The sequence below is a fragment of the Oleidesulfovibrio alaskensis DSM 16109 genome, assembly GCF_000482745.1.
GTDB lineage: Bacteria > Desulfobacterota > Desulfovibrionia > Desulfovibrionales > Desulfovibrionaceae > Oleidesulfovibrio > Oleidesulfovibrio alaskensis.
Genome location: NZ_AXWQ01000014.1, coordinates 1 through 57,671, shown reverse-complemented (window position 1 = coordinate 57,671; position 57,671 = coordinate 1). Strand labels below are relative to the sequence as shown.

The following is a 57,671-nucleotide window of genomic DNA, read 5'->3' as shown; positions in this document are numbered from 1 at the left end:
TCCTGAGCAAAACCGCGAAAGGCCTCTAGGTCGGTGAAATGCCCGTCAATGGGGTCGGGGTCTATCTTGAAGTCGCCGGTATGCACCACCCGTCCCGCAGGAGTTTCGACCCCCAGCCCGTATCCTTCGATAATGGAATGACACACGGGAAAGAAATGAAAAACCATGTCGCCGATGGGACACGGCTTTTCCGGTCCCACCGTCACCAGGCGCACCCTGTCCAGCAGGTTGTGCTCGCGCAGTTTGGATTCCACCAGCGCCAGCGTGAAACGCGACCCGTAAATGGGCACCTGAAGGTACGGAAGCAGCCAGGGCAGCGCGCCTATATGATCTTCATGCCCGTGCGTCAGTACAATGCCGAGCATGCGCTCTTTCTGCGCCAGTATGTACTCAAGCCGGGGAATGACCACATCCACGCCCAGATGGTAGTCGTCCGGAAACATCAGCCCGCAGTCCACAAGCACACTGCCCGCGGGGGTTGACCACAGTGTGCAGTTCAGTCCTATTTCACCGCAGCCGCCCAGCGGCGTCAGCGTCAAGAAAGGGTCTTGGTGTTCCGGCATGCACGCATCTCCTGATAGGCGATTTCCATGGAATCGCGCAGCGTATCACTGAAAATATTCTTCTCATCCTTGGAGTAGGATGCAGGGTCGACAGGGGGCAGAGCCCGCAGGTTCACATCGCGCCTGCTGCCCAGCATCAGGCGCCCCGAAGGCAGCAGGTCTGCGGAACCTTCCAGCACCAGCGGCACCACGGGCAGACCGGCACGCTGGGCAATAACCGCACAGCCGGCGCGGAAAGCACCCAGCGTCTGCGGATTTCTGTTGCGGGTTCCTTCCGGAAAAATAATAAGCGACCGGCCAGACGCCGCTGTTTCCACCGCGGCTTTCATGCTGCGCACCGCTTTGCGCGCATCGCCGCGCTGCACACCTATGTGCCCGCCGGCTTTCAGACATGTGCCGAAAAAAGGAATGTCGAGCAGACTCTGCTTGGCCATAAAAGCAGGATACCAGTCCCGCACGGCGCGCATGACAAGCGGTATGTCAAAGTTGCTCTGATGGTTGGCCACAAACAGTACTGGATTTCCCCGCAATGAATCAGGCACAGCGCTCATGTCGGCATGCAGCCGAATTCCCGCCAGCCGCAGCGCCATGTCCATCCACCACAGTGAACAGTTACGCACGCCGTTGCCCCGCGGATTCAGCCTGCCGCGCAGCAGCAGCACGGGAATGGTGGCCACGGTAACCGCTATGTATACACTATAAAACCATATAGTTCTTAACAATGCCATAATCCGGTCAAAAGACACAAAGCAAAAAGAGAAAGCAAAAAGACACAAAACAAAGGCAGATCACGAGTTTTCACAAAACGTGGTCTGCTTTACCGTGGACGTCACCGGAATCTTTCCCGACTCCGGCGCACGGCACAATCAGCCGCGTGAATACGCTATCGTAAATGCCCCCGACAAACAAGCGGCAACGAGCAGACGCCCCCGCTCAGTCCAGCAGCGCCTGCGCACCGCCGTAACAGCCCGGGCGCGCCCCGTCTTCCGCTATCCAGTGCAGCACCAGCCGGTACAAAAGCATCTCGGCCATGTTCATATCCACAAGGCTGACTATCCCCCGCCGGCGCAACGCCTGCACAGCATCCATATCCACGTCATCGGGCAGGCACTCCGCCAGTTCCAGTGCGCGGGACAGATAACGGCTGCGCCGCCACTCGAAACGCAGCCCCACTGCCACCGCAAGACGCCAGGGCAGACGGTCCGCCGCCCAGCAGAGCAGGCGCTGTATGTCCATGCGGCCCATATTGAGCAGCTGGTCGGCACACAGATACGGATGCCTGTCCATTTCCGGAAAATGCCTGCTTATAACGGCGCGGTATAGTGCAAAACCGCCCCGCAGCGATGCAGGCAGACGGAAGACAGCCTCCCAGAACTGCCGCCCGCTGCCCAGTGAAAGAGGAATGTTTCTGCCGCTGCAGCACATGTACGGATTGACCGCGGTCCTGTGCCGCATCCGCTCCAGTGCGTAATAACGCGCCGCGGCGTCGACACCGCTCCCGTGTTCGCGTGCGAAGCGGTCAAAAGCGTCATATACGCCGTCCATCATGGCCTCGAAAAAATCACCGCGGAAAAGAGCGGAACAGGCCAGCCATGCGGGGTTGTCCTGCCCACGGCACCGCCGGTCCTTCAGTTCATCCAGCGTGCAGGTAACAGCCCCGCCGCCGATGAGATTGCCGGCGAAAAGACCGTCCCACACGCCCTGCTGGCCTACGGGCACGGCGCGCAACACCCCGCTGATAAACAGGTTCAGGCTGCGCGTACCCGTGCAGGATGCCAGCATGTAATCCAGATAATCGGACGAGCTGAAAAAATCCGCCCCGACACTCCACTCTTCGCGTTGGAGCCCGAACTGGCGGGCCACCCTGCGGGCAAAACGCCGTTCGGCGCCGGCACTGTGCTCGGGCTGAGAGACAATGACCGCACGGGGTACTGCGCCGTGCCGCACAGCCAGCGCCAGCTGCAGACGTGAATCAATGCCGCCGCTCAGCATCACTGCTGCTTCAGGAAAACGGCGGACAAGGCATTCCGCCTCGGCATGCAGAGCCTGCGCGACGGCCTCGGCACTGCGTTTGACGCCGATGTCGGTATCCACCGCCGGCAGCTGCCAGTAAGGCCCCGTGATCTGCGACCGCCCGCGCCCGTGATCATCCAGACGCAGCAGGGAGGCAGCAGGAAAACGGGTCACGCCGCGCAACAGGGTGGCACCGCCCAGCATATGCCCCACGGCAGCCAGCGCTCCCATTCCCGCAGGGTCAGGACGGCGCGCATCAGGCCGAACAGCGGCCACGGCACGTATTTCCGAAGCGGCACACAGTCCCCGGTCAGCATCGTGCACGTACAGCGGGTACGCCCCGTGCGGATCAGACACCAGCAGCCATACACCGCAGGAGCGGTGATGCCACACAGCGCAGAACACCCCTTCCAGCGAACACAGCCACGTACGGATGCGTTCCTCATCAGCCAGTATATCGTCCCCGGGCCGCTGCAGCGGCGTAAATCCATGCCCCGCGGCCACACCGCACACAATGACGAACGATTCTCCCCCGCTATGACGGAACACGCTCACATCCTGTCCGGCGGCACTGACACCGGCGGCACCGCCGGATCCCGTCTCCAGCACGGACACTCTGGAAGGGCCGTGCCCCTGAGCCTCCAGCATGGCAAGCACCGCCTGCACATCCCCGGCTGCATCACCCGTGGCGCACACCGCTATTTTCATCATATCCTCCGGCACAGATTACGCGAAAACAGACAACAGGCTCCGCCCCATAACAATATAGTGCTGTCCATATCACGAGCGGGCAACATGCGGAACAGAAAAACCACAATGTTTCACGGATAACAGATGATTACTCACATTGAAACGCTCCGGCCGCCCGGCGCCGCTTTTCCGTCGCGGCAAAGCGCCGCATGTTTATGCTTGCAAGAGAATCTGAAACGGCGTATAGGGCACTGTTTTCATAATCAAGCACACTCCGGTATCAGCCCAGGGTGCCCGTTCCCCGTCTGCGGACGGTACGGGTCGAGGGTAACGGCCGGTGTGGAAGAAACAAAACCCCAGGAGAAAGACAATGGCTTACGTAACTATGAAAGGAATGCTGGAAACCGGCGTTCACTTCGGTCACCAGACCCGCCGCTGGAACCCCAAGATGGGTACCTACATCTTCGGCGCCCGTAACGGCATCCACATCATCGACCTGCAGCAGACCGTAAAGCTGTTCCGCACGGCCCATGACAAAGTGGTCGACACCGTTGCACGCGGCGGCAAGGTTATCTTCATCGGCACCAAGCGTCAGGCTCAGGAAGCTGTGCAGACCGAAGCCGGACGCGCCGGTCAGTACTACGTGACCAACCGCTGGATGGGCGGCACCCTGACCAACTTCCAGACAATCCGCAAGAGCATCGACCGCCTGAAAAAGCTCGAAGTCATGTTCGAAGACGGCACCGTGAACCGCTACCAGAAAAAGGAAGTGCTTCGCCTGCGCCGTGAGATGGACAAGCTGAATCTGGTTCTGGGCGGCATCAAAGATATGGAAAACCTGCCGCAGCTGGCTTTCATCATCGACCCCAACCGCGAAGACATCGCCGTTAAGGAATGCCGCCGCCTCGGTATTCCGATCGTGGCCGTTACCGATACCAACTGCGATCCCGACCTGATCGACTACGTCATTCCCGGCAACGACGACGCCATCCGCGCCATCAAGCTGTTTGTCGGCCACATTGCCGATGCCTGTCTTGAAGGCGAGGCCATGCGCAAGGAAACCAAAGCCGAGAACGCTGAAGAAGCCATGAAGCAGGCTGCCGAAGCTGAAGCCGAAGCTGCTGCTCCCGCTGCCGAAGAATCCGCCGAATAACGAAGCCCTCAGGAGTTTTTGATATGGCTGCTATCACTGCCGCAATGGTTAAGGAACTGCGCGAAAAAACCGCCGCAGGTATGATGGACTGCAAGAAAGCCCTGCAGGAATGCGACGGCGACGAAGCAAAGGCCGTTGACTGGCTGCGCCAGAAGGGTCTTTCCAAGGCCGCCAAAAAGGCCGACCGCGCCACCTCCGAAGGGCTGATCGGCTCCTACATCCACTCCAACGGCAAAATCGGCGTCATGGTTGAGCTGAAATGCGAAACCGACTTCGTGGCACGTAACGAACAGTTCATCGAACTGGCCAAAAACCTGGCCATGCAGATCGCCGCCACCAACCCCGTGGCCGTGGACGAAAACGGCGTGGATGCAGAACTCATCGAACGCGAACGTGCAGTCTACCGCGAAAAGGCTCTTGCCGAAGGCAAGCCCGAAAATATCGTGGAAAAGATCGTTGATGGCGCTATCAAGAAGTACTACAAGGAAGTATGCCTTCTTGAACAGCCCTTCATCCGTGATGACAAGAAGGTTATCCGCGATCTGCTGAACGACACCATCGCCACTCTGGGCGAAAACATCACTGTCGGCCGTTTCTGCCGCTTCCAGCTGGGAGCGTAACGGCCGAGTCGGGGTTTTCCCCTGACGGACGACCCGGTTATAAAGGGGGGGCACACAGCCCCCCTTTTTTTGGGCAACGGCCGGTGGCGCCGCATGACTGCACGCGGCCCCGTGGCAACAGGCAAAAAAACATCAACCCCGCGGCAGATTTCGGGCGTTTTCACCCCCAACGTAACGGAGCCCGCTTACAATGCGTGAGTCCTTTCTGGTTTTCGGACAGCCCCTTATCGAACAGGACGAAATAGACGAAGTCGTGGACTCCATGCACAAGGCATGGATCGGCACCGGTCCCAAGGTGCATCAGTTTGAACGCGATTTCGCCGCATACAAGGGCGTGGCGCATGCCGCCGCCGTCAACTCGTGCACGGCAGCCCTGCACCTTGCCTGTCTTACACTCGACCTTGCACCCGGCGACGAGGTGATAACCACCGCCATGACCTTCTGCGCGTCGGTCAATGCCATCATCCATGCCGGCGGTACTCCCGTGCTGGCTGATGCAGACCCCGTCACGCTTAATATTTCGGCCGAAACCATAGCCCCGCACATCGGCCCGCGCACCCGCGCCATCATGGTGGTGCACTACGCAGGACGCTGCTGCGATATGGACCCCATAATGGAGCTGGCCCGCAAACACGGTCTGATTGTCATCGAAGACTGCGCCCACGCCATTGAAAGCGAATACAAAGGGCGCAAAGCCGGCACCATAGGGCACATAGGCTGCTTCAGCTTTTACGCCACCAAAAACATCGTCACCGGCGAAGGCGGCATGATCATTTCTGACGACAAAGCCGCCATAGACCGCTGCAAAATAATGGCACTGCACGGCATGAGCGCCGACGCATGGGCCAGATTCAGCGATGCGGGCTACAAGCACTATCAGGTTGTTGATCACGGCTTTAAGTACAACATGATGGATATTCAGGCGGCCATGGGCATCCATCAGCTGCGGCGCGTGGAAGAATACTGGAAACGCCGCGCCTGCATATGGCAGAAGTACAATGAAGGACTGGCCGGACTTGGCATAGGCCTGCCCGCCGACGCCGAGGAACATACCCGCCATGCGTACCACCTGTACACCATACGGGTGTCGGCCGCGTGCTGCGGCGTGGAACGCGACGCCATGCTTGAAGCGCTGAGGGCGCACAACATAGGCGTGGGCGTACACTATCTGGCAGTTCCCGAACACCCCTACTACCGGCGCCGTTTCGGCTGGGACCCGGCAGACACTCCGGTGGCCACAGCTTACGGGCGCGAGACTGTCAGCCTGCCCCTTTCCCCCAAACTGTCAGACGGTGATGTGGACGATGTCATAGAAGCCATCCGCGCCATCTGCACGGAATCTGCCAGATGAAATCCGGAATAACGGGGCTGGTACTCACATATAACGGCGGGCGTCTGCTGGACAAATGTCTGGCGTCGCTCGCATTTTGCGACCGGGTGCTGGTGGTGGATTCATTTTCTACAGACAGCACGGTGGAGATAGCCCGCAACCGCGGCGCCGATGTGCTGCAAAACCCATGGCACGGCCCTGCGGCACAATTCGAGTTTGCCCTGGCGCAGATTGATACGGAATGGGTCGTAAGCCTTGATCAGGATGAAATATGCACCCCCGCCCTGAGTCAGGCGGTGCAGAAAACCGTACGCACCGCTCCGGCCGGTCTTGCCGGCTGCTATCCGCGCCGCCGCAACTGGTACCACGACCGTTTCATGAAGCACTCCGGCTGGTATCCCGACAGGTTGTTGCGGGTGTTTCGTCCGGCACTCATGCAGGTACATGTAAGCGGTGCCCATTATTCTTTTCACCCGCAGGGCCCCACACAGAACATCGACGCGGATATACTGCATTATCCGTACGAAAGTTTTTTTCAGCATCTGGAAAAAATCAACGCCTATGCCCAGCAGGGAGCCGATGACCTGCGGCGCAAAGGCAAAAAAGGTGGTATAGCAGCGGGTATGGCACATGGCTTTGCCCGTTTTTTCAAGCTGTATGTCATCCAGCGGGGCATGCTGGACGGACGTGCAGGCTTTATAAATGCAACGCACGGCGCGTTTTACGCATACCTGAAGTACGTCCGCGTACAGGAAGGCGACTGGGGAGCGCCGTACGATCATTCATGAACACCGCAGAAAACAGCGGTCCGCCCCGGACCGGCCAAGCATAACACTATTGAGGAAAGACAACGATGAGCGAACTGAAATACAAGCGCGCGCTGATCAAACTGAGCGGCGAGGCTCTTGCCGGCGACAAGAAGTTCGGTATTGACCCTGAAACGGTTTCGAATATATGTCGGGAAATCGCCGAGGTACTGGAAATGGGCCTTCAGGTCTCTCTGGTTATCGGCGGCGGCAACATTTTCCGCGGGCTTTCCTCATCCGCCAAGGGCATGGACAGGTCTTCGGCAGACTACATGGGTATGCTGGCCACCGTGCTGAACGCAGTGGCCGTGCAGGATGCGCTGGAAAAACTGGGACACGCCACCCGGGTGCTTTCGGCCATAACCATGCAGGAAGTCTGCGAGCCCTACATCCGCCGCCGCGCCGAGCGTCATCTGGAAAAAGGCCGCGTGGTCATATGCGCTGCCGGTACCGGCAATCCGTATTTCACCACCGACACAGCCGCTGCGCTGCGCGGTATGGAACTGAAATGCGATGTCATCATAAAAGCGACCAAAGTTGACGGCGTTTACGACAAAGACCCCATGCAGCATGACGATGCAGTCATGTACCGTCAGCTCAGCTACATTGAGGTGCTGCAGAAAAACCTGCGCGTCATGGACTCCACAGCCATCAGTCTGTGCATGGAAAACAACGTGCCCATCATCGTCTGCAACATGTACAAAGGCGGCATAAAACGTGCTGTCATGGGCGAAGACGTGGGAACCATAGTGCAAGGAGGCTAACTCACATGGATACAATTCTGCTCGAAACCGAAGAACGGATGGAAAAGGCAGTCGCCGCTCTCGACCGCGAATTCGGACGCCTGCGCACCGGACGGGCCTCCACATCGCTTGTCGATTCCATCAAGGTGGATTACTACGGCACCCCCACGCCCATCAACCAGCTGGCTTCCGTGGCTGTGCCCGACAGCCGCACCATCACCATTCAGCCGTGGGACCGCGGGGCTTTCGCTCTGGTTGAAAAAGCCATCATGCAGTCCGATCTGGGGCTTACTCCGATCAACGACGGCAAAATCATCCGCATTTCCATGCCGCCCCTTACCGAAGAGCGCCGCAAGGAACTGGTGAAGGTAGCCAAAAAGTACACCGAAGATGCCAAGGTGGCCGTGCGCAATATCCGCCGCGACGCCAATGAGCAGATTAAAAAGATGGAAAAAGACAAAGCCATTACTGAAGACGACATGAAACGCGGTCAGGACGAAGTGCAGAAGCTCACTGATGCGTTTGTTGCCAAGTCTGAAAAAGTGTTGGCCAAAAAAGAAAAAGAAATCATGGAAGTATAGCAGCGCCTGCCGGCACGGCAATGCCGGAAAACATGCGCGACATGCTTTTTGCTTGCGCCGCCGGGCCATGTCCGGCGGCGTTTTTTTACACCCGCGGTTTCTTTTTTCACGCCGCAGCAGGCAGCTGCGGCCTTGACCCCTATCGGCTTAGGGGGTACAAGATACTGTTTTCATTACAACAACATACACATACATTTCAAGGAGTTACCCCTTGACCCAACCGAAGACGCCCCAGGAACGGAGTCTGCCCGCACATATTGCCATCATTATGGACGGCAACGGCAGGTGGGCAACGGCCAGAGGGCTTTCGCGCAGCGAAGGGCACAAAGCCGGAAGCCGCGCTGTCCGCACGGTGGTCACCCGCTGCCGCGAGCTGGGCATCAGCCATCTGACTCTTTACGCGTTTTCGCAGGAAAACTGGGGACGGCCCAAAAAAGAAGTGGGGTTCCTCTTTGATCTGCTGGTCAGCTTTCTGCGTGATGAACTGCCCGCCATGGAGCGCGAGAACATCCGCCTTTCCGTCTTCGGCGATATAAGCGCACTGCCCATGGCCGCCCGCAAGGCGCTGGATCACGCCATGGCCCGCACGGCCCGCAACACGGCTCTGCATCTGAATCTGGCGCTCAACTATTCCGGCAGAGCAGACATTGTGCAGGCCTGCCGCAGACTCATGGCCGCAGGCACCCCGGAGCAGGATGTCACGGAAGAGCTTTTCAGCAGCTTTCTGTGGACAGCCGGCCAGCCGGACCCCGACCTTGTAATCCGCACCAGCGGAGAAATCAGGCTTTCTAACTTTCTGCTGTACCAGAGCGCCTACAGCGAACTTTATTTCACCGACATTGCATGGCCCGACTTCGGCAGCGAACAGCTGGACGAGGCGCTGCACGCCTATGCCATGCGCAGCCGCCGTTTCGGCCGGACCGAGGAGCAGAAACAGTCATGATCAGTTCGCACCGCAAACGCATACTCACCTCGCTCATTCTGCTACCTGTTCTGGCGGGCGCTCTGTTCATGGGCGGCTGGTTTCTTTTTGCACTCATTCTGGCAGCCGCCCTGCTGGGGCTGCGCGAATTCTACGCCATGTTCTGGCAGCGCGGCACCCGCTGCTTTTATAAAATCACCGGATACACCGCCGGTGCCGCCCTGCTGCTGGCCGGAGCCTACAACGCCCACGAATGGATGCTGGGCATCATGCTGATCTCTTTCTGGGCGGCGTCACTCAGCTTTCTCACCCGCTACGGCAGCGGTGACGATTCCGCACGTTTTCAGGATGCACAGGTGCTTACCGCAGGGCTTCTGTATCTGCCTGTCACACTGCACTTTGCACTGGGCATGCTGCCGCTGGAACTGCTGCTGGTACTTGGTGCGGCCTTTGCCTCGGACACGGGCGGATACTATGCCGGAACCTATTGCGGTAAAAAACGCATATGGCCCCGTGTGAGCCCTAAAAAAAGCTGGGAAGGCAGTCTGGGCGGCCTTATATTCTGTACCGGCATCTGTATGCTGGCCGGTGCCACCGTGGGCAATCCGCAGACTTCACTCTGGGCATGGATGCTGCTCGGCATAGTGCTGAACATTGCATCGCAGATGGGTGATTTTTTTGAATCCGCGCTTAAACGCACCATGGGGGTCAAAGATTCCGGCAGCGCTCTGCCGGGTCACGGCGGCCTGCTGGACCGCATAGACAGTCTGCTGCTTGTGCTGCCGGCATACGCGGGTGCAAGCCGCCTTGTGCCTTTTTTCCAGTAAGACAAGGGTATTTTTCAAGGACACACCTTCATGACCCGGAAACAATTCGAGACGCTTGATCTCGATAATCTGGAGCAGAATCTCCAGCAGGCAGCGGAACTGATAGCCGGACGCATCAGGGCCATTGCCTGCGACCCTGTGAAACAGAACATCAGCTTTGAAGAACTGGCAGCCATCATTCCGTGCGACCTGCCGGATGAAGGCCATGGCCCTGAAGCCGTCATAGGTGAAGTGGCGCGGCATATCGAGCCATATTCCACCCGCATCGGCCATCCCCGTTTTCTGGCATGGATAACCACCAGCCCCGGACCGGCAGGAACCATAGGCGACATGCTGTGTACCGGCCTTAATCAGGCTCCGCTGAGCTTCAAGGGCGGACCGGCCGCAACCGTGCTGGAAGAGATTGTTCTAGGCTGGTTTGCCGGCATGTTCGGCATGCCTGAAGGATGGGGCGGCACCATTGTCAGCGGCGGCACCATGGCCAATCTCATGGGGCTTACCGTGGCACGGCGCGTCCACGCTCCGCAGGTGCATGCCCGCGGCATGCAGGGGCTTGAACGGCCGCTGGTGCTGTATGTTTCCGATCAGGGGCACATGTCGGTCACCCGCTCGGCCGTGCTGCTGGGCATCGGCGAAGACAACGTGCGCGCCGTTCCCAGTGACAGTGCCTGCCGCATGATACCGCACGAACTGGAAAAAGCCGTACAGCAGGACCGCAGGGCCGGACGGCTGCCGTTCTGCGTTGTGGCGCAGGCGGGCAGCGTCACCACGGGTGCCGTGGATCCGTTGCCGGACATTGCCGCCATCTGCCGCCGCGAAAACATGTGGATGCACGTGGATGCCGCATACGGCGGTGCCGTGATGCTGGCCGACGAACTGCGCCCGCTGCTGGCCGGCATCGAACTGGCCGATTCTGTCTGCGTTGATCCGCACAAATGGTTTTTTGTACCGCTGGAATGCGGCATAACCCTTTTCCGCAGCAGAGAACAACAGCTGGAAACATTCCGTGCAAAGGCAGCTTATCTGGGGGCTGAAAATCCCCATGACCTTAAAAACACCACGTTTATCCTTTCGCGCGCCAACAGGGCCCTGAAAGTCTGGTTCGCCTTCCGCAGCTACGGCCGTCTGCGCATTGCACGCATCATACGCCGCAATATGGAGCTGGCACGGCAGCTGTACGGGCTGATGTGCGACCATCCGGAGTGGGAACCTCTTGCCCCTGCGCCTCTTTCCATCGTGTGCGGCCGCTATACCCCTTCGGCTGCTGTGCGCGGGTGCTGGACAGAGCAGCAGATTGATGACCTGCAGCTGCAGATGATTGAAGAGCTGGAACGCAGCGGCACAGCGCTGCTCACCCCCGCAGCCGTGAACGGGCGGGCCGGCGTGCGCGTGTGCATAGCAAACCACCGCACCACACCGGAAGACATTACGCTTATTTTCAACACGCTTACTGCCATAGGCACACGGATTGCCCGGCCGGATGAACATGAAACAGCAGGAGAATGACGGCGTGAATGGCTATATATCCCCCCTGCCCGACGCCGCGTGGAACAGCCGTTTTCCGCGTTCACTGGTGCTGCTGGGCAGCACCGGTTCCATAGGCACCAGTGCCCTGCGCGTGGTGGAAAGGCAGCCGGAACTTTTCCGCATCACCGCACTGGCAGGCGCCCGCAATGTGCGTCTGCTGGCACGTCAGGCGGCAGCCTACCGCCCGCCTCATCTGGCAGTCATCAACGGTACCGCTGCCGATGAGCTTGCATCGCTGCTGCCCGCCGGATACAGACCGCGCATACATACAGGACAGGAAGGATACGAATTTCTGGCCGCCCTGCCCGAAGCCGACTGCGTGCTTTCCGCGCAGGTGGGCGCTGCGGGACTGCGCGCCACCGTGGCCGCCGCCCGGGCTGGTAAAACCATCGCGCTGGCCAACAAAGAATCGCTTGTGCTTGCCGGCGGACTCATCCGCAGGCTGTGCCACGAAACAGGTGCCTCCGTTCTGCCTGTGGACTCCGAACACAACGCAATCTTTCAGGCGCTGCAGGGCCACGACGCCGCGCAGATGCGGCGCATCATTCTCACCGCGTCAGGAGGGCCTTTCCGCGGGCGTGACAGAACGTTTCTGCAATCTGTCACCCGTGAACAGGCCCTGAACCATCCCAACTGGAGCATGGGAGCTAAAATATCCATTGACTCGGCAACGCTGATGAACAAAGGGCTGGAGGTCATCGAAGCCTGCCATCTGTACAACGCTCCGCTGGAAAAGGTGGAAGTGGTGGTACATCCCCAGTCCATCATCCACTCGCTGGTGGAATACAACGACGGGTCGCAGATAGCCCACATGGGCACACCCGACATGCGCATAGCCATTGCCTACTGTCTGGGCTGGCCGCGGGTCATGCATACCGGAGTGGAACCGCTCGACCTGCTGTCAGTGGGCTGCTTAACCTTTGAATCTCCGGACATATCTCTGTTTCCATGCCTTGAGCTTGCACGGAAGGCATACGCCGGAGGCAACGGTCTGCCTGTGGTCCTGAACGCCGCCAATGAAGTTGCCGTGGACCTTTTTCTGCAGGGCGCCATCGCCTTTCTGGATATTCCCCGGCTTATCGAAGCGGCCATGCAGGCACACGATGCGGCACCGCACCAAAACATGTATGATGAGGTTGAAAGCATCCTCACACTGGATAAGACGACACGACGCGTCACGGCCGACCTTGCGGGCGCCCGCGGCTAGACGCGTTTTCTCCGCGGCCTGCGCCGCGATACTTCGGAACCCGCCTGGATAACCTATATGGTAAGCACTCTTTCCGTCATTCTTGTCATCGGCGGACTTATTTTCTTTCATGAACTCGGCCACTTTGCAGCAGCACGCAGTCTCGGTATCGGGGTCAAGACCTTTTCACTGGGCTTCGGGCCGCGGCTTTTCGGCTTCCGCCGCGGGCAGACGGATTACCGTCTGGCACTGGTTCCGCTGGGGGGCTATGTGCAGCTGGTGGGCGAACAGGATGAAGCCGACCTGCCCGAAGGATTCAGCAGGCACGAAAGCTTTGCCCTGCGACCGGCATGGCACCGCATGATTGTCATTGCCGCCGGTCCTCTGTTCAACTTTCTGCTGGCCTGGCTTCTGTACTGGGGGCTTTTCTGGGTTCAGGGCCAGATGTTTCTGGTACCCGAAGTGGGCGGCGTGCAGGACGGCAGTCCGGCACAGCACGCAGGCATCCGCAAGGGTGACCGCATTCTCACCATACAGGGCCGCACCATAGAATACTGGAGCGATGTCTCCGAAACCATCAGCGCGGGCAGCGGCGCCCCTGTGGAAATAGTCATCAGCCGTCCTGCCGCCGCCGGGGCGCAAACCCTCACGCTTTCCGTGAAACCGGAAGAGCAGGTGCGTAAAAACCTGTTCGGCGAAGACGAGCACGCCCTGATCATCGGCGTGCATGCATCGGGTGCCACGCTGCACAAGCCACTGGGTCCGGTGGACGCCTTGACCAAAGGCGCAGTGCACACATGGGATATGATCGCCCTCACCGGTCAGGGATTTCTCAAGCTTTTCCAGCGGGTGGTACCGCTGGATACCGTCGGCGGGCCCATAATGATCGCGCAGATGGTTACCGAACAGGCACAGAACGGCCTTTCTCCCCTGCTGGCGCTTACCGCGCTTATCAGTGTGAACCTGGGCCTGCTCAACCTGCTGCCCGTGCCCGTGCTTGACGGCGGTCACCTGCTGTTTCTTTCGCTGGAAACCATTTTCCGGCGGCCCGTACCCCAGCGGATACAGCACCTGACCACACAGGCGGGGCTGGTGTTGCTGCTCATGCTCATGGCGCTTGCCACGTTCAACGACATCGCCCGTTCACTATTCACCCAGTAACGCAATTCCATGAAGACACAACGTAACGAAACTTCCGCGCCGCAGGAAATAACACTGGTACTGAATGCCGCCGAAGGCAGGCTGCAGGTTGCCGCAGGCAATGCCTGCGCCGACGGCACACAGCAGGCCGGACTGTTGTTTTCTTTTGAAATGACCGTACCGCGGCAGGGAACGGAAATCCTTGCTCCGGCCATACAGGACGCCATGAAACGCATGCGGGTGTCCATGCAGCAGATCGGCCGCATTGCCGTTGTAAACGGTCCGGGCGGTTTTACCGGTCTGCGGCTTGCCCTTTCCACGGCGCTGGGCATGGCACGGGCGCTCAATGTACCCTGCGCGGGAGTATCCTACACGGCGGCGCTGGCAGCGGATGCGGCTGCGGTGCTGCACGCCGCGGACTGCGGCTCCCCCCTGCTGTGGGCCGTGCTGCACGCCCGGCGTGATCAGGTGATGGTACAGGGGTTCAGACCCGACAACACCGGCACAGCCGTCCCCCTGCATCCGGTCACCACCTTCGGTGTAGCCGACGCGTGCTCGCATATGGCCGCGGTCACACAATCCTGCGGCTGCAAGGCCTGCCTTTTCGGCAGCGGCGTGCAGCGTAACGCCGAAGCCATATGCCGGCACCTGACCGCGGCGGGTATCAGCCACTCGCTGCTTCCGGCACGGTTCAGCCATGTGCGGCCCGAGGCGCTGCTTGCCGCCACGGCAGACGCGGTATGGAGCCATGAGCCGGTCGAGCCGGAATACGTGAGGGGCTGCGACGCGGAGGAAAACCTGCCGCGCATGGCCGCTGCCCGCGGCATGCAGCCCGAAAAAGCCGTTGAAGCCCTGCACAGGCTCACGACATCCTGATGAACCGGCGTTGAAATACGCAGGCAATACTGAACTTCAGGCCGTCACAGCGTGGCGGCCTTTTCATTGCAGCCGGCAGTCGGCGGCACACGGCAGGTAAAGTTCTGCCGTGTGCCGCCGATAAGTGATACAGGGTGGCACGGACATGCCCCTGCAGCGTCCCTTGCGGAGTTATTTTGGCGCCGGAGGCCGGCTGCATGGCATTTTCCTTGCATTTGACCCTGCGGGCAACCCCGTTCAGGAAAAAAATGCCCGAGGTGTGAAATATGGCTACAGAACTGCTCTCAGGCGGCATCCGGTTTGACGGTATTTCTTCCGGCACCGATTTCAGCTCCATGATCGATCAGCTGAAAAAGGTGGAAAGCATCCAGAAAAACCGCATGGAACTGTGGAAAGGCGACTGGGAAAAGCGCCTCGAAGCGTTTCAGGATATCCGTACAGAAATAGGCAAACTGAAGACCATTGTTGACGGCATGGACACCATCAGCGAGTTCATGACCAAGACAGCGGCCTCTTCTGACGCCAGCATAGCCACAGCCAAAGCCAATACTCAGGCGCTTGAAGGGTCGTACAAGCTGGAGGTCGGCCAGCTGGCAACCAATGCCATTCTGACCTACCAGAACGGATTCAGCGACAAAAAAGCCTCCATCAACACCTCGGGGAGCACGCAGGAATTCGTATATTCTTACAAGGGCAAGCAGCATACCATCTCTGTTGCCAACGGCACCACGCTGGAAGGGCTGGTCAACATGATCAACAAAGACTCCCAGAATCCGGGAGTCAGAGCCTCGCTTATCAAAACGGGCGATCAGTACATGTTCCAGCTCAAAGGGATGGATCTGGGGGCGGGCAACACGCTCAGCATCGATTCTTCCACCTCGCTGACAGCCTTTGACCTTGACCCTGCGTTCTGGCACCAGCAGGCACCGCAAAACGCCCAGTACCGCATCAACAACTGGCCGGGCGGTTCGTGGCTGGAATCATCCAGCAACACACTGACCGAAGCCATAGAAGGGCTGACCATCAACCTGCGTGATACCGGCGTGACACAGGTTTCCGTGGACACCGACATTGATAAGATCATTGAAAACGTCCATGCATTTGTGGACGGCATGAATGCAGTACGCACCAAAATTAAAGACCTGACCAAGGTCAGCGACGCAAAAAAACGGGAAGACGCCACCAAGGCCACCAGCCAGTTTGATGCGGAAAAAGGCTCTGTTCTTACAGGCAACTACGGTGTGCAGCTGGTTTCATCACGCCTGAAGCAGATCACATCGAACCGCTCGCCGGGATTCGATTACCAGTACGAGGAAGACGGTAAGACTAAGGGTGATATTTACAGCTCGCTCGCTCAGATAGGCATACTGACCAACTCGGATGAAAGCTCGGTCAACAACGGCCTGCTGGAAGTGGACGACGTGAAGCTGCGTGAAGCGCTGGAAAAAACACCGGACGAAGTTGCCGCTCTGTTTGCCGCCAGCGGTGAAGGGCTTTCAGACAGTGCCGACTTTTCGTACGAATCGCACGTCAACGGCATCACCAAGCCCGGCAAATATGAAGTTGCATACGAAATCGACGCTTCCGGCAACATTATAAACGCCTCCATAGGTGGCTTTGCCGCCAAGGTGGAACAGGGCAGCCACCAGATAATCGCCATGGAAGGCCCCGCAAAAGGTCTGGCCGTACGCGTGGATAACATGACGCAAGGTTCTTACAGCGACGCTGTGCGCCTGCGTCAGGGCAAAATGGGTGAAATTTCCGATACGCTGAAGGAAATGACCTCGACCGACGGCACGCTGAAAATTCTGGAACGCAACTACAAAGACATCATCTACGAAATTGAAGAAAAAATAGACCGCGAAGAGACGCGCCTGATGAAATGGGAGCAGAACATGCGCCTTAAATTCTCGCGTCTCGAAGCGACGCTGACCACATACGACCAGCAGACTCAGGCTCTCAGTTCGGCCATACAGCAGATGAACAAGAGCTAGACAGACATACAGGAGACGACCATGCAGAAGGCAGCCCATGCCTATTTCCAGACACAGGTGTCCACCACCTCTCAGGGGCAGCTTCTTCTTATGCTGTATGACGGAGCCATCAAGTTCCTCAATCAGGCAAAAGACAAGATTGCCCAGCGGGATTATGCTGCCAAGGGCATACTTATCTCCAAGGCTCTGGACGTCATAAACGAACTGGACGGCAGTCTGAATCCCGAACAGGGCCCCGAGCTGGCTGAAAATCTGCACAAGCTGTACTTTTACTGCTCCACCCGTCTGCTCAATGCCAACCTGAAGATGGACGTGACGCTGATCGACGAAGTCATCCGCATTCTGTCCGGACTGCGCAGTGCCTATGCGCAGATTATGGACACACCCGAGGCCATAGAAGCACAGAAACAGCTGGCCGCAAAACAGCGGGCAGATGCCGCCACCAAACAGCACCGCAACATGATGCCTCAGGCAGCCCCGTCCGGCGGTCCCGCACTTGGCAGCGGCGCTGCGGCCAGACGCTACGGCGCTCAGAACACGCCTGCTTCCGCACCGCAGCCTGCAGCGCAGGAAGCCGCAGCACCGGCTTTTCCCCCGGCAGGACCGGGCAGAATGGCGGGCTTCGGTTCCGCTGCCCGGCAAGGCTATGCCGCTCCTGCGCAGGCTCCCGCTGCAACGCACACCGCGCAGCAGCCCGCAGCTGCCCCCGGGCCGTCCGCACCGCAGCAGCCCGCAGCAGCCACGGAGCAGTCCGCCCCCGCGCCTGAACAGCAAGCCGGACAAGAACAGCAAGCGGCAGCAGAACAGCCGCGTCCCGCAGGGTTCGGATTCAACGCACGCAAATTCGGTGCAAATATGTACCGCAAAACAGCAGGTTCATAACGGCGGAAAAAGCCTGCCGTCTTACCATATCCCCCCCATACCGGAGCGGCTGACGCCTGCCATATTCCCCCCCAAGATGGCTGCGGTCCGGCCGCTCCGGCTTTATACAGCACCGGCGCCGACCTGAAACGGGCAACGGGCACCGCCCCGCGGTCTCTGTGCTCCTCAGGGTTTTTCTTTTCAATACTGCTGCTCTGCGCTAAGTTACCGCCTATGGGTCACTCACGCATTCCGGTTCTTCATGCCGTCAAATCACTGGGGCTGGGCGGCACCGAAAAGGTCATGCAGATTCTGGTGCAGACCCTTGCCTCCGTGCCCCGCACCCCCGATGATGTGCAGTTTGCCCCCGCCGTATGGAGCCCGCGCGACGGAGAACGCGGCGAACAGCTGCGCGAAAGCGGCATTCCCGTTTTCATCGGCGACGATATTGCCGCTGCCGTGCGCAACCACCGGCCGGCCGTTATCCATATGCACAGAGCAGGCTGGCCCGAACCCGAGCTTATGCGCCCCGTGCAGGCTCTGCGCCGCCGCACAGGCAGACGCCCCTGTGCGCTGCTGCCTGTGGTGGTCGAAACAAACGTATTTGGCAGACTGGACGATTCGCCCTCGGGACGCGATGTGGACTCGACCATTTTTGTCTCACATTTCTGCGCGGCGCGTTTCGAACATCTGCACGGCATTCCGGTACAACCGCCCCGGCGTGTGGTGCTTTACAACCCCGTGGATACTGATTTTCTGGCCGCCCGCACGCGTCCGCCGCACCAACGGGACTACAGCAGACCGGTTATCGGCCGCCTTGCCCGTGCCGACAAAGGCAAATGGTCGCAGCTGGCCCTCTCGTTTCTGCCGCATCTCGTGCAGGACTTTCCCGACCTGCAATACCGGATTGTGGGCGCGCTGGACGAAGCTGCGGAATATGTCCGCCGCCACGGGCTGGAAAACAATGTCATGTTCTGCCCGCCCCTGCGGAACGAAAGCAGTCTGGCCGAATTTCTTGACGGACTATCCGTGCTGGCCCACGCCAACGATGCGGGCGAAAGTTTCGGCCTTGCCATTGCAGAGGCCATGGCCTGCGGGCTGCCTGTGGTCACGCACCCGTGCGACGGCTGGCGCGACAACGCGCAGACAGAACTTGTGGAACACAATATCACCGGTCTGGTGGCGCAGACGCCTCAGGAGTATGCTCAGGCGCTGGCCTTTCTGCTGCGCAATCCCGACGAAGCCAGACGCATGGGCACCGCAGCACAGCAGAAGGCGGTACGCTGCTTTGACAGGCTGCACATAACCAGCCGTCTGGCCGCGCTTTATTGTCACCTGCTGGGTCTCAAACGGTCTGAAAACATGCCGGAAGCGCTGCAGCACAACCGGTGCGGAGCACACTGCCGTGACTGATTTTTCCGCCCTGCTGCGACAATACACGCTTGCCGTCCTGCCGTGGCAGCTGGGGCAGATACAGGCAGACACCGCCCGCCCTGCGGCCATGCAAATATCCTGCAGAAACAATGCAGACGGACAAAAAGCGGACGGGCAGCAGGCAGACCCCATGCGCACAACGGAATCCATGCTGCGTGCAGCACAGCGCGTACCGCACCCTCATGTGCTGCTCATGGGACTGGGCGACGGCAGCGCCGCTGCCGCACTGGCCCGGCGCCTGCCCGCCGGACGCACCCTGACCGTAGTGGAAGCCTCTCCGGAAAAGCTCCGTGCCGCTTTTCCCGACAGCACCGGCACACCGACAAACGCCGGTGCCGTATGGTGGATGCAGGGCAGGCACACCGTGCTGTGCGATACTTCCCCCAAAGCCCTGGTGTATCTGCTGCTTGCCACCGGACGCACCGCCGCCCGTTCCACCATGATGCTTAATACAGCACTGCCCCCTGCCGAAAAAACATTTTACAGACAGATTCAGCGCCTGCTGCTTTCTGCCGGTGCCGTCACGGCCCCAGCCTCTCCGCCTTGCCCTCCGGCAGAAGCTGTAAGCTTCTGCGCCATCCTGCATCCGCAGGAACCCCGGCTGGAAGAATTTTTTGCTCAGCTGCCGGACTGGCTGACCGAAGCCGTCATCGTATGGGACGCCGACCGCGTGCCCGCCGGTGTGCCACAGGCAGCCTGTACTGTGCGCCATCTGGCACGACCGCTGGCAAATGATTTTTCCCGCCAGCGCAACGAGGCACTGCGTCATGCTACAGGCTCATGGGTGCTTTTTCTTGACGGTGACGAACGCTTTGACAGCAAACAGTGGCAGGCTTTGCCCGCTGTTGTTCATGCTGCCGCAGAACATGGTGCCGGAGGAGTACTGTTTCCCCGGGTGACCTTCTGGCCGGACAAGGATACCATGCTGGCGGGATTCGGCATGTGGCCCGACATGCAGCTGCGCCTTATGCGCCGCAGCGCAGGGCTGCACTTCCGCGGACGCGTGCATGAGGTGGCGCAGGGAACAGAAGGTAATCTGGCGTTAGCACCTGCCATAACCATCAGACATCTTTCACGACTGCACAAAGACGAAGCGGCCCTTGCCGCCAAACTTGCTGTTTTCGACAATGCCGCAGGGCGCAACACCCACCGTCTCAACAAAACCTACCCCACGCTTCCCGCACAATTTTTTTCTGCCGTGGAAGCCTGTTACAACACTGTCCCGCTTATCCTGCTGGGCCCCGCCGGATAAATCAGAGTGTCTCACTTCTTGATTTGCCGCTCCACTCAACATAAACTTGGCTGATTACTTCCCCGAGGGTTAATTCATGCAGATACGTTGTCCCGAATGCCAGTTCACACGTCATGTCGACGAATCCAAAATTCCCGCTTCAGCGGCTCTTGCCACCTGCCCCAAGTGCAGACACAAATTCCGTTTCCGTGATTTTTCGCAGCAGGATGAATTTGTGCTGGAGCCCGATACCGAGACTGCAGGCCGGCATCAGGACCGACCGCCGCTACAGGATTCAGGGCAGGCCATACCGCGCCCTGTGCACACCGCAGCCCCCGCTGCCAGCGGTGACATATGGGACGATATAGCCTCATTGGGTGATAAAAAACCGCAGAGCGGACACACGGACGGCAACGACGAAGCTGCCGGAGAAATTACCGGCGCGCCAGACGACGATGCAGCATCAGCCGCCGACGGACAGAGCGCCCTGCCCACCGCCACCGGCAGCGCCGCCGCACAGGCGGACAACGCCTTTGCCGCTGTACAGAACACGCCCGATGCATCCGGACACGGCACACAGGGGCATACAACAGAAGCCGATGCCGGCAGCCCTGCCGAAGCCGCTCCGCAGCGTAAACAGTTTGATGATGTTATCGAAAGACATGCAAATGCCAGACGTGACCCGCTGGGTACGGTAAAAGCGGAAGAACACGCAGGGGATGACGATGACACTTCCCGTGCGCAACCCGACGACTTCTGGCAGAACACCCCCGCTGCAGACAACCCGGACCAGACCCGCTACAGTGACGACCCCGTCACCCGTCGGGTGGAGGCGGAAGAAGAGACTTACGCCATTCCCGACGACCTGCACGACAGGCTCAACAGGCCTGAACCGCAAGATATTCCTTGGGAATGGCCGGACAGATTCGGGTTTGTGGGCGCTTTTATGGAAACCGCCAAGCGGGTCATATTTTCACCTGCCCGTTTTTTCGGCACCATGCGTCCCGGTCTGACCATCACAGCGCCCATCACTTTTTATCTGCTGACGGGTATGTTTGAAGAACTGGCAACGCGGGGCTGGGTTCTCGCCACTGCGCGCATGTACCGCGAAGTCATTGCCGCCAGCCCGCTTGCTGATTTTTTCAATCAGATGGTCCAGTCCACAGGCAGCATTTCCATACTTCTGATGTCCGTAGTCTTTCTGGTGCTCAAGCTGATCATGCTGTCCGGTCTGTATCAGGTTTTTCTGCGGCTTGTGGGGGGCGATAAAGGCGGTTTTGTCACCACATTCCGCGTTGTGGCCTATGCCAACGCCGTCGGGCTGCTGGCACTGTTCCCGTTTTTCGGTCAGATTGTGGGGCCGCTGTGGTACTTTGCGCTCACACTTGCAGGCATCAAGCACGGACACAGAATAAGCTGGGGCAAGGCTATTTTCGCGGCACTGCCCGTTTACCTTCTTCTGCTCATTTTCATTGTTATGGTTTTACGCAACATGTTGTCGGCTCTGGTTTAACCGCCATCAGCGGGAGTAAGCATGTTCAGACGCATCAAGCGCTTTTTTTCTGAAATGCAGCAACGGCGGCGATATGCCGACCGTATCGCGCCGAACACCATAGGCAGGCTGGCGGCTGAACTGCGCGGTCTGACCGAACTTGCAGTACGCACCGGCCCGCGCCATGCGGTACCGTACGAACGCATACAGCGCATTCAGGCCGAAATGGACCAGTTGCTCGATCTTGTGGGCAGGCCGGAATTCAACAGGCTTTCGGTCCAAAGACGCCTTGAGCTGCATGACAGTCTGCTGCAGTCCCGTGAACTGCTGATAGAAAGCGTTCAGACCACTCCCGCCCCTACTGACAGACTTCAGTAGCCAGATACCCCCGGACCGAGACTCACCAGAACGTCCGGCAGCGCTGCTGCCGGACGTTTTTCTGCCCGCTGAAAGGTACTGTGCGTTCCGCGGCATACCCCGCGGCGGAGTACCCCGCTCCCCCCACTCCCCCACGGAACCGCCTCTGCACACTGCGCCGGAAAAAACACCGCACACCTGAACGTATCCGGTAAGAACACCATAAGAAAGGCCCGGCTGCATAAGCAGCCGGGCCAACCGTAGGGTGTTACAATCCGGTAAACCGGATTCTATCCTCACATATTAGAAGCCGAAGCCGTCGCCGTCGGAACCGGAAGCACCGAAACCGAAGTCCTCGGGAACATCGGAACCGGCAGGCTCATCAAAGCCTGCGGCGGCTTCTTCTGCCACTTCGGCAGCTGCAACACCGGCAGCCGCACCCACGGGCAGCGCTTTAAGCGCATCTTTCACAGCGCGCGAGACAATGTCCTTAACGCTGGATTCAATCTCATTTTCATTGATGGCCACTTTACCGCTGAATCCGGCAAGTTCCTTCTTGGTCTTGGCGGCATCGGTCTGGGCGGTATCCAGCTTGCCCTTCAGGCTTTCCACTTCTTTGCCCAGCTTTTCGGCTTCGGCCTTAAAGGGGGTCAGTTCGGCAACCTGTGCCTTCAGTGCGGCTATTTCTGCGGCCTGAGCGGCATTGGCGGCAGCATCGGCGGCCATTTTATCAAGCACGGCCGATATGCCGGCCATTTCTGCGGCGGGTATGGCCTCAATGGATACGTTGTCACCCAGACGGGCAGCCTGCTTGGCAGCCCATTCTTCAAAAACATCAGTTTCTGCAAACTCACATTTCATGAAGTCGGGGTGCATGCTGTACAGCCAGCCTCTGGCAATGGGAGCCACAGCGCCTTCTTCCACTTCGGAAAGGTCGCGCTGGGAAAGGAACCCGAGCAGGTCGGAGATGTCGGCACCGCGCTTACCGGCGATAAGGCCGAGGATAGTCTCCATTTTAAATACTCTGCGAGCTTCGTCAGACATTTCTGCCTCCTATTTCAAGGAAAAGTTTTATCGTTCTTTATCGGGGCGCCCAAAGGCACCCCGTTACGTGACTAGCGACGGCCCATCATCCGCACGTAGGTAAGTGCGGCTGTACGGTACACCAGGTGGCCCAGCTTGGACCAGGGCAGGTATGCGAACAGCATCCACACAGACACAAGGTGCAGGTAGTAGACGAAGTAGGCCACGGGAGCGATATCAGCCAGACGGAACAGCTGTGCTCCGATACCGGTCAGCGTGACAAACCAGATCACATTGAGCAGATACCAGTCGTAGTAGTTCGATCTGGTCTTCTCAGGATCCTGCTGACGGCGGCGGTGTGTGAGAATAGCCAGCCCAACAACCAGCATAATGGCGCCGATGTTGGCCAGAATTTTCACAGGGAACAGCAGCGGCATGGGGGTATGCAGCGCAATGGCCGGAATAACCTTTCCGCCCCAGTGTCCTGCGGCCACAATGGCGGTGACGATCATCAGAATGATGAAGCTGTAGAATACAGCCATGTGTCCCACCTTGCGGTCGGAACGGTCGTCACCGCAGTCCTTGAACTTGGAATGGGTCAGAATCTCTTCTCTGAGCACGTCCACCAGATGCAGAATCCAGTGCTTGGTTTTGCCCAACACCAGCGTTTTGCCTTCCGGTTTAAACGAAGCAATCAGATTTCTTGTGCCTTTCCAGAATATGCCCACCATACTGAAGAACGTAACAATAAAGATGGGGTCTATGGTGAAATCGCCGGGGAACAGCTTTCCGAAAACGATGGTGCCTTCGGGAATCACAGTACCGTTCACGCTGGCCATGATCATCCAGACCACTGCCCACAGCACGGCCGGAATGCCGAACAGAATAGGCAGATACTTGGGCGAGCTCATCCATTTACCGACAATGGAAGGCTTTGTAAGGCGCTGATAGGCCATGTTGCGCAAAGCCGCCAGCAGGTCACCGGGCTTTGCACCGCGGGGGCACAGGTCGGAGCAGGTGCCGCAGTTGTGACAAAGCCAGATATCCACATTGTTGAGCAGCTTGTCGCGCATACCCCACGATGCCCACACCATCTCCTTGCGGGGGTAGGGATTGCTGGCGGGGGAGATGGGGCACGCCACACTGCAGGTGGCGCACTGATAGCACTTTTTCAGCGACTCTCCACCGACAGCTTGCAACTCCTTCACAAACTGCAGATCTGGTTCGATACGTACAGGCTGAGCCATCTTCCATCTCCTCCTAGTAACCCTTGAACGGGTTGGGGCCCTTTTCAAGGATCATGTTCATGAACTCGTCGATCATGCCGGGCAGCTTGTCGTATTCGTCGATGGCGACTTCGTACTGCTCCACGCGTTCAGGTTCCACACCAAGACGGTTGAGCGTCTCGGCAATGTTTTCCTTGCGGCGGTTGCAGATTTCAGAGCCTTTGACAAAATGGCACTGGTAATCGTCACCGTACTTGCAGCCCAGCAGCATCACACCGTCGATACCCTTTGACATGGCGTCGGCAACCCAGATTGCGTTGACCGATCCAAGGCAGCGCACAGGAATGATACGCACGTAGGGACTCCAGTGATGCCCGCGAAGTGCGGCCATATCCAGCGCAGGATAGGCGTCGTTTTCGCAGGCCAGAATGAGAACGCGGGGACCGCCGGCGTTCATGTCGTCCGGAACTTCGATCTCGCGGATCATGGAACCGATCTGATCGATGTTGTAGTTGGCGAACGAAATGACACGCTCGGGGCAGGCGCCCATGCAGGTACCGCAGCGGCGGCACCGGCTGAAGTTGGGCTTCGGCGTTCCCTTTTCATCGTCGTCCAGCGCGCCGAACGGACATTCCTCGGTGCAGCGTTTGCACTGGGTGCAACGCACGAAGTTGAATATGGGGTACGACAGGTCGCCCGAACGGGGATGTACAGCCATGCCGCGGTTGGCCGATTCGATGCACTGGATGGCCTTCATGGTGGCCCCGATGGCATCTTCTTCGGCCGCGTCCAGCATCATGGGCTGACGGACGCAGCCTGCGGCGTACAACCCGGTACGACGGGTTTCGTAGGGGAAGCAGATGTAGTTGGAATCGGCATAGCCGTCAAAGAGATCAAGGTCGGGCAGATTCGGCCCCTGACGGTAATCGAACCATACCACCGGGTCTTTGGCGGTGGAAGGAACCATACCGGTGGGCAGTACAACCATGTCCACCCTGATTTCGACATCTTCACCCATCAGGGTGTTGGCAGCGCGCACCAGCAGGCCACCGTCTTCGGCCTGTGCGACACCGGTAATGTCGGCCTTGGACATCATGACGCCCAGCTTGTCCTGAGCGGCTTTGTAGAAGCGCTCGTGTATGCCCTGCACCACCATGGAGTCGTACAGGATAAAAGCCTGTCCGTCTTCGCTGGCATCGCACACATAGCCTGCCTGCTTCAGAGCCACAACGCTGCTGATGGCGTTGGTGTACGGCAGGTGGCGCAAGGACTCAAGGTCCTTGTGCTCGTAGGAGGTCTGCTCGTCGTCTTCGGCCTCGGGCTTGGCTGCGGCGGCCTCTGCGGGTTCTTCATCGCAGACAGACGTGTAAATATCACCGCCGTCCACAAGGCCGGTATTCAGGATGAAAGCTACTCTTCTGGCTTTCAGAGTGCCTTCCTTGGCCATTTTTTCAAACTCTGCAGCGGTGACCACACCTTCGAGAGTTCCATAGCCGAAGGGAGCCATGACACCGGCATCCATGGGCTGCCAGCCGGTGGCCATCACAATGGCACCTACCGGAATTTCCTGATTGCCGTCCTTGGTTTTTACAACCGCGGTAAACTGGCCCGGCTGCCCCGAAACCTTGCGCACCTTGGCAGAGGTAAGCACAGTGATGCGCTCATTGCCTTCAACGGCAGCTATTTTCTGCTCAATGCCCGTATCGTGCACATCGGTGTAGGGATACTTCAGCGGCACGGTCTTCAAAAGCCCCTTGGCACGTCCGCCAAGTTCGGCTTCCTTTTCCACCAGCACCACATCGTAACCGGAATTGGCAGCATTGACAGCCGCGGTAAGACCGGTCCATCCGCCACCCAGCACCATGATGGTGCGCACGCTTTCCACTTCGCCGCCGCCGGCTTCTTCCATTTTGGTCAGCTTGACCACACCCATGCGGACATAGTCGGCAGCCAGTTTGAAAAGGTCTTCGTCGGCTTCGGCATCCTCGCCTGCTTCCACTTTTGCACCGTAGCCAAGAACGCCCTGCTCGCGCAGGTTAACGCGTTCCACGGTCACGCCTTCAAAGCGGTACAGGTCCCAGTCCACACGGGGCGACGAACCGATAATGAGTACACCGTCAAGTTCATTTTCAGCTATGTCCTGACGGATTTCCTGACGGGCGGTTTCCGCACCGAGCACAGGAAATACTTTTACAACAGGACACGAGCCGCCGAACTTGCCGGTCACCACATCGGAAAGCGCGTCAAGATCAAGCCCGGCGCCGATGTTGGACTTATCGAAATATACGCCTATTTTCTTGGCCATTGCTCGCTACCTCCCCTTCACCGTTTGAATCGCTTGCAGCGCGGCACTGGTGCCGGACTGGGCGGATCTCATGACATCGAGAGGCATTTTGGCACAGCCGGCAGCAAATATGCCCTTGTCCTCTCCGCCCACGATGAAGCCGTCCTCGTCAACAGGCACGTCAACGGGCAGCTTTTCGTCGGCAAGAGTGGGACGCATGCCGGTAGCCAGCACAACCATGTCGTACCGCACCTTTTTCTTTTCACCCTTCACGGCGTCTTCAACTTCCACAATCACATCGCCGGAAGCTGCATCTTCCTCCACGCCGGCCACCTTGCCTTTGACAAGGCTGATCTTTTCATCGGCGCGGACCTTGCGCATGAACTTGTCATAGCGTCCGGGGGTGCGCAGGTCGATGTAATAGACGGTGACTTCAGCGTCGGGGTACTGTTCGCGCACATAGGTGGCCTGCTTGAGCGAAGCCATGCAGCAGATGTAGGAACAGTAGTTGAGGTGATTCTGATCACGCGAGCCCGCACACTGGACAAACGCCACCTTTTTGGGAGCCTTGCCGTCAGAAGGACGACGGATGGCACCGCCGGTGGGTCCGCCCGATGCGGCAAGACGCTCAAGCTGCATGTTGCTCACGCAGTTTGCTATCTGCCCGGCACCCAGATTGGTAAGACGGGTCACATCGTACGGCTTCCAGCCCGTTGCCAGCACGATGGAGCCGACTTCCAGCTCTATCTCACGCGCCGCTTCATTCATGTCCACGGCAACGGAACGGCCCACTTTCAGCTCATCCGCCTTGGTGAGAGCTTCTTTGTCGAGCACGTATCTGTTGGGGAAAGCGAAAGGAACGCTGAGGTACAGAGGTTTGCGCTTTGCCAGACCGAAATCGAACTCGCTGGTTGATTCTCCTTCCAGAGAGGAGGCCAGAAGGCCGAGGTCGGCGCTGTAAGGTGCGGTGTGGCGCGGCTTGATGGCAACCTTTACGGTGTAGTTGCCGGCTTCACCTTTGACCGCCTGCACGGTGGCCTGAGTGAAGAACTTGATTTTAGGGTTGTTGCGGATACGCTGGTACTGGATTTCCAGTCCGCAGGACGGCGGGCAGAGCTTGGGAAAATATTTACTGAGCTGCATGACCCGTCCGCCAAGAAATGGGGTTTTCTCGACGATGAACACTTCATAGCCGACTTCGGCAGCTTCGAGAGCGGCCGTAAGTCCGCTGAACCCGCCTCCGACGACAAGTATGGAGTTCGACATTGGAGCAATCCTCCCTACGGTTTTTAGGGCCTTTTTCATCAAAACGGCCTAAGCCCAGACAATAAGCGGCGCTTACTGCCCCGGCTCAGACCGTCTGGGGTGGGGGGTAAAAAAGGGGCGGTTGCGGCAGCAACCGCCCCTGTAGCTAGCGCGCCCGCTTATGCAGGAACGATCTGGTAGTAAGGCTTCTTGAACACCTTGGTGGTGCCGGCCTTAACGTCGTATCTGGAGTTAACGAAGCACTTCCACTTGGAGTCGTCCAGACCCATGAAGTCTGCACGGTAGTAGAAGCCGGGGTAACGGCTTTCTTCGCGGAAGGCGATGTGCTGCATGTGCAGACGAACGGTCCACAGGCGGTGGTAGTTTTCCCAGCAGCGGAGCAGCTCGTGCAGGTCACGGGCAGCCAGCTTGAGGGAGTCTTCTTCCAGCATGTCCAGCAGGTGGAAGCCGGTGTCCAGAGCAGCCTGGGAGGTGGTGTAGTAGGTGCCTACGCCGCCGCCGTATTCGTCGGTGCACTTCACAAGACGCATCATGAAGTTCTTGGGAGTGATGTACTCGGGGTTCACCACGGGGTCGGTGGAAGCGTCTTTGCCAGCCAGGTAGTTGTAGTAGGGGCGGTAGATCAGTTTGGCCAGATCTTCACCCTTTTCAGCGATGGCGGGCTTGTAATCCTTGTGGTCGATGCACCAGCGGACCATCTGCTTACCGCAGATACGGCCTTCGGCGTGCGAACCGGAGGAGAACTTGTGACCGGAAGCGCCTACGCCGTCAGCGCAGGTCCACAGGCCTTCAACGGTGGTCATACGGTTGTAGACCTTGCCGTTCTTGGCGCGGACTTTGTAGTCTTCGGGCACCCATTCTTCGTCGGGACCGGAAGTCCAGATACCGCAGCAGCCGGAGTGCGAACCAAGCAGGTAAGGCTCGGTGGGCATGATTTCAGAACCGACTTCTTCGGGCTGAATGTTCATGCAGGCCCAGAGGTTAGCCTGACCAACGCACATGTCGAGGAAGTCTTCCCAAGCTTCGGACTCGAGGTGCTTCTGCTGTGCGGGGGTCATGGTTTCAAAGGTGGTCTGCAGTGCAGTCTTGGTGTCCATGTAGATGGGACCGCGACCTTCACGCATTTCACGCAGCATCATGTGGTTACGCAGGCAGGTGGGGATAACGTGTCCCTTGGCGTAGCCGCGATCTTCGTAAGGCTTCAGCATGGCACGGTTGGTCACGCAGTAGTCTTCGCCACGGAAGTTGGTGGCTTTAGCCTTGAAGAGCAGGAACCATGCGCCAACCGGGCCGTAACCGTCTTTGAAACGGGCGGGAACGAAGCGGTTTTCCATCATGGTCATTTCAGCGCCGACCTGAGCACACATGGTGTAGGTGGAACCGGCGTTCCATACGGGGTACCATGCACGGCCCATGCCTTCACCGGTGGAGCGGGGCTTGTACACGTTAACAGCACCGCCGCAGGCAACCAGCATGGCGTTGGTGCGGAAGATGTGCACCACGTTTTCACGCAGGCTGAAGCCTACAGCACCGGCAATGCGGTTTTCTTCATTGGCGTCGAGCAGCAGCTTAACGATGAAGATACGCTCCATGATGCGGTCTTCGCCCAGAGCGTTTTTAGCAGCTTCAGCAACGATGTTCTTGTAGGATTCACCGTTGATCATCATCTGCCAGCGGCCGGAGCGGACAGGAGCGTCGCCGTTGCGCAGGGACTTGCCTGCTGCCTTGGCTGCTGCACCGTCAAGGTTGTGACCGTTTTCATCTTTGATCCAGCAGGGCAGGCCCCACTCTTCAAACAGATGAACGGAGTCGTCAACGTGACGGCCGAGGTCGAAAATAAGGTCTTCGCGGACCAGACCCATAAGGTCGGTACGGACCATGCGGACGTAGTCGTCTGCGCTGTTGTCACCAAGGTAGGTGTTGATAGCGGACAGACCCTGAGCAACTGCACCGGAACGTTCCAGAGCTGCTTTGTCAATAAGCAGGATTTTCAGTTCGGGAGCATATTTGTCAGCCCAGCGCACGGCTTCGAATGCGGTGCCGCAGGCACCCATACCGCCGCCGACGAGAAGGATGTCAACGTCGTGTTCTTTGATGGTGGGCTCGGCAATGGCCACGCCCTTAACCTGTTCCTTAACGGGAATCATCGGCATGATATTTTCTCCTTAATGGGAAAAAACGTGAGTTCCAATCCGGACCTAAACAGCGGAAGCCTTGAATTCGACAGCCTTGTCGGCTTCGGCAATATCGAACTTCTGACCGAGAGCGGTTTCGGGGGCACCCAGCTCGGTTTCGGTGAAGAGCAGTTCGTTTTCGAGATCGCCGGGTTCGGGCTTACCTTCGAAGGGCTTGATGGAGCCTTCGGGGGTGGTGCGGATCGGGAACTTGAAGCGCTTCACGTTGCCGTTACGGAACTTGACAGTCCACATAATGGAGTCAGCGGAACGCATGGGGATGCTGGTGCCGCCCATGGGGGCGAAGTCAGCATAAGGACGGGCGGTGATGGCACCCTGCGGGCAAATCTTCACGCAGGAGTAGCACTCCCAGCAAGCCTCGGGTTCCTGGTTGTAAGCCTTCATTTCTTCAGGGTCCAGGATCATGAGGTCGTTGGGGCAGATGTACATGCAAGCGGTCTTTTCACCACCCTTGCATCCATCACACTTGGACGGATCAACATAAGTCGGCATACCTATTCCTCCAACACAAACGGAATTAAGGGTTTAACCTGTTTGGCCTTTATCTCCGAAAACGGATCCATCTGGATTCGATGGAGGCGCGAAAAGCAGGAGTCCGTCCCGCCTTCCGGGCCAGCACCGTGCCTAACGGAGACTTTTACGAGTTCGTTGGCCCGTGCGCTTGTGAGATATTTAACAAAGCTCACCTTACACTGTCAACAGACTTGTTCTTTTTTTTCACAACCCCGTCTCATTCCGGCTTCCCGAGCGGAAAAATCCACTTTCTGGGCTGTTCCTGAGCGCCCTGCGGTCAGGTTTTGAAACCGGTCCACTGCCATTTACCTTTAATAGACAAAGGATTCAACCCTGCCCGGCACTTTGCCAGCCCTTTTTATGCATTTTTTCACGTAGTCACCGGCTAACTGTCGCTTTTTCTTCACCCCGCATCTGCGGGCCCGCCGGACCCCCTTTCCGCCGCACACTTTGTGAACAGTTGCACATAATGTCGCGGTACCGGCATCTCCGGCCACATTCTATATTCCTCATATGACCATTTCATGGCAGAATAAGCTTGCCCCCCGAAGCGATTCACGCTAGGGGGAACGCCACATATTACCTACCGGAAGGCTTACGATGCATAATGACTCTCCCCGCCCGAGACTGCGGCGCTCTCTTGTTGAAGAAATCGCCGATCTTGATCAGGAACTGCTCGACCTACTGGCCCGTCGCAGCAGGCTTGTGGCCAAGACCCGCCGCCCCAAAAAGGAAGGCTCGGGCACTGACGAAGTAAACAACGAAAAGAAAATACGTCTTGCATGGGAACGGACAACAACCCGTTTTTCCGGCGATCAGCGCATGCTGCGCCAGCTCTTTTCGCTGCTGCAGGAACTCGACCTGACCTACAAAAAGGAAGAGGAAACCCGCACCGATTTCAACCTCGCGCCGCAGCAGAAACCTGTGGCCGTTAATATCGCCGGTCCCGGCTGCAGCCGTCAGGCCCGCATATGGACAGCCCTGTGCGCAGCCGCAGGAGCCGCCGCCCGTATTTCCAATGTGGTGGTCAACGACCGGGTGATCGATCTGGTAAAGGCGCTCAACCAGTCCGGAGCACGACTTTCGTGGGAAGCGGACACTGTCATCAGCAAAGAAGGCCCCGGGCTTGACTTTGCCGACAAGGTCATTTTCGCCGGAGACGACACGTTCAACGCCTACCTGCTGGCTTTCATGGCTCTGCCGCATACGGGCATGGTCAAATTTACCGGCGGACACCAGCTCAAACTGGCCGATCTGACCCCCATGCGTCATTTCCTGCCCTCTCTGGGGGCACGTGTCGCGCACATGGTACCCAAATCAAACGGCCTGCCCCTGCGGCTGGAAAGCGCGGGCATGCTGCCCGACAGCATCACCGTACCGGCTGAACTGCCCGAAGAAGGGCTGACCGCGCTGCTGCTGGCCGCCCCCTCGTGGGGAATCAATGTGCGCATCAATCTGGGTGCTTCGCCGCATGCTCAGGCCGTGCTGCAGGAAGTGCTGCCCGCCCTGAAAGCCTGCGGAGCCGACATACAGCACACCGGTGACGAGCTTTCCGTGCTGCCCGGGCTGCCATCCGTGCCCGAAAATCTGCGGCTGGACATCGACCCTCTGCTGGCAGCATACATTCTGGCCCTGCCCGCTTTCGCGCAGGGACGTGTACAGCTGCAGGGCCGCTGGAACAGCGCCGTGCCCGGCACTGCCGATGCAACCGCTCTGCTGCGCGCCGCCGGACTTTCCGCACAGCAGCAGGATTCCGGCGTCAGCTGCGCCCCCGCAGGCCAATGCGACCTGCAGCAGATGGCAGCGCACAACGGTCTTGCGGGCGTTCCGCAGGCCCTCCGCCCGCTGGCCCTTGCAGTGGCAGCCCACTGCGCCGCCACCGGCGGTTCGTGCACGCTGCCCGGCCTCGGCAATGCCCTGCAGAACGACATTGTATTCCGCGAAGGTGCGGACGGCTTCATCACCCGTCTGGGGCTGGACGTGCAGGAAGACACCCTTGTCAGACCTGACGGCAAACCCCAGATGCCCGCACCGTGGACCTGTCCTGACGCATGGTGGGCCATGGCCTATGCGCTTGCCGCTTTCAAACGGCCTTATTCCGCCGGACTGCGCCTGACAAACCCCGGGGTGGTGACCGACCTGATGCCTTCTTTCTGGCTGCTGTACAACGGCCTGCCCGACCCTGACATGAAGCGCAAACTCAAGGAGCCGACCGATGGAGACAAACCCGCCCGCAGACGTATCATTACCGGATAACATTCCGGATGTTGAGGCCCTCGTGGCCCGTTATGACCGCGAGCTGCAATCGGCGGATGCCGAAATAGCCCGCCTGCGTTCCGCCGAAGACCTGAAAAAGGGTATATTCTTCGCGTCGGAGATACACGCAGCCGTGCAGATGAAAAACAGCCTGACGGTCCAGCGGCAGTTCGCCGTCAACAGACTCAACCGACTGCGGATGGAGACAGCTCCATTCTGAACCGCAACCGACCTGCAAGGCGGCATTCTCCGGAATGCCGCTTTTTTTCCAGACCACCAGCCGGAGACAGCCATGCACAGGCACAACCGTGAAACAACAAGCCCCGAAACCATCGAAGCCATCCTTTCGCGCGCCACATGGTGCACAGTATCCATGGTGACGCCGCAGGGCACGCCGTATGCCGTCCCGCTCAATTACGGCCATCAGGGCACCACGCTGTATGCGCACTGCGCACTGCGGGGAACCAAACTTGACATTCTGCGGCATAACCCGCGTGTATGGGTGACGGTGGTGAGCAACGCCGTTTTTTACGACGGCGGGCCGGATGCCGGTGCCTGCAAGGCCGGAACGTTTTTTTCCAGCCTTATGGCCTCCGGTACGGCGCAGATAATCACGGCAGAAGATGAACGGCTGCACGCCATGCAATGCCTGCTGCAACAGTTCGGCATAGCTGACCGCCCTCTGGGCGATGCCATGCGTGTAACCACGCTGATACGCATAGACCTAGGCGACATAACGACCAAGGAACGCCCCGCGCCCTGAGGTCTGCTTGCGCCGCACGGGTACCGGCCGCAAAAAAAGCGCCGCCTCCCGTGAGACGGCGCCGTTATTGCCTGTACCGGCATACAGCGCAGACCGGCGCGCACTGCGGGCGCGCACCGGCGGACGGCTACGCGAAATGAGCCATGGCCCGCGCAAACCCGCCGGCACTGCGGCGGATGACTTCTTCATCCACGCAGAATGTCAGCCTGAAATAACCGGGGCCGCCGAACCCTGATCCGGGTACCGCGAGCACCTTTTCCTCCATCAGCACACGGCAGAACTCCACATCGTCGCCACCCGGCGCCTTGGGGAAAAAGTAAAACGCGCCCTTGGGCATGGAGAACTGGTATCCGGCGCCTGAAAGCACCTCGGCCATGGCATCGCGGCGCTGCGCGTACACGCCCACGTCAACCTGCGACCCCAGCGCATGCGCCATGACGTGCTGGCCGATAACCGGCGGATTCACAAAACCGAGAATGCGGTTTGTCAGCGTCAGCGCGGCCATCAGCTCCGCGCGGTTCTCCATGAGAGGCGAAAGGCAGATGTACCCCAAACGCTCGCCGGCCAGAGACAGGTTTTTGGAAAAACTGTTCACTACCACACTGAAAGGATACAGCGGCAGTACGCTGGGCACCTTTACACCGTCAAACGACAGAAAACGGTAAGGTTCGTCCGCGATGAGATAGACGGGACGGCCGTTTTCGCGGCTCTTGCGCTCAAGAAGTGCCGCAAGGGCTTCCAGTTCTTCACGGCTGTAGACAACCCCGGTGGGATTGTTGGGCGAATTGATGATCAGCGCCCGTGTTTTCGGAGTTATGCGGGCTTCCACGGCCTCAATGTCCAGCTCAAAGGTTTCCGGACGGCTCATGGCCGTTTTAAACACACCCTGATGGTTGGACACATAAAAACCGTACTCCACAAAATAAGGAGCCACCGCCAGCACTTCGTCGCCCGGTTCCAGCACAGCGCGGAAAAACGCATTGAGCGCCCCCGCGGCTCCGCAGGAAAGCAGCAGATCGCCTGCGTCAACGGGCATACCCTGTTCTGCGGATACCTGCCCGGCAAGAGCTTCACGGGCCCACTGAAAACCGCCGTTGGGCATATAGCCGAAAGCAAAAGGCTTTCCGGCATTTTCAGCCATGGTACGCAAAGCATCGCCCACCGCAGGCGGCGCGGGCAGGTCGGGGTTGCCCAGACTGAAATCACACACAGCCTGCTCGCCGTATTGTTTTTTAAGAGCGATTCCAGCCTCGAACATCTTGCGGATCCACGATGATTTTTCCAGATATCCTGCAATTTCTGCGGAAATAAGCGACATGTCCACCTCGTGCTGTCGTAATGCTTTGGCCGTTCGCCGACGGCTGTTATTTTCGGGTCGGTCCGTTTCCGATAGGCAATACCGCAGCCGTTGTCCAGCACGCGCAGCACCGCGCACGTCAGGCAGACTGATTTATGTACAATTCTTGAACAGACCGCCACTACACGCTATAGTGAAAAATGCGGCCGCGCGCACCGTGGCCGGACATCATACATCACGGAGTCATGTACACATGAAAACGGGCATCGCAGCCTTTTTCCCTTTTATGCACTGGCTGCCGGGAGTAACGGCCCGCACCCTGCGCGCAGACCTTCTGGCAGGTCTCACGGGAGCCATCATCGTTCTGCCGCAGGGAGTGGCGTTTGCCACGCTGGCGGGACTGCCGCCTGAATACGGCATATACACCGCCGTTGTCCCGGCCATCATAGCGGCGCTGTTCGGCTCTTCCATGCATCTTGTATCAGGCCCCACCACGGCCATCTCGCTGGTTATTTTTTCCAATGTCAGCACGCTGGCCCCTGCGGGCACACCGGACTACATATGCCTTGTGCTCAGTCTCACGCTGATGGCCGGCCTCATCCAGCTGGCGCTGGGGCTGGCGCGGCTGGGTTCCGTGGTCAACTTTGTCTCCCATTCCGTGCTGACGGGCTTCACCACCGGTGCGGCCATTCTCATCGCCTCAAGCCAGCTGGGCGGATTTGCCGGTCTGTCCGTGCCGCGCAGCGGTTTTCTGCCGCGCGACATGGCAACGTTCGTCTCCATGCTGCCGCAGGCCAGCTGGCATGCCGTGGCCATAGCCGCAGTCACGTTTGTCACGGCGCTTTTGGTCCGCCGCGTGGATAAACGCCTGCCCGCCATGCTTATAGCCATGGCGGCAGGAGGGCTGCTGTGTCTTGTCATTGACGGCGCAGCCAACGGAGTACGCATGGTGGGAGCCCTGCACGCCGGACTGCCGCCCTTCTCCGTGCCGGTATTCGATCCGGAACGGCTGGGCATACTTATGCCCGGAGCGCTGGCGGTGGCCATGCTGGGGCTTGCCGAGGCCGTATCCATTGCCAGATCCGTGGGGGCTCTTTCGCACCAGCGCATAGACAACAACCGCGAATTCATCGGTCAGGGGCTGTCGAACATGGTGGGCTGCTTCTTTTCGGCCTACGCGTCGTCCGGTTCGTTCACCCGCACGGGTGTCAATTACGCCACCGGCGCCCGCACGCCGCTGTCCGCCATTTTTGCGGCGGTTCTGCTGGTGGGCATGGTTTCCGTCATGGGCGGGCTGGCCGCGTATCTGCCGCTTCCGGCCATGGCCGGTGTCATCATGCTGGTGGCGTGGAACCTCATAGACATAGAGCACATCCGGCGCATCATGAGCGCGGGCAGCGGCGAGCCTCTGGTCTTTGCCGTCACGCTGCTTTCCACACTCACCGTAAAGCTGGAATTTGCTCTCATCGCCGGAGTAGCCCTTTCGCTGCTCATCTATCTGCACCGTACCATGCACCCGCACTTCATGCCCATGGCACCGGTGCTCATAGACGGCATGCGCCACATAATCAGACAGGAAAACCGCAACCTGCCCGAATGCCCGCAGCTTAAAATACTGCGGCTGGACGGCTCGCTGTTTTTCGGCGCAGCCGAACATGTGGCCGAAGAGCTGGAAAATATCGTGGCCGCCAATCCGGGCCAGAACCATATCCTGATCGTTGCCAGCGGCATCAACTTTATTGATTACTCCGGCTGCGAAACCATCTTTGAAGAACGCAAACTGCTGCAGGCCGCAGGGGTGCGCCTGTACATGTGCTCTGCCAACCCCGGCGTGCGCGCGGCCATGGAACGGCTGCAATGCGGTCCCATAATTCCCATATATGAAGACAAGGCGGAAGCCATTGCCACCATCACCCCCCAGCTAGACATGAACCGCTGCGCCGTATGCCGTCTGCGGGTGTTCCACGAATGCGCCGGACTGCCCGGCCCGGAAATGACCGCGGAGTAACCCTGTTGCCCGGACAGGGCCGGACGCAGTTCACGCCCCGTATAAGACGCAGAATGTCTGCCGGCAGCCGTACGGCACAGCCCGTACCGGCCGGTACCGCATTAAAAGACCGGCAGCCACGCAGGCAGACCGCCCTTGCGTTACAGGGGTAGTTTCCGCTACACACACGCATCTGCCGACACGGGGCGCGGCGGCCAGCGGCAACTCTGCCCTTGACTTCCTGCGCGAAGTCACTTAACGAATCGCCTCTTACGTTGTTAACTTGGGGTTACCATGTTCGATACGCTTTCCGACCGGTTGTCGTCGGTATTCAAGAAGTTCAGCGGCCAGAAACGGTTAACTGAAGAAAACGTGCAGGAAGGCCTGCGCGAAGTCCGACTTGCGCTGCTGGAGGCCGACGTCAATTTCAAGGTCGTCAAGCAGTTCATCGACCGTGTGCGCGATAAATGCCTTGGTCAGGACGTGCTCAAGGGCCTGAATCCCGCGCAGCAGGTTATCAAAATCGTCAATGACGAAATGATTGAACTGCTGGGCGGCGAAACCACGGGTCTCGACCTGCGCGGCCAGCAGCCTTATGTCATCATGATGGTGGGTCTGCAGGGGTCTGGTAAAACCACCTCCACCGGCAAACTGGCCAACCATCTGCGTAAAAGCAAAATGCGGCCGTACCTTGCACCGGCCGACGTCTACCGCCCGGCGGCCATCGACCAGCTGAAAACACTGGCGGCGCAGCTTGACCTGCCCGTGTATGATTCCACGGTGCAGATGAACCCCGTGGACATTGCCAGAAATGCGGTGGCCGCAGCCAGAGAACAGCAATGCAACGTTGTCATTCTTGACACCGCCGGCCGGCTGCACATTGACGAAACGCTCATGCAGGAGCTTGTGGCCATTAAAGAGGCCGTGGCTCCGCAGGAAATTCTGTTCGTGGCCGACGCCATGACGGGTCAGGACGCCGTGACGGTGGCAGATGCGTTCAACAACGCGCTGGACATCACCGGCGTGGTGCTGACCAAAATGGACGGCGATGCCCGCGGCGGCGCAGCCCTGTCCATCAAGACTGTCACCGGAAAATCGGTGAAATTCGTCGGCATGGGCGAAAAGCTCTCCGACCTTGAAGTGTTCCACCCTGACAGAATTGCCAGCCGTATTCTGGGCATGGGTGACGTACTGACGCTGATAGAAAAGGCGCAGACCACCATCAAGGAAGAAGAAGCTGAAGAACTGGGCCGCAAAATGCAGCGGGCCGAGTTCGACTTTGAAGATTTCCGGACTCAGATGCGCCGCATGCGCAAACTGGGTTCACTCGAAAGTATCATGAAGCTGATTCCCGGCATGGGTGCCCTGCGCGAAAAGCTGGGCGACATGCAGGTTCCTGAAAAGGAAATGGTCCGCATAGAGGCCATCATCAACTCCATGACGCCGCAGGAAAGGCGCCAGCCCATCCTGATGAACACCAGCCGCAAGGAACGTATAGCCAGAGGTGCCGGCACCACCGTGAAAGAGGTGGATAAACTGCTGAGCAACTTTGAAGGCATGCGGCAGATGATGAAGCAGGTCATGGGCGGCGGAAAAAAGAAAAAAGGCAAAATGCCCCAGCTGCCCGGCATGGGCGGCAAAGGCATGCCCGATCCTTCGGCCATGAGCGGTATGGGCGGACTGCCCGGTATGGGCGGCTTTCCCGGCATGCCCGGCATGGACGGCATGCAGCCTTCCGGTCCCAGCAAATCGGACCAGAAGAAAAAACGCGAGCAGCGTAAAAAAGACAAACAGAAAAAGAAACAGGGCAAGAAAAAAAGGTAAGATTGCGGCCAGCACAGGGGTGTCCCCTTGCGATTTCCCGCAAATACCATATTATGCCATAAAATAATGGGAGAGTGTCATTATGGCCGTTAAACTCAGACTGACCCGTATGGGCAACAAGAAACGCGCTTTCTACCGCATCATTGCTATCAACAGCGAGGCCCGTCGCGAAGGCCGTCCTCTGGATTACATCGGTTACTACAACCCCATGGTGGACCCCGCCGAAGTCAAGATCGACACCGAAAAGGTGCAGAAGTGGCTCGAACGCGGCGCCGAACCCACCGACACGGTACGCGCTCTGCTGAAAAAGAACGCACAGTAGTACTGATCCGGCGTGGCGCCGGATACCGGTCTATGCGGCAGCGCCTCTTTCACGCTGTAAATCCTGTGGAAGCACTAGTGGAGGTGAGCCATGTTGAAGGAACTCGTCGAGTACATCGCCAGATCGCTTGTGGACAAACCCGATGAAGTGGTTGTCACCGAAGTGGAAGGGGAACAGACATCTGTTCTTGAACTGAAGGTGGCAAAGGAAGACCTCGGCAAGGTTATTGGAAAGCAGGGGCGTACAGCCCGTGCCATCCGCACTATCCTTGGCGCAGCCTCCACAAAGGTCAGAAAGCGTTCTGTTCTGGAAATTCTGGAATAACGCCGGCTGAATGAAGGAAGCCTGAAGCGTAGATGGACAAATACGTTCAGATTGGCTTGATCACCAAGCCCCATGGACTTCGGGGGGAAGTCTGCGTCGTTTCTTACGCGGACTCCCCTTTTCTCATGCAGGAACGCATCTTTCTGCAGGCGGGCAAAGGCCCCTGCGTGCCTTACCGGGTCAGAAGCAGCCGCCGGCACTCCGGCACCGAACTTCTGCTGCTGGAAGGCATAGACGACAGAAATGCAGCGGAAAAACTGCGCCAGCACAAGGTGCTTATACCGCATGCAGAGCTGCCGGAACTGGAAGATGACGAAGTCTACATTGAGGACATTCTCGGCTTTACCGTGGTGCTGGATGAAGACGGCAGCACCCTGGGTACCCTAACGGCGTTTTCTGCCCCCACCCCCGAACAGGAAGTGTGGGAGATAACAACCCCCGACGGCAAGGAAGTGCTGTTTCCTGCCGCCGAGGAATTTGTGGCAGAAATAGACGTGGACTCCGAGACCATACGCATCACCCCGCCGCCCGGCCTGCTGGAGATTTATCTTTCCGGCAGCTGATGCCGTGCGGCGCTGTCTGCGGACAGCCGGGCCGACGCGGCATCACAAAGGCAAAAAAGGCATGCGTTTCAACATCGTCACTCTGTTTCCGGAGTATTTCGATTCCCCGCTGGCGTGCGGCCTTATGGGCAAGGCACGAGAATCCGGTCTGGTGGAAGTCGGCTTTGTAAACCCGCGCGACCACACCACCGACAGGCACCGTACAGTGGACGACCGTCCGTATGGCGGCGGCCCCGGCATGGTGATGATGCCCGGCCCGCTGGCCGCGGCACTGCGCAGCATTCCCCGCCCCGGCAGAATACTGCTTATGGCGCCCAAGGGTCGTCCTTTCACGCAGGAACTGGCCCGCGAACTGGCAACCGGTGACAATCTGACAATTATCTGCGGCCGGTATGAAGGCATAGACGCCCGTCTGGAATCGGTATTTCCCATCGAGCCGGTATCCATGGGCGATTTTGTGCTCAACGGGGGCGAAACTGCCGCCATGGCCGTTATGGAAGCCACCGGCAGACTGGTGCCCGGATACATGGGGCATGAAGAATCAGGCGAAGAAGAAAGCTTTTCCTCCGGCCTGCTGGAATATCCGCACTATACGCGGCCCGAAATTTTTGAAGGGCACGAAGTGCCGGAGATTCTGCGCTCCGGTGACCACGGGCGCATTGCCGCATGGCGGCGCGAGCAGGCCCTGAAAACAACTTTGCTCAACAGACCAGAAATTTTGCGCGATGCGCAAATAGATTATAACGATTTAAAAATACTACGAAAAACAGACAGAGAAAGACCGGGAAGAAATCTGTACTGCGCGCTGGTACATTATCCCGTCGTAAACAAAGAAAATAAATCTGTCGCCGTTTCTTTGACAAACCTCGATATTCACGATATAGGCCGCTGTTCGTGCACGTTTGGTCTGGGTGGTTACTACATCACCACTCCCATTGAAGACCAGCGTCGACTGCTTGACGGTCTGCTCCGGCACTGGACGGACGGACCCGGCGTAAGCGCCAACCCCGACAGGGGCACGGCACTGCGTCTTGTCCGGGGTGTTTCCACGGTAGAGGAAGCCATCGGAGATATCGAGCAGCGCACAGGGCAACGGCCGACGGTCATCGCCACCAGCGCCCGCGGCGCAGGCGATACCGGATTCGAATCGGTCCGCCGCATGCTGCGTGAAAAACCAGTGCTGCTTCTGTTCGGCACAGCTCACGGGCTGGCTCCGGATGTGCTGGAACGCTGCGACGGCATACTGCGGCCGATACGGTCACTTGATGGGTACAACCATCTATCGGTGCGTACAGCAGCCGCGATTATTGTGGACAGGGTGCTGGGCGACGCCCTGTAGGGGCTGACCACGGCAGTGCCGAAATGTTTCAAACCAGGACGCAAACTCCCTATTGCGGATAAATCAGGTTCCAAGGGGGACACGAATATGAATATCATTAAAAAGATCGAACTCGAACAGATGCGCTTGGACATCCCCAAGTTCAAATCCGGCGACAGCGTGAAAGTACACATGCGTATTGTCGAAGGTGAAAAGGAGCGTATCCAGGTGTTTCATGGCAACGTGATCCGCATCAGCCGCGGCACCACCAATGCCACTTTCACCGTTCGCAAGATTTCCAACGGCGTGGGCGTGGAACGTGTGTTCCCCATGCATTCCCCGTTCATCGACCGTATCGAAGTTGTGCAGCAGGGCCGCGTTCGCCGCAGCCGCCTGTACTACCTGCGCAACCTCAAGGGCAAAGCCGCCCGTATCAAGCCGCTCAAGACCTGGTAGTCATACGAAGCCGGAAAGGGGGCTGCTCTCGCACGCCCCCTTTTTTTTCGTGATCATCCGGGCACAGCCATGGCCGCACGCACAAAAAACGGCCTCACGGCCTCTGCTTCCGGCATGCAGTCTCTGCTGCCGCATACTCTGCCTCACGCTGACCCCGCCGGTCCGCGCGATTCTCTGTACCCTGCCTTTTTTACCGGCATAGACGAAGCCGGTCGCGGCTGTCTGGCCGGACCGGTGGTTGCTGCCGCTGTAATTCTGCCGCCCGCCGGTGCCCCTGCAGCGCCGCACATTGCCGCTGCCCTTTCCGGCCTTACCGACTCTAAAAAGCTTTCGGAAAAACGCCGCCTGACACTGGAACCGGCCATAAAGTCGTGCGCCGTGCGCTGGGGCGTAGGCGTGGTGTGGCCTCAGGTCATAGACCGCATCAACATTCTTCAGGCCACTTACCGCGCCATGAGTCTGGCGGTACGTCACCTGCGCGGCGGCGGCGCGGCAGCCAGCATGCCTGCCGGTCTTCCGCCTGTTTTTCTTGCCGTCGACGGCGACAAAACCATTCCCGGACAGGTGCTGCAGGCCGTCACCGGCCTCAGTGTGCCGCAGGAAGCCATAGTGGGCGGAGACGGCTGTGTCATGGCCATATCCGCCGCTTCGGTGCTGGCAAAAACATTTCGCGACAGACTGATGACGGCGCTGGACAAACGTTACTCCGGATATGGTTTCGCCACGCACAAAGGATACGGTACAGCGGCTCACATCGAGGCTATCCGCAGGCTAGGCCCCTGCCGCATGCACCGCCTGTCTTTTGCCAAAGTGAAACCGGCGGCCGCCCCGCATGCCGCCGACCAGAACACGCTATGGTAGCCCGCCGCGCCGCAGGCAGCTGTCCCGCGCACATTGCCGCGGGCCGTCTGGGTGAAGAAGCGGCCTGCGCCTATCTTGCCGCATCGGGCATGCGCATTTTGGCCCGCAACTGGCGCGCCGGACATCTGGAACTGGATATCATCGCACAGGACAACGGCACCATTGTGTTCGCCGAAGTGAAAACCCGTGCCGCTCGGGGGCTGGAGTCGCCTCACGAAGCCCTTACTCCGGCCAAACGCAGCAGGCTTGTCAGGGCTGCCGGTATGTGGCTGTCCAGCAACGATATGTGGGACCGCCCTTGCCGCTTTGACCTTGTTTGTGTAACCACAGAAGCACGCGCACCTGAGCCGGAGCAGATGTCGCTGCAGGCGGCCCGTGCCGCAGGAACCGCTCAGGCCCGCCGCGCCGCAGGTTCCGGACTGCCGGGCATACTGGGCAAAGCTGCATCGCGCCTGTTCGGCGCCGGTTCGCCGCAGCGTTCCCACCGTGCGGGCGGTGCACCGGATTCTCCGGAACAACTTTTACGCGTGGAGCATATTCCCCATGCCTTCGACCTCTCCGAGTCTCTGGGTGGTGGCGACGCCGCTTGGCAACCTTGGTGACTTTTCGCCCCGCGCACGCGAAGTGCTGGCAGCTGCCGACATGGTGCTGGCCGAAGACACCCGCAGAACGGCAGGACTGCTGCGCAACGCCGGTATAGAAGCCCGCCTTGTCAGCTGCCATGATCATAACGAGGAACAGCGCATTCCGGAAATGCTTGAAGCCATGCGCGCCGGCAGCACGCTGGCGCTGGTATCCGACGCAGGCACCCCGCTGTTCTCCGACCCCGGTTACAGGCTGGTAAGAGCAGCCCGCAAGGCAGGATTAACCGTCTCTGCCGTGCCCGGTCCCAGCGCTCCGCTCTGTGCGCTGGCTGCCAGCGGCATTGCGCCGCAGCCGTTCACCTTTCTGGGTTTTGCTCCGCGCAAACAGTCCGAGCAGCTCGCGTTCTTTGAAGAGTTTGCCCGCACCCCGTCGACGCTCATTTTCTTTGAACGCAAAAACAGACTGCGGACCACGCTGGAAACGGCTTACAACGCACTGGGCCCGAGGGAACTTTGCGTGGCAAGAGAATTGACCAAGGCCCATGAGGAGTTTATTCTCTGTCGTCTTGAAGAATTTCAGACCGTTCCGGACGATCTGCTGGGCGAAATAACAGTAATTGTCGGACCGCCCGAAAAAGAGCAGGCTCTCGACACGCAGGCTCTGCGTGCGCTTATCGAAGATGAGATGCGTCTGGGAGGCAAACCGCGTGAAGTCGCCCGCAGAACAGCGGACCGGGCTCCGGGCTGGAGCGTGAAAGAAATTTACGAAATCATGAAGGATTTACGGACCTGACCATGGCACTGGACGCACGAACCCTGCTACGCTGTTTTCTGCGCACCTACACAGTGGGGGCCGCATTCAACACGCGCGGCATGCAGAATATCGGGTTGGTGCATGCCATGGAACCCGGCCTTGCGGCCATATACCCCGATCCGGTAAAACGGCGCGAGGCCCGCAAAAAATATATCCGGCACTACAATACCCATCCTTTCTGGACACCGCTGCTGGTGGGTACGTTTCTTTCACTGGAAGCGGGCATAGCCGCGCAGACCTTCCCGCCGCAGATTCTGCGCAACCTGAAGGATACTACGGCCTATACCCTGTCAGCCATCGGCGACTCCGTTTTCGGAGGCACCATGCTGGTATCGTGGTCGCTGGCCACATGCAGTCTGCTGGTGGCGGGTTACCAGTCGGCGGCGTTTGCTCTGGGGCTTTTTCTGTTCACGGCGCTGCAGGCGTTCAAGCTGTTCACCTTCATCGCCGGACTGCGCGAAGGGCTTAAAGTGCTCAACCGGCTGCGCAACTGGAACCTGATAAACTGGGGTGAAAGGCTGAAGTCGGGTAATGCTGTGCTGGCGGCGGTGCTGCTGTGGCAGCTGTTTCCCGCGCATGACCGTCCGGCCCTGTGGGCTGCGGCATGCGCCGCGCTGGGACTGTTCGCCGCGCTGGTGGGCCGTCTGCACATGTCGCGCATGCTGCTGCTGTTTATTTTTACGGCTGTTATACTGGCACTGCCGTTCGCCACGGCGTATGTTCCCGTGGAGTGGCATCTTTTCTGGCAGCCCGCTGACTGACGCATACAACAAACGTTCCGGCACGGCCGGAAAACATATACGCATACAATGCTGGAGGAACCTCTCCCGTGCAGGAAGAGATTCGTGAAATAGAAGACGGACTGTGCCTCACTGTCCGCGTCGCCAATGATCAGGGGCTGCATGCACGCCCCGCCGCCAGACTGGTAAAGGAAGCTTCCCGCTTTACATCGCGCATAGTACTGGCATCAGGCGACGCGGAGGTGGACGCCAAATCCATTCTTGATATCCTGTCGCTGGCTGCGGCCAAAGGGACTGCGCTGGAGCTGCGAGCCAGCGGACCCGATGCGCGCGAAGCTCTGCGGCATCTTGCCGCAACATTTGCCAACCGCTTCCGCGAGGACACGTAATTGGCCCGTCTCATTCTTCACGGTATTCCGGTTTCCGCCGGCATATCCATAGGCAAAGCCTTTTTTGCATGGCGCGACAACATCAGCACGTTGCCGCGCGGCATTGTGACGCCCGGTGCGGCACAAAGCGAAGTGGAAAGGCTTGAATCCGCCGTGGAAGCCGTGCAGAACGAGCTCACACAGGCACGCAACAGGGTGCCCGCCGAACTCAAAGACCATGCGGCCATCATTGATTCGCACCTGCTCATTGCCGCCGACCCCAAGCTTATAAAAGACGCCGCCAGACGCATTCAGGAGCAGAACATCACTGCCGAATGGGCTCTGGAACAGGCCGTCGAAGCCATCGCTCTGGCGTTCAGCAGCATCGAGGATGACTATATCCGCGAGCGGGTGCAGGACGTGCGTGTGGTGGCCGACCGCATCAGCAAACGGCTCATGGGTGCTTCCGGCTGTCTCAAGCGTCCGCTGCAGGAGCGCATGGTGCTTATGGCGCACGATCTTGCTCCCGCGGATACCATGGAACTGCCGCTGGACAAAATCATGTCGTTTGCCACAAGCGAAGGCGGCAAAACGAGCCACACGGGCATTCTGGCCCGCAGCATGCTCATTCCCGCCGTGGTCGGCGTCAGCAATCTGGAAGAACACGTCAATGACGGAGATCTGGTCATCGTTGACGCACTGCGCGGCTTCATCATCGTCGATCCCAATGAAGACGAGCTGGCAGACTATACCGAACTCAAGTTCCAGTTTGAAGCCTACCAGAAAGCCCTGCACAAGGAATGCCGCCTGCCTGCGGAAACAGTGGACGGCTACCGCGTGGAAGTGGTCGCCAACATTGAGATGACCGAGGAAGTGGCACAGGTGCTGGACAGCGGCGGCGAAGGCGTGGGCCTGTACCGCACCGAATACGCATACCTCAGCCGCCCCGCGCTGCCCACGGAAGACCAGCTGTACGAAGAATACTCCGAGCTGGCGTCCATAATGGCACCGGGCAAGGTTATTTTCCGCACGCTGGATGTGGGCGCGGACAAAATGCTCACCGAGCAGACCCTCATGCGTGAACCCAATCCGGCACTGGGGCTGAGGGCCATTCGCTACTGCCTGCGCAATATCGATGTTTTCAAAACACAGCTGAGGGCCATTCTGCGGGCCAGTGTGCACGGCAACGTGGCGCTGATGTTTCCCATGATTTCGGGCCTGCAGGAGCTGCGGCAGGCCAAGGTGCTGCTCAACGAAGTGCGCATGGAACTGGACCGCGCGCGCCAGCCGTATAATCCCAACATGCCCGTGGGCATTATGATAGAGCTGCCCTCGGCCGTTCTCATAGCCGATTCACTGGCGCAGGAAGTGGATTTTTTCAGCATCGGCACCAACGACCTTATTCAGTACTCGCTGGGCATAGACAGGGGCAACAAGCATGTCTCGTACCTGTACCAGCCGCAGCATCCGGCCATTGTACGGTCCATCAAGTTTGTGGTAGACGCGGCTCACAGAGAAGGCATCGAGGTTTCCGTATGCGGCGAAGTGGCGGCAGACCCCTACTGCATACCCATTCTGCTGGGCATGCAGATTGACGCCATTTCCATCGCCCCGCAGTCTATCCCCGGCATCAAGCGCATTATCCGCCGCACCAACATGGAAGAGTGCAAGACATTGCTCAACGAAGTGCTGCGCACCGCCACTGTGGCCCGCATCAACCGCGTGGTCAAAGACACAATATTCAAACAGTTTCCGGAAGAGCTCACCTTCTATTCGTCACTTATCGATCATGACGACTAACGGAAATTGCAGATACCGGAACACACTATGACGAAAAAAAAATCATCGGGCGGCGCTCTCATTGCCCAGAATAAAAAAGCGCGCCATCTTTACGAGCTGCTCGAATTTTTCGAGGCAGGCATTGCGCTGGCAGGCACGGAAGTTAAAAGCCTTCGTGCCGGACAGGTTTCGTTCACTGACAGTTATGTCACCATTCACAACAACGAGGCGTGGATAGTGGGCATGCACATAGCGCCCTATGCCAATGCGGGCTATGTGCAGCATGACCCCGACCGTGACCGCAAACTGCTGCTGCACGCGCGCGAAATAGACACGCTGCGCGCCCGTGTGGAACAAAAAGGCCTGACAGTGGTACCCGTGAAGCTGTATTTCAAAAATTCACGCGTAAAGCTGGAAATTGCCGTGGGACGCGGCAAAAAGCTGCACGACAAACGTCAGGACATCAAACAGCGTGACGTGGAACGCGAAACCCGCAGAGAAATCATGCGTCATTGATACCGCAGGAAACACCGCGCGTCAGGTGCGGTGTTTCCTTTTTTCCGCGCCGGTGCAGCCACCGGCGTAACCTCTTGCCGCCCCATGCCAGCCTGCGCGCCGGACCATCCAGATGACACGCACCACGCACCAGCACCAACACCAACGTTTTCTCAGCGACCTTTTTCCCCAAGGCGACTGCCTGTTCCGCCCCGAGGAACTGTTTGTTTTCGGCATGGACGCCAGCAGGCTGGATGCCCGCCCCATGGCGGTTGTCAGACCGCGTGAAGCGCGACAGATAGCCGAACTGCTGCAATATGCACAGACAGAACGCATTCCCGTGTATCCGAGAGCACGCGCCACAAACGTGGTGGGCGCCTGTGTTCCCGCCGACCCGCGCCGCACCGGTACGCAGGAACCACAGGGCATTGTGGTGTCCACCCTGCTTATGGACAGCATCATCGATATCTCGCCTGACGACTTTGTAGCCGTGGTGCAGCCCGGCGTCATCACCCGCGACCTTCAGCAGAATGTGGAACGGCAGGGGCTGTTTTATCCGCCGGATCCCGCCAGTCTGAACATTTCCACCATCGGGGGCAACGTCGCCACCTGTGCGGGCGGCATGCGCGCCCTCAAGTACGGCGTAACCCGCGAATATGTACTGGGCATGGAAGCAGCCCTGCCGGGCGGACGCATGCTGCGCACAGGCGGGCGGTGTCATAAAAACGTAGTGGGCCTCGACCTGGTGCGCCTGATGACCGGCAGCGAAGGGACGCTGGGTATCATGACCGAAATAACCCTGAAGCTGCTGCCCCTGCCCGAGGCCACTGCGTCGCTGCTGGCCGGTTTTTCCGGCATGGAACAGGCGGTACAGGCTATACGCAATGTGTTCCGCGCCGGCATGCTGCCCGCCGCGCTGGAATTCATGGGGCCGGAAACGCTGGACTGTCTGGCTTTGCGGCGCACGCCCCCATGGCCCGGCAATGTCCGTGCCGCCCTGCTTTTCCGGCTGGACGGCACCAGCGGAGCTTTGAAAGCGGAACGCCGCAGACTGGAATCAGTCCTGCAGTCCGACGCGGATTGCACACCCGTCTGGCAGGCCGCAGGCAGCGGCCCGCAGGAAGAAGAACCTCTGTGGGAAATACGCCGCGGCATCAATCCCGCATCGTACCTTGCGGCGCCGGACAAAATCAGCGACGATGTGACCGTGCCCCGGGGCATGCTGCTGCCCGCCCTCACAGACATTGCGGCCACAGGCAGAAAGCACGGCCTGACCATACTTACATTCGGTCATGTGGGTGACGGCAACATCCATGTGAACATCATGCACGACAAATCCCTGCCCGGCGTGCGGGAAAAAGCAGTGGCAGCCAAAAAAGAAATTATGAATACCGTGCTTTCCATGGGCGGCACCCTGTCCGGCGAACACGGCGTGGGGCTTACAAAGGCCCCGTACATCGACAACCAGCTGTCGCCTGTGGAACGGCAACTGATGGCGGGCATAAAGGCATCCTTTGATCCCGAAGGCATCATGAATCCCGGCAAAGCCTACTGACCCCCGCGGGCAGACAGGCACCGGCACCACTCTGGAGCAGCCATGACAGCCGTATGGAGCATTTTGCGCCGCAGCATTATACCGCTTGCCTTCACCGCAGCCCTGTGCGTGGTGCTGACGGGCTGCATTACGTCTTCCGGCACGCTGCCGCTAAAGGCAGACGGCACCTACGAGCAGGAAATCGTGGACGACGCCGTCAGCACGCTGCACCTTTTTCTGGGGCCGGATGCGCCCGGTTCGGTCCAGCTGTATCTGGAAAAAGCCAGAGGGCTGCTCATTATTCCCTCGCTGGTCAACGGCGGGTTTATACTGGGTGTACGCGGCGGCACCGGCCTGCTTTTTGCCAAGGGCCCTGCAGGAGACTGGAGCCCGCCTGTATTCATGAATATCACCGGCGCCAGCTGGGGGTTTCAGGCAGGTGCGCAACAGGCGGCCATCATCATGGCATTTATGACCGACAAAGCCCTGCAGGGAGCGCTGCACGACAACGGTTCCGCGGGTCTGCAGGTTGCCGTGGCCGCAGGCCCCACCGGTACGGGTGACGAATACTCCACCCTCACACGCTTTCAACGCGATGAAGTTTTTTATGCCGCCATGAACAAGGGGTTCTATTTCGGCGGCACCGTGCAGGTTGCCTCGCTGGCACCCCGCGGCCCCATGAACAGTGCCTATTACGGACCACGCGCCACGCCGGAAGACATTCTCTTTGCCCGCTCGGCGGACAATCCCGGCGTCCGGCGGCTGGTCACCGAACTGAACAACGCCACATACGGTCTGGATACCCCACAGTAATGTCACACCCCCATCCCGCCCGGGACTGCATCCTCTGCGGACGCTGTCTTGATGTCTGTCCCGTTTTTCTTGTTTCCGGCAAGGAAGAGCTTTCGCCCAAAGCCAAACATCAGCTTATGGCCGCGCTGCGCAGCAACCCGCAACTGCTCGAAGCCCTGCCGGCGCGTCTGCTGGCAGACAAATGCGTTTCGTGCGGCCGCTGCGAAAAAGCCTGTCCTCAGGGCCTTTCCGTGCCCGCGGCACTGGGCGCCCTGCGTGCCGAACATGCAGGATGGCCACAGTGGCTGTGGCAACGCTGGATAAACGGCGGTAACATTCTGTGGCCGGCCATGGCCACGCTGGGACGCATGGCCCCCCGACTGCCGGCCCCGGCGGCCGCACGCCCGTTGATGGAAAAACTGGCGGCCATGCACGACACCCCGCCGCAACCCTGGTTCCGCATGACGGCTCCCGCGGCCGGAACACAGCCGCCCCTGCGGCCGGTCATGCTGTTTTCCGGCTGTACCGCGCGGCGTATACGTCCGCGCTGGAGCAGCAAAGCAACCGCCCTGCTGGAACTGGCCGGTATACGTCCGCAGCCGGAGACCGCTTTCACCTGCTGCGGTGCCACACTGGAACACGCCGGCCTGCCCGATGCCGCGCGGCAGGCCCGTCATGCCAATATAACGGCTTGGCACAACGCGGGCAGGCCGCTGCTTGTCACATTTTGCGCCACCTGTGCCCACGGTCTGCACGGGTATGCCCGGCATGAAGAGCTGTGGCACGAAACACCGCCGGATTCAGCCGCCCTATGGACACAGTCCGTGGTGCCGCTGTCCGTTTTTCTGCAAAAATTTCCGGTGCAGGTGCTGGATACCGCTCCGGAATGGTTCCGTTATCACCAGCCATGCCACGCCCCCGCACAACACGACCCCGATGCGGCCCTGCTGTACGCCATGGCCGCGCAAACGCCTGCCGCAGCAGCGCACGGCAGACGCATACGTCCGGCGGGCATGACCACACGCCAGTGCTGCGGTATGGGCGGAGTAATGCAGCTTGCCGCCCCTTCGCTGTGCGGCATGGTCAATGCAGCCTGCTGGCAGGCGCTGGACAGCCTGTGCCCCGCGCAGGACAACGCCTGCCCTCCGCCGGTGGTAACGGGATGCTCCGGCTGTACCCTGCAGCTGAGCGGTACCGCGCCGGAACATGTCGCCGTACATCACTGGCTTGATGTCCTGACGGTCTGAAAGGCTGCGGTCCGCTTGCCGCAGCACCGCACCGGCAGACCCTGAAAACGTGACGGCGAAGTCCGGAGATAGTTCCGCAACCGCCTGCCCGCCCGCTGCCGCACGTCAGCGGCATCCGGTCAGGCGGTGTGACTCTGCCTGTGTACGCGCACCGTGGCGGCCGGCTGCCCGAAATATTTTGCAGAAGCGGGCACAGATACATTGACCGGACCATCCTGAAACGCTTCAGATAACAGCCCCCGCCCGGAGATTTTTCTGTTTTCCGTTCCGGCCTGTCTTCCGGTGTTCAAACCATACGGGGGCGCCTTCCGGCGCTGCATGTCCCCCTCCCGTACGCTGTTGTGCACTTTTTTTTCATGTATCCCGTATGTACCCGTCCGTTCAGCAATTACAGCCCCATGGCGTTGCAGTCGTTTTTCAAGATTACATCTTGTTGTGTAAATACAGGATATCAGACGTAACGCAAAAGACATACTGCGTTGCTTGACACACTACAGCAAAAGACTACTGTGTAATAAGATGGCACTTCAGCCCCCGGAAGGCCTTCGACCATATCCGGAACAAGGAGCACACCGACATCAGGTACAACCGGAAGGAGCCCCCCATGAAAAAACAACCTGTTCCCCCCGTTTCGCCCCCCGCTGTATCCGGCGACGATGCTGCTGTCGTCGTCAGTCTGCTGCACCCCGAAAACACCGCACCGCAGCCCGCCAGTCCCTGCACAGGGCAGTTGCCTGTCATTACGCCTGTCATCACGCCTGCCGAAGCCGCAGGCGCAGGCGTTGCAGCACGCCGCCGCGACCGGTTTACCCTCATCCACCCCGCGCGCAGTTCGCGCCAGCAGGCCGTCGTAAACAGCGTCTACGGCGAAGGTCCGGACGTTCCGGATTACGACGATGACACCCGTGCCGAGCTTGCAACGGTTTTCGCACCGCACAATGCGGCACACAAACAGAGAAAATCAGCTCCGTTCCGTCTGTCGCGCAACCGCGGCACAGCACCCCGCCAGTCCGGCAGTTAAGCCGCTGCAACACACTTTACAGCCCGCCGCGCGCCCGCAGGCTGCGGCTGCCTGCTGCAGACACAAAGGCAGCCCGCAGCACGTCCGGCGCAGCCTTCTGCCTTCACTGGGCCATAACGGTGCATGTCACGCACAAATGCGCAGCATGCGGCCCCGCCGCAATGTGTCAGCAAGAGCAGTACCGGAGCTTGACGCGGAACGTTGCGTTCTTATCCTGTTTCAATTACCAATTTCTGGTTCGGCAAAAGTCCGCCCGCTGTCCCCTGTCACATTCCTGCCAGATGCGCCCATGCCGGGTGCCCCAAGCAGGTACCGGCGGAACGCGGCTTTGCCATTGTCCGGCAGCCGGCTGCCGCTGTGCTGTGTGCCCGTCACACAGACGTAACCAAAAGCGTGCACCATGCGCCGAATACATACATCCGCCCGGGAGACAGAATGCTCGGTTCCATTGTCAAAAAAGTCTTCGGTTCCAAAAACGACCGTTATCTCAAATCGCTGAACCACTACCTGAAAGAAATCAACGCGCTGGAAGAAAACATCGCCACCATGCCGGACGAGGCCATATCCGCCCGTATGGCTGAGCTGCGCGCCGAAGTGCAGCAGGGCACGTCACTTGACAGCATTCTGCCCGAGGTGTTTGCCATGGTGCGCGAAGCAGGCAAACGCGTGCTGGGAATGCGCCATTACGACGTGCAGATGGTCGGCGGCATAGCCCTGCATTCCGGCAAAATAGCCGAAATGCGTACCGGTGAAGGTAAAACCCTTGTGGCCACGCTGCCCGCGGCTCTCAATGCGCTGACCGGCAAAGGTGTGCACCTGATCACCGTAAACGACTATCTGGCCCGCCGCGACGCCGAGTGGATGGGTAAAATCTACAATTTTCTCGGGCTCAGCGTGGGAGTCATAGTTCACGGGCTTAACGATGAAGAACGCCGGGCGGCTTATGCCTCGGACATCACCTACGGCACAAACAACGAGTTCGGCTTCGATTACCTGCGCGACAACATGAAGTTCTACAAAGAACAGCTTGTCCAGCGCCCCCATCATTTCGCCATTGTCGACGAAGTTGACTCCATTCTTATTGACGAAGCCCGTACGCCGCTGATCATTTCCGGCCCGTCCGATGAATCCACGGGGCTGTACCGCCGCGTCAACGACATCATTCCGCGCCTGAAACGCGATACACACTACACCGTGGACGAAAAGGCCCGCGCTGCGGCCCTGACCGATGAAGGCGTGCAGGAAGCCGAAAAACTGCTCGGGCTGGACAACCTGTACGACCCGCAGAACATTTCCTTCCAGCACCACATTCTGCAGGCGCTCAAGGCACACAGCATATTCACGCGCGATGTGGACTACATCGTAAAAGACGATCAGGTCGTCATTGTTGACGAATTCACCGGTCGACTGATGCCCGGACGCCGCTTTTCAGACGGACTGCATCAGGCGCTGGAGGCCAAGGAAGGCGTAAAGGTGGAAGCCGAAAACCAGACGCTGGCATCCATCACCTTCCAGAACTACTTCCGCATGTATGAAAAACTGTCGGGCATGACAGGCACGGCAGACACCGAAGCTGTGGAATTCCAGCAGATATATGATCTGGAAGTGGTCAATATTCCCACCAACAAACCCATGATACGTAAAGACCAGCCCGATTCCATATACAGAACGCGGCCTGAAAAATTCAACGCCATCGTGGAAGAAATAGCCAGACTGCACCACAAGGGACAACCTGTGCTGGTGGGCACCATATCCATTGAAACATCCGAGCTTATCGCCGGCATGCTGAAGAAAAAAGGCGTGCCGCACAATGTGCTGAACGCCAAACAACACGAAAAAGAAGCAGAAATCGTGGCAGAAGCAGGTCAGGCGGGCAAAGTGACCATTGCCACCAACATGGCGGGCCGCGGTACCGACATAGTGCTGGGTGAAGGTGTGCCCCAGCTGGGCGGCCTGTACATTCTGGGTACGGAACGTCACGAATCACGGCGCATAGACAACCAGCTGCGCGGCCGTTCCGGCCGTCAGGGCGATCCCGGCGAAACACGCTTTTTCCTTTCGCTGGAAGATGACCTGCTGCGTCTTTTCGGCTCTGACCGCATAGCCGGGCTTATGGAAAGACTGGGCATGCAGGAAGGCGAACCCATCGAAAACAAAATGGTTTCACGCGCCATAGAAAACGCCCAGAAACGTGTCGAAGGACACAACTTTGAAATACGCAAGACCCTGCTCGATTATGACAACGTCATGAACCAGCAGCGCGAGGTCATATACAGCCTGCGCCGCGATACCATGATGGAAGACGATCTTGAACCTTCGGTCCATGAGTTTCTCGACGATATCATCGAGGACATCTACGCACCGCTGGAGCAGACCAAAGGCAAAGCCCTCGACGAAGAGACCCATGCGGCCATCGCCGCCCGGCTTGAAGAAACCTTTTTCCTTTCACGCGTGTACCCCGAATTCGCACTCAAGGGTTCGGAACAGCAGGAAAAGCTTCCGGAATTGCCTTCCGCGGCAGATGTGAAGAAAGCGGTGGAAAGCATGCTGGAAAAACTCAAACGCGATGCAGGGCCGGTATACGGCGACATCCTGCGCTATTTCCTGCTTGAAGAGCTGGACCGCAACTGGAAAGAACACCTGCTGAACATGGACCACCTGCGCGACGGCATCGGCCTGCGCGGGTACGGTCAGCGCGACCCCAAGCAGGAGTATAAGCGCGAAGGCTTTTCACTTTTCCAGAACATGCTCTGGAGCATCAAGGAAAGCGTTTTCCGTGCGCTCACCCGCCTGCGGCTGCAGCGGGTGGAAGAAGCCGCCGATCCGGCAGAACAGCCCGAAGCCGCGGGTCTGCAGGAAGCAAAAGCCACAGAACTGCGCCACAAAGAACAACCCGCCGAGCTGTCATATTCCGGCGGTGATGAGGACGGCGCAAAAACCCCTTCGCGGCGCAACGCCCCGAAAGTCGGCCGTAATGATCCGTGCCCGTGCGGCAGCGGCAAAAAATATAAAAAATGCTGCGGGGCCTGATCGCCCGACAAACACGGCGGCAGACACACTGCCGACACATTCTGCCGGTATACAGACACAACCGGCGCTCAGCGGTGCCAGCCGCGGTACATGCCTGACAAACGGACCACACAGGGCGGGGGAAATTCTCCCGCCCTTTTTTACGGCGCGGTGCACTGCACAGCCTGCGGCCGCTTGCGCAGCACCGGCTTATGGGGCAATGTACCGGTCTATTATATCATCTCCAGTGCCACGGCAGACGGCGGTGCAGCCACCTGTGCCTGCGGCACATCAGCAAAGGCCGGAATAATGACCGATATCAAAGGATTTTCATTTGCCGCGGTTCCTGCGGGTTTCAAAGCCCCCGACAGGCTCGACCTGGCCCTTATTGTCAGCGACCGCCCCGCATGTGCGGCCGGGGTTTTCACAACCAACCTCTTCAAGGCAGCTCCGGTGATTGTGGCCATGGAAGCGGCTGCCGGCGGGCAGGCCCGCGCCATTGTCATCAACTCCGGGCAGGCAAACGCATGCACCGGTGCAGAAGGTCTTGCCAACTGCCGCAGGACGCTGGAAATGATTTCCGCCGCCACCGGCATTGAAGCGTCTGAAATCCTGCCCGCCTCCACGGGAGTGATCGGACAGCAGCTGAAAATGGACCTGTGGCAGCAGGCTGTGCCGCAACTGGCGGCCGGACTCGGTTCCTGCGGGCTGGATGATTTTGCGCGCGCCATAATGACCACGGACAGCTTTCCCAAAACAGCCACAGCCAGTCTTTCTCTGCAGGGCGGGCAGGTGCATCTGGCCGGCGTATGCAAGGGTGCGGGCATGATATGCCCCAACATGGCCACCATGCTTGCCGTCCTGCTGTGCGATGCGCAGGTACCTGTCCATGTCTGGCAGCAGATGTTCCGCGATGCTGTGGCACAGTCATTCAACCGTGTTACCGTGGACGGCGACACATCCACCAACGATACGGTGTTCGGGCTGGCCAACGGGGCTTCCGGCGTGGAAGTACTGCCCGAAGAACTGCCCCTGCTGCAGCAGGCTGTCACTGCGCTCATGGGTGATCTGGCGTATATGCTGGTGCAGGACGGCGAAGGTGCCACCAAAGTACTGCGTATTGCCGTTACCGGCGCTGCAGATGACACAGATGCCGAAAAAGCGGCGCGCACGGTGGGACATTCACAGCTGGTAAAAACCGCCTTCTACGGCAAAGACGCCAACTGGGGCCGCATCGTGGCAGCGCTGGGCCGCTCCGGAGCGGCATTCGACCCCGCACAGGTAAGCGTAAGCATATGCGGCGTGACCATATTCGCAGACGGTGCCCCCACCCCTGTGGACGCAGACGCTCTGCTGAAAGAACCGCTGGAACGTACCGACATAAGCGTGGACATCGTCCTCGGTCAGGGCAAAGGGACCTATACCCTGCTGGCTTCTGACCTTTCTCACGAATATGTCAGCATCAATGCCGACTATCGTTCGTGACAGTGCGGCGCCCCGTTGCGCGATGGACCGGCTGCTTCAGGATTTTTTCTAAAAAAAGTACCCGTTCGCTTGACATGCCAGCCGCCATTGGGTAGACACAGGCCCTCGCGCATTCAGGTTATTCCAGAACGCGCCTACGAAGTATCGAAAGCTCCGGTGAGGTGTCCGAGTTGGCCGAAGGAGCTCGCCTGCTAAGCGAGTATACGGTGTAGAGCCGTATCGAGAGTTCAAATCTCTCCCTCACCGCCATATCAAAGAAAAGCAGCATGTTAGCTAAAAACGACATGCTGCTTTTCTCTTTTTATCTACTTTTCACTTCGTCAGTGGCACCCAAAATGGCACCCGTTTGCCAACGTTTTATTTCCACAGCGCCAGCCCATGCTGGTTGTCCAACCTTTCGCACGCAACCCCATAATACCCCTTATCCATCTCAACGCCGATAAACTTGCGGCCTGTAGATAGGGCCGCTGCCCCTGTCGAGCCGGAACCCATGAATGGGTCAAGCACTACTCCGCCTTCAGGGCTAATGGCCAGCAGGTCTACCAGTAGAGGAAGGGGTTTTTCTGTCATGTGCTGTTTCCGCTGGTGACTAACAATGGAATGCTTAAACACGCCGGGAAGGCACTGGCGGTGGCACGGCTGAAACTTGCCCTTAACGCCTACCAGCACATATTCACACTGATTCCTGAAGCCGCCTAAGGTCGGCCGGGCAGTCGGCTTATCCCACACAACAATATTGCGCCATAGCCAACCGCCAGCTTGCAGGGCATCAGTCATGGCAGGAAGTTGCCGCCAATCTGTGAATGTCATCAGTACAGAACCGGGCTTGCTAACACGGTAGCACTCTGAAAGCCACAGTGTTGCCCATGTGATAAACGAGCGTTGATCCCGGTTGTCACCGTGAAAGTCGTGGTGCTTTTTTTGAGCATCTGAACTTTGATACTTTACGCTTGGGGGCTGTTGCCGTTGTCCGGCGTAT

51 protein-coding genes, 1 tRNA gene and 1 pseudogene (1 of these 53 running past the window's edge) are annotated in these 57,671 nt (G+C 59.0%); 42 read left to right on the top strand and 11 right to left on the bottom strand.

Going from position 1 to position 57,671, the window contains the following annotated elements:
* From H586_RS0109415 to H586_RS0109405, 3 genes are all read right to left on the bottom strand, one after another.
* Positions 1-563 carry the start of a ribonuclease J gene (locus H586_RS0109415; RefSeq protein WP_011367163.1) on the bottom strand. 1,102 nt of this gene lie to the left of the window's left edge, so 563 of the gene's 1,665 nt are visible here — the first part of the coding sequence; it begins with the start codon at positions 561-563; its stop codon lies beyond the left edge, outside the window.
* The gene (locus tag H586_RS0109410) at positions 536-1,285 is read right to left on the bottom strand and encodes a lysophospholipid acyltransferase family protein (RefSeq protein ID WP_027181900.1); all 750 of its coding nucleotides are present in this window, start codon (positions 1,283-1,285) and stop codon (positions 536-538) included. Before H586_RS0109410 ends, H586_RS0109415 begins: the two co-directional genes overlap by 28 nt.
* A gap of 211 nt (positions 1,286-1,496) precedes the next feature.
* Complete coding sequence (locus H586_RS0109405) at positions 1,497-3,287, bottom strand: asparagine synthase-related protein (RefSeq protein ID WP_155891371.1); 1,791 nt, start codon at positions 3,285-3,287, stop codon at positions 1,497-1,499.
* Between the two features lie 349 nt (positions 3,288-3,636).
* On the opposite strand from H586_RS0109405, the gene rpsB reads away from it, so the two are divergent.
* The 18 genes from rpsB (at position 3,637) to H586_RS0109310 (ending at position 22,367) form a co-directional block, all read left to right on the top strand.
* The gene (gene rpsB / locus H586_RS0109400) at positions 3,637-4,419 is read left to right on the top strand and encodes a 30S ribosomal protein S2 (RefSeq protein WP_011367160.1); all 783 of its coding nucleotides are present in this window, start codon (positions 3,637-3,639) and stop codon (positions 4,417-4,419) included.
* A gap of 23 nt (positions 4,420-4,442) precedes the next feature.
* Positions 4,443-5,039, top strand: coding sequence for a translation elongation factor Ts (tsf, locus tag H586_RS0109395; RefSeq protein WP_011367159.1), 597 nt, complete (start codon positions 4,443-4,445; stop codon positions 5,037-5,039).
* Between the two features lie 190 nt (positions 5,040-5,229).
* Positions 5,230-6,390 (top strand): DegT/DnrJ/EryC1/StrS family aminotransferase, encoded by a 1,161-nt coding sequence (locus H586_RS0109385; protein WP_027181898.1) that lies wholly within the window; start codon positions 5,230-5,232, stop codon positions 6,388-6,390.
* Positions 6,387-7,157 (top strand): glycosyltransferase family 2 protein, encoded by a 771-nt coding sequence (locus tag H586_RS0109380; protein WP_011367157.1) that lies wholly within the window; start codon positions 6,387-6,389, stop codon positions 7,155-7,157. The genes H586_RS0109385 and H586_RS0109380 overlap by 4 nt, the downstream gene beginning before the upstream one ends.
* Before the next feature lie 65 nt (positions 7,158-7,222).
* The gene (gene pyrH, locus H586_RS0109375; protein ID WP_011367156.1) at positions 7,223-7,939 is read left to right on the top strand and encodes a UMP kinase; all 717 of its coding nucleotides are present in this window, start codon (positions 7,223-7,225) and stop codon (positions 7,937-7,939) included.
* Between the two features lie 5 nt (positions 7,940-7,944).
* Positions 7,945-8,499 (top strand): ribosome recycling factor, encoded by a 555-nt coding sequence (gene frr, locus H586_RS0109370; protein WP_011367155.1) that lies wholly within the window; start codon positions 7,945-7,947, stop codon positions 8,497-8,499.
* A gap of 211 nt (positions 8,500-8,710) precedes the next feature.
* Positions 8,711-9,442 carry an isoprenyl transferase gene (locus H586_RS0109365; protein ID WP_027181897.1) on the top strand — a complete coding sequence of 244 codons (732 nt, stop codon included), beginning with the start codon at positions 8,711-8,713 and terminating at the stop codon, positions 9,440-9,442.
* The gene (locus H586_RS0109360; RefSeq protein WP_011367153.1) at positions 9,439-10,248 is read left to right on the top strand and encodes a phosphatidate cytidylyltransferase; all 810 of its coding nucleotides are present in this window, start codon (positions 9,439-9,441) and stop codon (positions 10,246-10,248) included. Before H586_RS0109365 ends, H586_RS0109360 begins: the two co-directional genes overlap by 4 nt.
* Positions 10,249-10,278: 30 nt before the next feature.
* Positions 10,279-11,754 carry a pyridoxal phosphate-dependent decarboxylase family protein gene (locus tag H586_RS0109355; protein ID WP_027181896.1) on the top strand — a complete coding sequence of 492 codons (1,476 nt, stop codon included), beginning with the start codon at positions 10,279-10,281 and terminating at the stop codon, positions 11,752-11,754.
* 4 nt (positions 11,755-11,758) lie between these two features.
* Positions 11,759-12,982: a 1-deoxy-D-xylulose-5-phosphate reductoisomerase gene (dxr, locus tag H586_RS0109350; RefSeq protein WP_027181895.1), complete on the top strand. Its 1,224-nt coding sequence runs from the start codon at positions 11,759-11,761 to the stop codon at positions 12,980-12,982.
* A gap of 57 nt (positions 12,983-13,039) precedes the next feature.
* A complete protein-coding gene (rseP, locus tag H586_RS0109345) occupies positions 13,040-14,122 on the top strand; it encodes an RIP metalloprotease RseP (RefSeq protein ID WP_027181894.1) in 1,083 nt (360 codons plus the stop codon).
* Positions 14,123-14,131: 9 nt separating this feature from the next.
* On the top strand, positions 14,132-14,977 hold the full coding sequence (tsaB, locus tag H586_RS0109340; RefSeq protein ID WP_051363960.1) for a tRNA (adenosine(37)-N6)-threonylcarbamoyltransferase complex dimerization subunit type 1 TsaB: 846 nt from the start codon (positions 14,132-14,134) through the stop codon (positions 14,975-14,977).
* 266 nt (positions 14,978-15,243) lie between these two features.
* Positions 15,244-16,971 (top strand): flagellar filament capping protein FliD, encoded by a 1,728-nt coding sequence (fliD, locus tag H586_RS0109335; RefSeq protein ID WP_027181892.1) that lies wholly within the window; start codon positions 15,244-15,246, stop codon positions 16,969-16,971.
* Positions 16,972-16,992: 21 nt separating this feature from the next.
* Positions 16,993-17,853, top strand: a complete 861-nt coding sequence (gene fliS / locus H586_RS0109330) for a flagellar export chaperone FliS (RefSeq protein WP_011367147.1) — start codon at positions 16,993-16,995, stop codon at positions 17,851-17,853.
* Between the two features lie 213 nt (positions 17,854-18,066).
* Positions 18,067-19,245: a glycosyltransferase family 4 protein gene (locus H586_RS0109325; protein ID WP_027181891.1), complete on the top strand. Its 1,179-nt coding sequence runs from the start codon at positions 18,067-18,069 to the stop codon at positions 19,243-19,245.
* A complete protein-coding gene (locus H586_RS20075; protein WP_051363959.1) occupies positions 19,238-20,518 on the top strand; it encodes a glycosyltransferase in 1,281 nt (426 codons plus the stop codon). The genes H586_RS0109325 and H586_RS20075 overlap by 8 nt, the downstream gene beginning before the upstream one ends.
* 76 nt (positions 20,519-20,594) lie before the next feature.
* The gene (locus tag H586_RS21050) at positions 20,595-22,010 is read left to right on the top strand and encodes a YIP1 family protein (protein WP_027181890.1); all 1,416 of its coding nucleotides are present in this window, start codon (positions 20,595-20,597) and stop codon (positions 22,008-22,010) included.
* Between the two features lie 21 nt (positions 22,011-22,031).
* The gene (locus tag H586_RS0109310; RefSeq protein WP_011367143.1) at positions 22,032-22,367 is read left to right on the top strand and encodes a hypothetical protein; all 336 of its coding nucleotides are present in this window, start codon (positions 22,032-22,034) and stop codon (positions 22,365-22,367) included.
* Positions 22,368-22,649: 282 nt separating this feature from the next.
* On the opposite strand, the gene H586_RS0109305 is transcribed toward H586_RS0109310, so the two are convergent.
* The 6 genes from H586_RS0109305 to aprB all read right to left on the bottom strand — a co-directional run bounded on the left by H586_RS0109305 (position 22,650) and on the right by aprB (position 30,832).
* Complete coding sequence (locus H586_RS0109305) at positions 22,650-23,390, bottom strand: hypothetical protein (protein ID WP_011367142.1); 741 nt, start codon at positions 23,388-23,390, stop codon at positions 22,650-22,652.
* Between the two features lie 71 nt (positions 23,391-23,461).
* Positions 23,462-24,616 (bottom strand): quinone-interacting membrane-bound oxidoreductase complex subunit QmoC, encoded by a 1,155-nt coding sequence (qmoC, locus tag H586_RS0109300; RefSeq protein ID WP_011367141.1) that lies wholly within the window; start codon positions 24,614-24,616, stop codon positions 23,462-23,464.
* Positions 24,617-24,629: 13 nt separating this feature from the next.
* Positions 24,630-26,900: a hydrogenase iron-sulfur subunit gene (locus H586_RS0109295; protein ID WP_011367140.1), complete on the bottom strand. Its 2,271-nt coding sequence runs from the start codon at positions 26,898-26,900 to the stop codon at positions 24,630-24,632.
* A 6-nt stretch (positions 26,901-26,906) separates the two neighbouring features.
* Positions 26,907-28,145, bottom strand: coding sequence for a CoB--CoM heterodisulfide reductase iron-sulfur subunit A family protein (locus H586_RS0109290; protein ID WP_011367139.1), 1,239 nt, complete (start codon positions 28,143-28,145; stop codon positions 26,907-26,909).
* A 158-nt stretch (positions 28,146-28,303) separates the two neighbouring features.
* The gene (aprA, locus tag H586_RS0109285) at positions 28,304-30,298 is read right to left on the bottom strand and encodes an adenylyl-sulfate reductase subunit alpha (RefSeq protein ID WP_011367138.1); all 1,995 of its coding nucleotides are present in this window, start codon (positions 30,296-30,298) and stop codon (positions 28,304-28,306) included.
* A gap of 45 nt (positions 30,299-30,343) precedes the next feature.
* Positions 30,344-30,832, bottom strand: a complete 489-nt coding sequence (gene aprB, locus H586_RS0109280) for an adenylyl-sulfate reductase subunit beta (RefSeq protein ID WP_027181889.1) — start codon at positions 30,830-30,832, stop codon at positions 30,344-30,346.
* Between the two features lie 621 nt (positions 30,833-31,453).
* On the opposite strand from aprB, the gene H586_RS0109275 reads away from it, so the two are divergent.
* The 3 genes from H586_RS0109275 to H586_RS20070 all read left to right on the top strand — a co-directional run bounded on the left by H586_RS0109275 (position 31,454) and on the right by H586_RS20070 (position 33,872).
* Positions 31,454-33,109 (top strand): 3-phosphoshikimate 1-carboxyvinyltransferase, encoded by a 1,656-nt coding sequence (locus H586_RS0109275; RefSeq protein ID WP_027181888.1) that lies wholly within the window; start codon positions 31,454-31,456, stop codon positions 33,107-33,109.
* Positions 33,069-33,329 (top strand): hypothetical protein, encoded by a 261-nt coding sequence (locus tag H586_RS0109270; protein WP_011367135.1) that lies wholly within the window; start codon positions 33,069-33,071, stop codon positions 33,327-33,329. Before H586_RS0109275 ends, H586_RS0109270 begins: the two co-directional genes overlap by 41 nt.
* A gap of 72 nt (positions 33,330-33,401) precedes the next feature.
* Complete coding sequence (locus tag H586_RS20070) at positions 33,402-33,872, top strand: pyridoxamine 5'-phosphate oxidase family protein (protein WP_011367134.1); 471 nt, start codon at positions 33,402-33,404, stop codon at positions 33,870-33,872.
* Between the two features lie 127 nt (positions 33,873-33,999).
* Here the strand turns inward: H586_RS20070 and H586_RS0109260 are convergent, their stop codons facing one another.
* Positions 34,000-35,190, bottom strand: coding sequence for a pyridoxal phosphate-dependent aminotransferase (locus H586_RS0109260; RefSeq protein ID WP_011367133.1), 1,191 nt, complete (start codon positions 35,188-35,190; stop codon positions 34,000-34,002).
* A gap of 232 nt (positions 35,191-35,422) precedes the next feature.
* Between H586_RS0109260 and H586_RS0109255 the strand changes: the two genes are divergently transcribed.
* The 21 genes and pseudogenes from H586_RS0109255 (at position 35,423) to H586_RS0109150 (ending at position 56,941) form a co-directional block, all read left to right on the top strand.
* Positions 35,423-37,177, top strand: a complete 1,755-nt coding sequence (locus tag H586_RS0109255; protein WP_011367132.1) for a SulP family inorganic anion transporter — start codon at positions 35,423-35,425, stop codon at positions 37,175-37,177.
* Between the two features lie 273 nt (positions 37,178-37,450).
* The gene (ffh, locus tag H586_RS0109250; RefSeq protein ID WP_027181887.1) at positions 37,451-38,980 is read left to right on the top strand and encodes a signal recognition particle protein; all 1,530 of its coding nucleotides are present in this window, start codon (positions 37,451-37,453) and stop codon (positions 38,978-38,980) included.
* Positions 38,981-39,062: 82 nt separating this feature from the next.
* Complete coding sequence (rpsP, locus tag H586_RS0109245; RefSeq protein ID WP_011367130.1) at positions 39,063-39,302, top strand: 30S ribosomal protein S16; 240 nt, start codon at positions 39,063-39,065, stop codon at positions 39,300-39,302.
* Between the two features lie 90 nt (positions 39,303-39,392).
* Positions 39,393-39,626 (top strand): KH domain-containing protein, encoded by a 234-nt coding sequence (locus H586_RS0109240; RefSeq protein WP_011367129.1) that lies wholly within the window; start codon positions 39,393-39,395, stop codon positions 39,624-39,626.
* A 32-nt stretch (positions 39,627-39,658) separates the two neighbouring features.
* On the top strand, positions 39,659-40,189 hold the full coding sequence (rimM, locus tag H586_RS0109235) for a ribosome maturation factor RimM (RefSeq protein WP_011367128.1): 531 nt from the start codon (positions 39,659-39,661) through the stop codon (positions 40,187-40,189).
* A 61-nt stretch (positions 40,190-40,250) separates the two neighbouring features.
* Positions 40,251-41,528: a tRNA (guanosine(37)-N1)-methyltransferase TrmD gene (trmD, locus tag H586_RS0109230; RefSeq protein ID WP_011367127.1), complete on the top strand. Its 1,278-nt coding sequence runs from the start codon at positions 40,251-40,253 to the stop codon at positions 41,526-41,528.
* Positions 41,529-41,615: 87 nt separating this feature from the next.
* Positions 41,616-41,963 (top strand): 50S ribosomal protein L19, encoded by a 348-nt coding sequence (gene rplS / locus H586_RS0109225; RefSeq protein WP_011367126.1) that lies wholly within the window; start codon positions 41,616-41,618, stop codon positions 41,961-41,963.
* 69 nt (positions 41,964-42,032) lie between these two features.
* On the top strand, positions 42,033-42,824 hold the full coding sequence (locus H586_RS0109220; protein WP_011367125.1) for a ribonuclease HII: 792 nt from the start codon (positions 42,033-42,035) through the stop codon (positions 42,822-42,824).
* Positions 42,818-43,150, top strand: a pseudogene (locus tag H586_RS21045) (YraN family protein); the annotation flags it as partial. The gene H586_RS0109220 and the pseudogene H586_RS21045, both read left to right, overlap by 7 nt.
* Positions 43,151-43,367: 217 nt before the next feature.
* Positions 43,368-44,201: a 16S rRNA (cytidine(1402)-2'-O)-methyltransferase gene (gene rsmI, locus H586_RS0109210; RefSeq protein WP_027181885.1), complete on the top strand. Its 834-nt coding sequence runs from the start codon at positions 43,368-43,370 to the stop codon at positions 44,199-44,201.
* 2 nt (positions 44,202-44,203) lie between these two features.
* Positions 44,204-44,983: a PTS system mannose/fructose/sorbose family transporter subunit IID gene (locus H586_RS0109205; RefSeq protein WP_011367122.1), complete on the top strand. Its 780-nt coding sequence runs from the start codon at positions 44,204-44,206 to the stop codon at positions 44,981-44,983.
* Positions 44,984-45,051: 68 nt separating this feature from the next.
* Complete coding sequence (locus H586_RS0109200; protein WP_011367121.1) at positions 45,052-45,351, top strand: HPr family phosphocarrier protein; 300 nt, start codon at positions 45,052-45,054, stop codon at positions 45,349-45,351.
* Complete coding sequence (gene ptsP, locus H586_RS0109195; RefSeq protein WP_027181884.1) at positions 45,352-47,130, top strand: phosphoenolpyruvate--protein phosphotransferase; 1,779 nt, start codon at positions 45,352-45,354, stop codon at positions 47,128-47,130.
* A 27-nt stretch (positions 47,131-47,157) separates the two neighbouring features.
* The gene (smpB, locus tag H586_RS0109190; RefSeq protein WP_011367119.1) at positions 47,158-47,625 is read left to right on the top strand and encodes an SsrA-binding protein SmpB; all 468 of its coding nucleotides are present in this window, start codon (positions 47,158-47,160) and stop codon (positions 47,623-47,625) included.
* A gap of 112 nt (positions 47,626-47,737) precedes the next feature.
* Complete coding sequence (locus H586_RS0109185; protein WP_027181883.1) at positions 47,738-49,159, top strand: FAD-binding oxidoreductase; 1,422 nt, start codon at positions 47,738-47,740, stop codon at positions 49,157-49,159.
* A 42-nt stretch (positions 49,160-49,201) separates the two neighbouring features.
* A complete protein-coding gene (locus tag H586_RS0109180; protein ID WP_027181882.1) occupies positions 49,202-49,951 on the top strand; it encodes a lipid-binding SYLF domain-containing protein in 750 nt (249 codons plus the stop codon).
* On the top strand, positions 49,951-51,177 hold the full coding sequence (locus tag H586_RS0109175; RefSeq protein WP_034618999.1) for a (Fe-S)-binding protein: 1,227 nt from the start codon (positions 49,951-49,953) through the stop codon (positions 51,175-51,177). The genes H586_RS0109180 and H586_RS0109175 overlap by 1 nt, the downstream gene beginning before the upstream one ends.
* 604 nt (positions 51,178-51,781) lie before the next feature.
* Positions 51,782-52,198, top strand: a complete 417-nt coding sequence (locus H586_RS0109165; protein WP_027181879.1) for a hypothetical protein — start codon at positions 51,782-51,784, stop codon at positions 52,196-52,198.
* A 435-nt stretch (positions 52,199-52,633) separates the two neighbouring features.
* Entirely contained in the window at positions 52,634-55,228 is a 2,595-nt protein-coding gene (gene secA / locus H586_RS0109160; protein WP_011367114.1) for a preprotein translocase subunit SecA, read from the top strand.
* 285 nt (positions 55,229-55,513) lie between these two features.
* Positions 55,514-56,692, top strand: coding sequence for a bifunctional glutamate N-acetyltransferase/amino-acid acetyltransferase ArgJ (argJ, locus tag H586_RS0109155; protein WP_027181878.1), 1,179 nt, complete (start codon positions 55,514-55,516; stop codon positions 56,690-56,692).
* 155 nt (positions 56,693-56,847) lie between these two features.
* Positions 56,848-56,941, top strand: a tRNA-Ser gene (locus tag H586_RS0109150).
* Positions 56,942-57,049: 108 nt separating this feature from the next.
* Here H586_RS0109150 and H586_RS20420 read toward each other — a convergent pair.
* Positions 57,050-57,671, bottom strand: a 622-nt coding sequence (locus H586_RS20420) for a DNA-methyltransferase (protein WP_027181877.1), incomplete at its 5' end; no start/stop codon positions are given.

What these genes read in the sequence shown, in the direction of transcription:
- tsaB (WP_051363960.1), top strand. Translation starts at nt 14,132, where the DNA reads ATGAAGACACAACGTAACGAAACTTCCGCGCCGCAGGAAATAACACTG.
- H586_RS0109385 (WP_027181898.1), top strand. Translation starts at nt 5,230, where the DNA reads ATGCGTGAGTCCTTTCTGGTTTTCGGACAGCCCCTTATCGAACAGGAC.
- frr (WP_011367155.1), top strand. Translation starts at nt 7,945, where the DNA reads ATGGATACAATTCTGCTCGAAACCGAAGAACGGATGGAAAAGGCAGTC.
- rpsB (WP_011367160.1), top strand. Translation starts at nt 3,637, where the DNA reads ATGGCTTACGTAACTATGAAAGGAATGCTGGAAACCGGCGTTCACTTC.
- H586_RS0109355 (WP_027181896.1), top strand. Translation starts at nt 10,279, where the DNA reads ATGACCCGGAAACAATTCGAGACGCTTGATCTCGATAATCTGGAGCAG.
- H586_RS0109205 (WP_011367122.1), top strand. Translation starts at nt 44,204, where the DNA reads ATGGCACTGGACGCACGAACCCTGCTACGCTGTTTTCTGCGCACCTAC.
- ffh (WP_027181887.1), top strand. Translation starts at nt 37,451, where the DNA reads ATGTTCGATACGCTTTCCGACCGGTTGTCGTCGGTATTCAAGAAGTTC.
- rimM (WP_011367128.1), top strand. Translation starts at nt 39,659, where the DNA reads ATGGACAAATACGTTCAGATTGGCTTGATCACCAAGCCCCATGGACTT.
- H586_RS0109275 (WP_027181888.1), top strand. Translation starts at nt 31,454, where the DNA reads ATGCATAATGACTCTCCCCGCCCGAGACTGCGGCGCTCTCTTGTTGAA.
- H586_RS0109310 (WP_011367143.1), top strand. Translation starts at nt 22,032, where the DNA reads ATGTTCAGACGCATCAAGCGCTTTTTTTCTGAAATGCAGCAACGGCGG.
- aprA (WP_011367138.1), bottom strand. Translation starts at nt 30,298, where the DNA reads ATGCCGATGATTCCCGTTAAGGAACAGGTTAAGGGCGTGGCCATTGCC.
- qmoC (WP_011367141.1), bottom strand. Translation starts at nt 24,616, where the DNA reads ATGGCTCAGCCTGTACGTATCGAACCAGATCTGCAGTTTGTGAAGGAG.
- pyrH (WP_011367156.1), top strand. Translation starts at nt 7,223, where the DNA reads ATGAGCGAACTGAAATACAAGCGCGCGCTGATCAAACTGAGCGGCGAG.
- H586_RS0109305 (WP_011367142.1), bottom strand. Translation starts at nt 23,390, where the DNA reads ATGTCTGACGAAGCTCGCAGAGTATTTAAAATGGAGACTATCCTCGGC.
- H586_RS20070 (WP_011367134.1), top strand. Translation starts at nt 33,402, where the DNA reads ATGCACAGGCACAACCGTGAAACAACAAGCCCCGAAACCATCGAAGCC.
- H586_RS0109360 (WP_011367153.1), top strand. Translation starts at nt 9,439, where the DNA reads ATGATCAGTTCGCACCGCAAACGCATACTCACCTCGCTCATTCTGCTA.
- secA (WP_011367114.1), top strand. Translation starts at nt 52,634, where the DNA reads ATGCTCGGTTCCATTGTCAAAAAAGTCTTCGGTTCCAAAAACGACCGT.
- H586_RS0109405 (WP_155891371.1), bottom strand. Translation starts at nt 3,287, where the DNA reads ATGATGAAAATAGCGGTGTGCGCCACGGGTGATGCAGCCGGGGATGTG.
- H586_RS0109260 (WP_011367133.1), bottom strand. Translation starts at nt 35,190, where the DNA reads ATGTCGCTTATTTCCGCAGAAATTGCAGGATATCTGGAAAAATCATCG.
- trmD (WP_011367127.1), top strand. Translation starts at nt 40,251, where the DNA reads ATGCGTTTCAACATCGTCACTCTGTTTCCGGAGTATTTCGATTCCCCG.
- H586_RS0109165 (WP_027181879.1), top strand. Translation starts at nt 51,782, where the DNA reads ATGAAAAAACAACCTGTTCCCCCCGTTTCGCCCCCCGCTGTATCCGGC.
- H586_RS0109380 (WP_011367157.1), top strand. Translation starts at nt 6,387, where the DNA reads ATGAAATCCGGAATAACGGGGCTGGTACTCACATATAACGGCGGGCGT.
- rplS (WP_011367126.1), top strand. Translation starts at nt 41,616, where the DNA reads ATGAATATCATTAAAAAGATCGAACTCGAACAGATGCGCTTGGACATC.
- H586_RS0109255 (WP_011367132.1), top strand. Translation starts at nt 35,423, where the DNA reads ATGAAAACGGGCATCGCAGCCTTTTTCCCTTTTATGCACTGGCTGCCG.
- H586_RS0109270 (WP_011367135.1), top strand. Translation starts at nt 33,069, where the DNA reads ATGGAGACAAACCCGCCCGCAGACGTATCATTACCGGATAACATTCCG.
- rseP (WP_027181894.1), top strand. Translation starts at nt 13,040, where the DNA reads ATGGTAAGCACTCTTTCCGTCATTCTTGTCATCGGCGGACTTATTTTC.
- tsf (WP_011367159.1), top strand. Translation starts at nt 4,443, where the DNA reads ATGGCTGCTATCACTGCCGCAATGGTTAAGGAACTGCGCGAAAAAACC.
- H586_RS0109175 (WP_034618999.1), top strand. Translation starts at nt 49,951, where the DNA reads ATGTCACACCCCCATCCCGCCCGGGACTGCATCCTCTGCGGACGCTGT.
- rsmI (WP_027181885.1), top strand. Translation starts at nt 43,368, where the DNA reads ATGCCTTCGACCTCTCCGAGTCTCTGGGTGGTGGCGACGCCGCTTGGC.
- aprB (WP_027181889.1), bottom strand. Translation starts at nt 30,832, where the DNA reads ATGCCGACTTATGTTGATCCGTCCAAGTGTGATGGATGCAAGGGTGGT.
- H586_RS0109325 (WP_027181891.1), top strand. Translation starts at nt 18,067, where the DNA reads ATGGGTCACTCACGCATTCCGGTTCTTCATGCCGTCAAATCACTGGGG.
- H586_RS0109185 (WP_027181883.1), top strand. Translation starts at nt 47,738, where the DNA reads ATGACACGCACCACGCACCAGCACCAACACCAACGTTTTCTCAGCGAC.
- H586_RS0109295 (WP_011367140.1), bottom strand. Translation starts at nt 26,900, where the DNA reads ATGGCCAAGAAAATAGGCGTATATTTCGATAAGTCCAACATCGGCGCC.
- fliS (WP_011367147.1), top strand. Translation starts at nt 16,993, where the DNA reads ATGCAGAAGGCAGCCCATGCCTATTTCCAGACACAGGTGTCCACCACC.
- H586_RS0109240 (WP_011367129.1), top strand. Translation starts at nt 39,393, where the DNA reads ATGTTGAAGGAACTCGTCGAGTACATCGCCAGATCGCTTGTGGACAAA.
- fliD (WP_027181892.1), top strand. Translation starts at nt 15,244, where the DNA reads ATGGCTACAGAACTGCTCTCAGGCGGCATCCGGTTTGACGGTATTTCT.
- H586_RS0109290 (WP_011367139.1), bottom strand. Translation starts at nt 28,145, where the DNA reads ATGTCGAACTCCATACTTGTCGTCGGAGGCGGGTTCAGCGGACTTACG.
- H586_RS0109180 (WP_027181882.1), top strand. Translation starts at nt 49,202, where the DNA reads ATGACAGCCGTATGGAGCATTTTGCGCCGCAGCATTATACCGCTTGCC.
- rpsP (WP_011367130.1), top strand. Translation starts at nt 39,063, where the DNA reads ATGGCCGTTAAACTCAGACTGACCCGTATGGGCAACAAGAAACGCGCT.
- H586_RS21050 (WP_027181890.1), top strand. Translation starts at nt 20,595, where the DNA reads ATGCAGATACGTTGTCCCGAATGCCAGTTCACACGTCATGTCGACGAA.
- H586_RS0109220 (WP_011367125.1), top strand. Translation starts at nt 42,033, where the DNA reads ATGGCCGCACGCACAAAAAACGGCCTCACGGCCTCTGCTTCCGGCATG.
- smpB (WP_011367119.1), top strand. Translation starts at nt 47,158, where the DNA reads ATGACGAAAAAAAAATCATCGGGCGGCGCTCTCATTGCCCAGAATAAA.